This window comes from Hallella sp. (genome assembly GCF_037460745.1).
Lineage (GTDB): Bacteria > Bacteroidota > Bacteroidia > Bacteroidales > Bacteroidaceae > Prevotella > Prevotella faecis.
On the sequence record NZ_JAXVAE010000080.1, the window covers coordinates 1 to 55,413 of the forward strand.

Genomic DNA, 55,413 nt, shown 5'->3' on the forward strand with positions numbered 1-55,413 from the left:
TATACAGAATTCCAATGATTTCAAAGAACAAAAGATGTGTATAAAGGGTAGGGCGTTGAGCTCGGGGAAGAACGCGTTGAGCAGCACAGGGCCCATGATGGTGCCCAAGGCTGCGCAGGTGCCCAAGGCCAACGACTGACCCAAGGCCACACCCAGATAGCGCATGGAGAGGCCAAACGTCAGGCCGCCCACGCCCCAGAGGCAACCGAAGAGCAGCGTCATCCACAGGTTGAACGACGGTGCCTGGGCAAAAAGCCCCCACAGGCTCTCGCCCGACGGAACGGCCAGCAGGGCGCCGAGAAACGGCAGCAATAGCCAAGCGAACACGCCCTGGACGAGCCAATAGCTCTCCCAGCTCCATTGCTTCACCTTGTTGATGGGCACGTAGCAACTGCTTTGGCAGAACGCTCCGATGGCGATGATGATGAGTCCGATGATGATGTTCATGCTCGTTAGGCGCGTTTGAAGGTCACCTCTTGCTCGTAACGCTCAATCTCTGGAATGTAATCCTGGCCCACGGGCACATTGTTCTTGTAGTTGAAATAGTCGTAAACGGCGCCAAACGGCAACGTTTTCGCCTCCTCCAACAGAGCCAGGCGCTCAAAGTGCTTGCCTTCGTCCTCATACTGACGCAACAGGTCGAGGGGCTCGAGGAATGCGGAAAGCAGGCTCTTCTGCGTGGCGCGGGTGCCGATAATGTAGGCGCCGAGGCGGTCGATGCTCGCATCGAAATAGTCGAGACCGATGTGGGCGCGGTGGAGCTGGCCCGCACGCACCAATTCGGAGAACAGGTTGCGGGTGTTGTCGTCGAAGCAGGTCACGTGGTCGGAGTCCCAATGCATGGGGCGCGACACATGCAGCATCAGCTCGGGGACGAAGAGCAGCAGGGCCGACACGGCGTCCGACACGTTCTCCGTGGGCTCGTAGTGGCCTGTGTCGAGCGTGTAAATCATCTTGTTTTGGGCGCAGTAGCCTGCCACAAAGTCGTGTGAGCCTACGGTGTAAGCCTCCAGGCCGATGCCGAAGAGCTTGGCTTCAAGGCACGTCTTCATGTTGGGAAGGTCCTCTTTCATGATCTCGTCGAGGCTCTCCTTGAATATTTGGCGATAACGGTACTTCTCTACGGTGTAGTCCTTCGAGCCATCGTGCACCCAGATGTTCATGATGCAAGGGTCGCCCTGGTAGGCTCCCATGGCGTCGGCTATGCGACGGCAGCGTTTGGTGTGCTCAATCCAAAAGTCGCGCACGGCCTTGTCGGGGTTGGATAGCGACAGCGTTCCGCTATTGGGATGCGAGAACGAGGTGGAATTGAAGTCGAGTTTCATGCCGCGCTCCTTGGCCCATTCCATCCAACTCTGGAAATGCTCGGGGCCACACTGGTCGCGATCCACAAACGCTCCGCCGAAGTCGCCGTAGGTCTCATGCAGGTTGAGGCGCATGGGACCGGCCAGCAGCGACGTGGCCTTGTCGATATCTTGGCGCAGCTCGTCGATGTTGCGGGCGCGTCCGGGGAAATTGCCGGTGGTCATGATGCCGCCCGATGCCGCTACGTTGCGCTCGAAGCCCACAACGTCGTCGGCCTGCCAGCAATGGAGCGAGATGGGAGTTTTCTCAAGGGTTTCGATGGCCTTGTCGGTATTTACGCCCAAGGCGGCGTAGCGCTCCTTGGCAAGCGCATAGGCTTTTTCAATGTTTTCAGATTTCATATTGTTTGTTTTTTATTGATGATCAATGAGTCATTGGGGTGTTGGTGATGCGCAGGTAGCGCTCGTAAGCGGCATCCCACGCCTCCCGGTCGTGTGGGTCGAAGCGTTTCAGTTCGATGGATTGTGCGATGATTCGGCGCATCTCCCACACGTCGGCCACATCGCCAGAGGATTTGGCCTGTAGCATCACGTTGCCGATGGCGGTGCCTTCCTGCGGTCCGGCGAGTACCGTCACACCGCATGAGTTGGCTGTAAACTGGTCGAGATATTCGTTCTTGGAACCGCCACCGATGATGTGGAGCACGTCGATATCGAAGTTTGCAAATTCCTTTAGCCACGTGAACACCTGCCGGTAGCGCAAGGCCAATGAGTCAAAGATGCAACGACAGTAGGCGGCGTGGCCCTCGGGCACTGGCTGATGGGTGCGTAGGCAATAGGTGCGGATGGCGTCGACCATGCTCGTGGGATTGGCGAAAAGCGCGTCGTCGGGGTTGATGAGACTGCGGAACGCCTCTTGCTGCATGGCCTCGCATTGCAGTTCGCTGTGGTTCAAGCCTTGCACTTCGGGCCATTCCTTGCGGCATCGCTCGTAGATCCACATGCCGCAGATGTTCTTCAGGAAGCGAGTGGTGCCTTCTATGCCGCCCTCATTGGTGAAGTTTTTGGCGAAACTGTTGGCGTTGATGATGGCGTTGGGTGTCTCAATGCCCATGAGACTCCAGGTGCCCGAGCTGAGATAGGCAAACCGGTGGTCCTTGGCCGGCACGGCTGCCACGGCCGAAGCTGTGTCGTGACCTGCCACGGCGATGACCGGAACAGGCCCAAGGCCAGTTAGTTTCTGCACGTCGGGTGTCAGTTCACCGATGCGTGTGGCGGGCAATGTCATGGGTCCAAACTGGTCGCGGCGCAGTCCAACGCTCGCCAGCAGGTCGGTGTCGAGGTCCTTACTGGTGGGGTTGAGCAGTTGGGAGGTGGAAGCCACGGTGTACTCGCAGACAGCTTTGCCGGTAAGCAGATAGCTCAGGGCGTCGGGAATAAACAACACCTTGTTGGCGCCTTGCAGCGCCAAGTTGCCATCGCAGCGCATCTGGTAGAGCTGGAATAGCGAGTTGAAGTTCATGAATTGGATGCCCGTCTTGTCGTAAACCACCTGCTTCGGTAACACCTTATTATAATAGGTATTCATCGTGCCCATAGTGTGCGGGTCGCGATAGGCCATGGGATTGCCCAGGATTTGTCCGTCGGGGGCCACGAAGACGAAGTCGCAGCCCCATGTGTCGATGCCGATGCTCTGTATGGGAAGGTGTCGGGCGTGAGCCAAACGAAGGCCTTTCACCACCTCCCAATACAGGGCGAGGATGTCCCAATAGTAGTGGCCGTTGGCTTCGATGAGCTGATTGTCGAAGCGAGTGAGCTCTTCCAACACCAGTTTTCCTTGGCTGAGAGAGCCTATGATGGTGCGTCCGCTCGTGGCTCCGAGGTCCACCGCGAAGAAGTATTTGCTTGTTCCCATAGACAAAGGTTGATAGTTGTTTGTTTCGAATGTTGCAAAGTTAACTCATTTTGCTACCTGGGGACATTATAATTTGATTTTTAAGCCTATTATTTTGAGAATTCTTCCTATCTTTGCAAACACTGACGAAACCTCTTCTTGGAATAAAAATCTAATATTAAATTTATAAAACATGTCATCTTTAACTATTGCAATTGTAGTTGCGTTCTGCATTGGCTATTTCTTCATAGCCGTTGAAAGCGTGACGAAAGTGAACAAGGCCGCAGTTGCCTTGCTGATGTTTGTGGTATGCTGGACGATCTTCATGGTTGATCCGGGAAGTTATCTCACAGCCATATCGGGCCAAGACCTACCTAATGTGGTGAGTGGTGTCATTGAGCATCACCTGGGAAGCACGTCGACAACGCTCTTCTTCCTCATGGGAGCCATGACGATTGTGGAGATTGTAGACCAGAATGGCGGCTTCAACTGGGTGCGCACGGTCATGATGACCAAGAGCAAGCGAGCCCTTTTGTGGCGCATCGCCTTCCTCACTTTTATCCTTTCGGCCATTCTCGACAACCTTACCACGAGTATTGTGATGATCATGATTCTTCGCAAACTGGTGCGTGAGCATAAGGACCGCATCATCTACGCGTCGCTGGTCATCATCGCTGCCAACTCGGGTGGTGCCTTCTCGCCCATTGGCGACGTTACCACCATCATGCTGTGGAACAAGGGCGTGATTACGGCTGCAGGCGTTATCTCGGAGATTATTGTGCCATCGTTGGTGTCGATGATGATCCCTGCCTTTATCATGCAGTACATGCTCAAGGGCAATCTGGCCGATGTTCCAGCAGCGGCAACGAAAGATGAGAGCGCGGCATTCGACTTCAGCGACTTCCAGCGTAAGGTGGTGTTTGTCGTTGGTGTGGGTGGCTTGATCTTCGTGCCTATATTTAAGGCCATCACCCATCTGCCTCCTTTTGTGGGAATCTTGCTTGTGCTGGGTGTGCTGTGGACCGTTACGGAGGCTTTCTACCGCCATCTGCCCCATGGAACCGACCGTGAGGGTACGCAGAAGCGTGTGACGAACCTCTTGCATAACATCGATATGTCAACCATCCTCTTCTTCCTCGGTATCCTGATGGCTGTGGCCTGCCTTGAGGAGGTGGGTGTGCTGACAGCGCTTGGCGAGGGCCTGAACGTGGTGTTCTCAGGCAACCACTACATGGTGACGGGTATTATCGGTGTGCTCTCGAGCATCGTCGACAATGTGCCGTTGGTGGCCGGTTGCATGGGTATGTACCCTGTCGCTCCTACAGGCGACATGGCTGTCGATGGCGTTTTCTGGCAGTTGTTGGCCTATTGTGCCGGTGTGGGAGGCTCAATGCTCATCATCGGCTCTGCCGCTGGTGTGGTGGTCATGGGTCTGGAGAAGATTACCTTCGGTTGGTACATGAAGCATATCACTTGGATTGCTTTCGTAGGCTACCTGGCTGGTATCGTGAGCTACTGGTGCATCAGAACGTTTATCTTCACCACTCCGCTGTAATCGCTTTATCAATACGTTGCTAAATGCCTGCGGTTCTGCCGTGAACCCTATGTGGTTCTTCTGTGAGCTGATTGCGATTCCGCAGTAAATATCAGACTGGCAGATACCTAACGGAAATTCATGTAACAAGAAAAGGCCCCGTGCGAAAAGGCATTGGCTGACCCGAAGGTTAGCAATGAAGCCTTTCACACGGGGCTTTCGTAATGTGTTTGGATGCCTATCGTAGTGTGTTATCGGGGCAGATTGAAGGCGCGCGACATCTCGGCCATCTGCTCATCGCTCATGCCAGTGGGCTCGTAGCCCATGGCCTTGCAGTCGAGATAGATCTTGGCGCTCTTCGACAATACGTCGATCTGATCGAAAGCGTCCATTACGTCTGTGCCCTTGGCAAACACACCGTGCTTCTCCCACAGCACTACGTCGTAGTCTTCGAGTTCGGAAAGGGTGTCGTGGGCCAGTTTCACGCTGCCCGGCAACTGGTAGGGAACCACACCGAGGCCCAGCGGACAGAACGCCTTGGTTTCGGGAATCATGCTCCAAAGAATCTTGGTGAGCACGTCCTTACCTAAGAAATGGTTGTTGTGGCTCATGGCCACGAGCTCGATGGGGTGGGTGTGGACAGTTGCCTTGTAGCCCGAACCGAGTTCTATCTGTCGATCGTGCACGGCAAGATGCGATGGCAATTCAGAGGTGGGTTGTACGGCGTGGTCGGCAATGATGACGTAGCTGGCGCAATCGTCGAGGATGCGAATCACGCTGCCATTGTCCATAGGCCAACGCGCCAGGTCACGCATACGCTTTCCTGTTCCCTTGCAGAAGAAGTATTGTCCTTTCAGATGAGGCAATGTCTCGCCAATAGGTTTCACCTCGGAGATGGCTGGCAGCGCCTTGATGGCATCATCCACAAACTCGGTGATGTTGACCGTGATGTTCCCTCCGTTGCGCTCTGCCCATCCGTTCTGCCACAGATAGCCTGCCACTTCGGCTATCTTGTCGATCTCTTTTCTCAGGGCTTGCCGCCCGTCAAGAATGCTTTTTCCCATGGTTTTGATTTTTTTTTTAGTTGATTTTGCCACAAAATTACAAAATCTTAGCATTCATACGCAAGAAGAATTGATATTTCTGCTACGACTTTTGACCTTCTCCCATCCGTTGCGTCACGCCCATTCTCTGCGCCTTTCCATGTTCTTCATTTCCCAATTCTTGTCATTCTTCTCCGTCTTTGGCCATCTTTTATCCTCAATCGATCATTAGACCGAAATAGGAGAAATCGTAGGATGTTATGGTTTCTTTCCAATTCTTGTCAGCGTTTCTTTTGGCATCTTGCTTCCATTCGCGTTTCGCCATAGCCCGCTATGCCTTCAGCGCGGATGTCGCAACCTGCTCGAGACAAACTCGAACAAGAATTGAAATCTAATGACCGGTTGGGGTTTATTTCTCTCCTTCTATTATACCTGTTTTCTTATGCATGTCTGTCCCAATTCGATATGCGTCCTTTCGTTCTTCAGTTTGTTCTTTCTTGTTATGTGTAAGGACAACAAAAAAAGCCCGCGCAGGCAAGAATGTCTGCGCGGGCATGATATGTTGGGATCTAAAGAATCTCGATTAGAGAGAACGATCCAGGCGGTTGAAGCCATAAACAGCCTCAGAGCCGAGCTCCTCCTCGATACGGATGAGCTGGTTGTACTTGGCCATACGGTCTGTGCGGCTCATAGAACCAGTCTTGATCTGACCGCTGTTTGTAGCAACTGCGATGTCAGCAATAGTGGTGTCCTCAGTCTCGCCTGAACGGTGAGAAGTAACTGAGTTGTAGCCGTGACGGTGAGCCATCTCGATAGCCTCGAGAGTCTCGGTCAGAGAACCGATCTGGTTAACCTTGATGAGGATAGCGTTAGCAACGTGCATCTTGATACCCTTCTCCAAGAACTTGGTGTTGGTAACGAAGAGGTCGTCGCCTACGAGCTGAACGCGGTCGCCGATCTTGGCTGTAAGCTTCTGCCAGCCCTCCCAGTCGTTCTCGTCGAGACCGTCCTCGATAGAAGCGATAGGATACTTGTTGCAGAGCTCCTCGAGGTAAGCGATCTGGCCTTCATCGTCGTACTCAACGCCGTTAGGATCCTTAGGCATACCGTTATTCAGCTCCTTGTAGTTGTAGTAGTACTTGCCGTCCTTCAGAGTAGCGAACTCAGAAGCAGCGCAGTCCATAGCGATGGTAACGTCCTTACCCGGCTCGTAACCAGCGTCCTTGATAGCCTGGCAGATGCTGTCGAGAGCATCGTCGATGCCGTTGAGCTCAGGAGCGTAGCCGCCCTCGTCGCCCACAGCTGTAGACAAGCCGCGCTTCTTCAGAAGCTTACCCAGAGCGTGGAAGACCTCAGCGCCGCAGCGGATAGCCTCCTTCTCGCTCTTTGCAGAACGAGGCTGGATCATGAACTCCTGGAAAGCGATAGGAGCAGAAGAGTGAGCACCACCGTTGATGATGTTCATCATAGGAACGGGAAGGGTGTAGCTGTTTGTGCCACCGATGTAGCGATAGAGAGGCATGTTCAGTGCAGCAGCAGCTGTGTGAGCGGCAGCCAGAGAAACACCGAGGATGGCGTTGGCACCGAGCTTGCTCTTGGTGGGTGTGCCGTCGAGCTCCAGCATCTTATAGTCGAGGCCGCGCTGATCGAACACGTTCCAGCCCTTCAAGGCGGGAGCAATGATGTCGTTGACGTTGGCCACAGCCTTCAAAACGCCCTTGCCGAGGAAACGACCCTTGTCGCCGTCGCGAAGCTCGAGGGCCTCGTTCTCACCGGTAGAAGCGCCTGAGGGTACGCTGGCGCGGCCCATGACACCATTTTCCAATGTTACTTCCACTTCCACTGTCGGGTTGCCACGAGAGTCGAGGATCTCGCGAGCATGAATCTTTTCAATTTTCATCTTTTAATCCTTTTAAATGGTTCAAGATTTATCTTCTGCAAAGGTAGGAAAAAATCTGTAATAAGCACAATGATAGACGATTAAATTTGTGAAAAATATGAAAAGCACAACAACTATGGTGTCGTGGTTGGGTTTTCTAATGGCCGATTGGGGTTTGTCGTGGAATGTGGGTGCTGTGTTTAGGGGTGGGGAGTTGGGAATGGCGGAGGATGTCAGGCGTGGCGTCTGAGGGTTGGGTGGGGTGCAAACGATGGCTCCATGTGTTTTCCACGTTTCCATCGTTGGGAATGTTGCAGAATGGGACCCGATTCCGATGGTGTGATGTTTTGTTCGGAATGGAGTAACGGGTTGTGCCAGAGAGACATACGAGCCCTATAAAAGTGGGCTGAGGAGGCGTAGTAGGCTTTCGCCCAACCGTTTGGAGAATGGGCGGTTTTTCACGCGTTTCATCTCTTCGATGGGTCTACTTTGTGCGAGGTCTTCCATGAAAATGTTTTTCAATCGGAGCGCCATGCCCTCGTCGTAGAAGAAGATGTTTGACTCGAAATTGTGCTCAAAGCTACGGAAATCGACGTTGGTGCTGCCCACGGTCGACACGCTATCGTCGCAGACGAGCAACTTGGAATGGTTGAATCCGGCTTGGTAGAGGTACACTTTCACGCCGGCTTGCAGCGTCTCCATGACATAGGAGAGGGTCGACCAGTCGAGTACCTTCGAATCGCTTTTCCTTGGAATCAATAGCCGCACGTCCACTCCGGCGAGCGCCGCCGTGCGCATGGCGAAGAGGATGGGTTCTGTAGGCAGGAAATAAGGGCTCTCCATGTAGACGTACCGCTTGGCTTCGAGCAGAATGCGCACGTATCCCTGCATGATGTCGGGCCATGGCGTGACGGGACTGCTCGTAACCAACTGGGCCAAACAGTTGTTGTTGATGGCCGGGTTCAGTGGGGGATAATACTTGCGGTCGGTGATTAGCGTGCGGTCGGTGAAGTACCAATCCACCAAGAACGCTCTCTGAATGCCATAGACCGCGCCCCCTTCCACCTTCAGATGTGTGTCGCGCCATGCCATGCCTTTTGTTCCCTTGACGTACCGCAGGGCAATGTTCATGCCACCCACGAATCCCACCCGTCCATCCACCACACACAGTTTGCGGTGGTTTCGGTAGTTCATCTTCGATGTGAAGGCTGGGAATTTCACGGGCATAAAGGCGTGCACCTCAATGCCTTCGTTGCGCATCCGCTCGTAAAAGTCGTTGCTCACCTGCCAGCAGGCCACATCATCATAGATGACGCGCACCTCCACGCCTTGCCGAGCCTTGTCGATGAGCGTGTCGGCGACGAGTCGTCCCAATGGGTCGTCGCAGAACAGGTAGAAATCGAGGTGTATGTGGTTGGTGGCTTGGCCGATGGCTTGCAGCAAGGCAGGAAAGAACTCGTAGCCGTTGGTGTAAATTTCCACTGCGTTATCCTTGAACGGCAACGCCATGCTTTGGTTCTTGAAGAGCTGCATCAGGGGCCGGTGCGACTCGGGCAGCCGGAGGTCTTTTTGCTCGGCAAACTCGAGCATGGAACGCTTTGTCAGTTGGTCGAGCGATCGCTGGCTGACGAGTCGTTCCTTGCGTGTGTCCTGTCCGAAGAAGAAGTAAAGGATGATGCCCAGCAAGGGAAGGAACCACAGCACGAGCACCCACGCCATCGTCTTCGACGGTTCGCGGTTGTCCATGATGATGCGCACCATCACACCTATGACGATGACAGCATAAATGACAAGCCATATTTCGCGTAGGTACTCCACTGTTTCCTCCTTATGATGTTGCGTTTGGTTGGCTATTTGAACCCAATCAGCTTGTGTGTTTGCAGCGACAGGCGCCATTGCGGATGCCGCTGGATGTATTCCACACAGCGACGGGTGATGCTTGCGTTGCGATTGGCGTCGCCCACATCGCATGGTTGCAGGTAATAGTAGTCGGCCTGAATGCCATAATCGTTGGGCGTCTCGGCCTCGTCGAACAGCACCTTCAGTTCGTTGCATCTTTGCACCCTGGGCTTCGTCTTGGGCGACACGGTCAGCCAGTCGAGGTTGCTGGGCGGCGGTAAGGTGCCGTTGCTTTCCATGGCCACCTCGAACCCCGCCTCATGCAACGCGTCGATGAGTTGCTCGTCGACCTGCAAGGTGGGCTCGCCACCTGTGAGCACCACCAAACGCGCCTCGTGATGGCGAATGCGCTCCACGATGTCGTGGCCGGTCAACGGTTCGAACGAAGCGAAGTCGGTGTCGCAGAACGCGCATTTCAGGTTGCAGCCACTGAACCTCACAAACACCGCGGCTCGCCCCGTGTTGTGGCCTTCGCCCTGCAGGCTGTAGAAGATGTCGTTTACCCTATATGTCTTCATGGCGCAGCTCATTCGTCGATCTCGTAGATGGCAATGTTGTTGTCGCTCTCCTGCACCTTGGCCTTGTAGCATGTGGGCAGTTGGTCGACGATCCATCGCGCAATGTTCTCGGCCGTTGGGTTGAACGGCAGCTGACTGTTGAGGTCGGTGTGGTCGAGCTTTCCATGGATGAGTTGCTTGATGTGTGCGAAGTCTTCCACCATGCCGTCTTGGTTGAGCTCGCGCGCTTTGCAGTAGACGGTTACGTGCCAGTTGTGTCCATGCACCTGCGAACACTTGCTCTCGTATGAGAGTGTGAGGTGGTGACTGGCGGAAATCTCAAAATGTTTCTCTAAATAATACATGGTATGTATGGTTTTCCTGATAATCGTAGTGGTGTTGGGGTGAAGGGGTGGGGCTTGTGGGCCTAATGGGCTTTGTGGGCATTATAGGTCCGATGAGCGTCTTTGGCTATGCTCATTTGCCCTTGTTCTTCTGTATGTAGGCCAGTTCCTTGAGGGCGAAGTCGCTGTTTTGCGGGTTGTCGAGCATCTGTTTGAGTAGGCGCTCGGCCTCGTCGTAGCGTTGCATGGCCACCAACATATATGCCTTGCGGCGTAAGAGGAAGTTGGAAACATGGTCCAGTTGGTCGTCGGCAAGGTTGGTCTTGGTTTTCTCCTCGTCGTTCTCGTCCATGGCGTTGTTGTTTATCTCGCGCAGGAAACGCAGCAGCATGTCGATGGTGGCCAACGCGCGGTGGTCCTTTTGGTTCACCAAGCTGTTGACGTACGCCTCCGTGACCAGCGGGATCTCGAACGGATCGGCCTGTTGCAGGTAGTAGATCGACTTCTCATACTGTCCGATGGCGCCATAGCTGACCCCCAGGAAGAAGTAGAGCTCGCGGCATTTGTCGCGCCCCAGGCGCTCGGTCGCCTCTTCGATGGAGGCAAACTGGGCATACAACGCCTCCAGCAGGCTGATGGCCTCGTAGTAGCGCTTTTGGTCGAACAACGCCTTTCCGTTGAGGGCCAGCCATCCCATGTTGGGGTTTTGCATATCGCACAGCAGTTGCTCCTCCTTGTTCAGTTGCTCGCCCCGACCATTGGCTTTTGCCATGGCCTCCTTCCATAGGTAACGGAACTTCGTCATGCGCTCCTCCTTGGGTGTGAGATCGTAGCCCAGCAGCACGCTGACCTGCCGTTTGGGCGATGTCCTCGACGCTACCTCCACGCCGTTGGCGGGCGATACGGGAGCCAACGACAGCGTGATGCGATAGTAGAGCGTGTCGGTTGTGGCGCCCTCTTGCTCAAAGTCGAGCGTCAGGTGGCGCATCTTCACTGGGTCTCTTGGGTCGTAGTAGTCGAGTCGCGCCATGGCCGATAAGCGCCCGAAGGCTCCGTCGGCTATGATCGGTTGGGTGATGTCGAAGTTGAGGATGGCGTCGGTGTCGTCGATGCTTGTCGAGCTGTTGTCGGCGTAGAGGGCGAAGTGGGCCGGCACAATGTCCTTCAGTCCCATCGTCGTGGCAAGCAGATGCCCCAGTTGGGCGTTCTCGCCTTGGCCCAGATGCCAATCGGGGCCAGCCTCTTGGTGAATCATCTCCTGTTCGCGCAAGAGGAACAGTTCGCGCTCGAGCGTGGCCTGTGCCTTCTCCAAATCGCGGTTGGGCACCTTGTCGTTGGCGCTTTTCATCTCATTGAATCGCCTCACAAAGACGTTTTGCCACTTGAAGGTGTTGGCCATGGCGCGTTCGAGCACCTCGGTGACGGTGCTGTCGGTAATCATCAATGAGCACACGATGTGCACATCGACCATCCCCGAATCGTTGTTGAGCGTGTAGACTATGCGGCACGTCTCCGTGTTCAGGTTGCACTGGTTGCACACGTTGCGCACCAGTTCCAGGTCGTGAGACCCAGCCTCAAAGAAATAGAAATAGGACAATCGGACGTAAGGCGAATCCTTTTCCAGTCGGATGTTGAAGTGTCCCCCTTGGTAGGTGTAGCGTGCTACGAGGTCTTCATGGTCGTCGGTCCATTTCGCCTTGCAGTTCATGACCTTCAAGGCATAGTTGACGCTGAGCTTGTTGTCGTCTTGCGACCGCGCATAGAGCCCTTTTCCCGCATCGTGTCGTTTGCGCCACGCAGGCAGGAACACAAAGGCTATGATCAGCATGATAGCCCAAATTGCAACGATGATCGCAAGGTGTGTCATATCACCTACAAATATAAACAATTTCCGCGAGAATACGGACTAATTTAACGTTCTTTTAGCAATGCGGGTGTCATAGGTTAAACCACGATGTTGCTTCCCAACTGTCGGGCCAGCTGGTTGCGTAGCATCTGCATGTCGCGAAACTGCTCCATGAGCGCCTTGAGCTGCTCCATGTCGTTGGCCACCGTGCGCATCTTATCCTGAATCTCCTTGAGTTGCGCCTCCACATAGTCCATGCGGAAGTCGAGCAACAGATGGATGGTTTGGTTGCGCAGGCTCTCCGTTTGGTTGCGTTCGGCCTGCAGTTGCGCCTCCTCGTTGTCGGGGCCGTCGGCCTTGCGCTGCGAGAGGTGGTAGCGGTCCATGCTCATGTCCGTGGCCAACTTGCTCATGTTGATGTCCTCGTGGTTGATGAAGTAGGGCTCCGCCTTGAACCCGGGCTCGGTGCTGTGCTCGCACGCCTCGTGCAAGATCTTGTTAAACAGGTCGTTGTGTAGCGACAGGTTGTCGGCTGCGAGGTTATAATAGATGTATTGCGCCACGGTCAGGCTGTAGTGGTTGCCCTCCTCGTCCTCCACATCGTTCATGATGACTCGCTCGCCATGGCGTATGACGAGTTGCGCAAGCATCATCTCCACCTTCGAGGCTTGCTGCATGGGTGTGGTAGAATCCATGGCCGTTGGTGCGGTGGCAGGTTGCGGCTGCGGTCCCACGGGCACCCCGTCTTGTTGCGGCGCCGTCGATCCCGTCTTTCGGCCACGTATGAAGTTGTTCATCTGGTTGATGAGCGTGCTCTCGTTGAGGCCGATGCGCTGGGCGCAGTCGTGTATGTAGGTGTCTCTTAGAATCTGATTGGGCACCACGGATATCGACTGTACGATGGAGTTGATGGCCTCGGCCCGTTTCTTCGGGTCGCGTTCGTTCTTGAGCATCAGGTTGGTCTTAAACTGGATGAAGTCGACCTGGTGCTCGTCGATATACTGACGGAAGTCGGCCGCCGTGTGCGACCGTGCAAACTCGTCGGGGTCCTGGCCCCCTGGCAGCAGCAACACGTTGAGGTTCATGCCCTCGGAGAGCAGCATGTCGGTGCCTCGCAGGGCCGCGTGTATGCCCGCCGCGTCGCCATCGTAGATGAGCGTGATGTTCGAGGAGAAGCGGTGGAGCATGTGTATCTGGTGCAGGCTGAGCGCTGTTCCCGAGTTGGCCACCACATTCTCGATGCCACACTGGTGCAAGGCGATGACGTCGGCCTGTCCCTCCACCATATACACGCGGTCTTCGCGCGCTATGGCCTTCTTGGCCTGATAGATGCCGTAGAGCTCGTGGTCCTTGTGGAAGAGGTCGCTGTCGGGCGAGTTGACGTATTTCTGGTTGACACCCTTCGTGCGCGAGTCGAGCACACGCGCCGTGAAGCCCACCACCTTTCCATTGACACCGATCCAAGGGAAGGTGACGCGCCCGGCGTAGCGGTCGATGAGCTCGCCGTGCTCGTTCTTGTAGCAGATGCCCGTCTTTACCAGGAACTCCTCCTTGTAGCCCTTCTGCAGGGCCGTTGGAGCGAGCACGAGGCGGTTGGGCAGGTCGTAGCCCAATCTGAACTTCAGGATGATGTCGTCGCGGAAGCCGCGGCTTCGGAAATACTGCATGCCGATGTCGTTGCCGTCGGCCGGATGGTGGAGAAGGTCCTCAAAGTAGCTTGCCGCCCACTCGTTGACGATGAACATCGACTCCCTTTGGCTCTGCTCCTCGCGCTCCTGATTGGTCAGTTCGCGCTCATGGATTTCTATGTGGTACTTGTTGGCCAGCCACCTGAGCGCCTCGGGGTAGGTCATCTGCTCATGTTCCATGATGAACGTGATGGGGCTTCCTCCCTTGCCACAGCCAAAGCAATGGCAGGTGCCGCGTGCAGGCGACACGTAGAACGATGGCGTCTTCTCGTTGTGGAATGGGCACAAGCCCTTGTAGTTGGCCCCCGACTTTCTGAGGGTCACAAATTCCGACACCACATCCACGATGTTGGCGGCTTCCTTGATTCTTTCTACTGTAGCGCGATCAATCATAAATATATGCGTTATTTGAGGTATGCGGCCAATGGGCTCTTCGCCAGCCTGATGCCCTTGGCAATCATCTTGGCGTTGTTTTTGGCACCCATGTACGACGTGTGGGTGTGGTCGTGGTTGAAATATTTGGCCGCACTTTCCTTGCTCTTATAGTGCTTGTCGAGGTAATCGGCAATGAGGTTGTGGGCGTCTACAAACTCGCAGCCGGTGTCGGCCACCACCTCCCGGTACCACTTGCCGTACGAATCGTTGCGGCGCTCCACGTGGCCGCCGGGCCACTCGTTGCGTGTGGTGAGCGACACGAGGATGGGCGTGGCGCCCTTCTCGCGTGCGTCGTCGATCATCTTCTTCAGATACCAGCCGAAGCTATACACCAGTTCGAAGCGGCCGCCGTCCTCCAGGTGGTACACATGGCAGGTGTCGCCCGTGCCGGGAATGACGCCGCGCGCCTTCTTGTCGGCGATGGGGCAGATGTCGTTGTGGCCAAACTGTATGAGCACGAAGTCGCCGGGCTGCAAGGCGTTGTAGACCTTCTCCCATCGTCCCTCGCGAATGTAGGAACGGGTGGAGCGACCCGCCATGGCGGCGTTGTAGGGGGTGCACTTCGTGGTGTCGAACACCGTGGCGGCCAGGGCGCCCCATCCCCACATGCCGTCCTTCTCGCTGTCCTTGTTTTTCACCGTCGAGTCGCCCGTGATCCATACCACCGGCTTGCCTTTCTTGCGCTCCACGGGCCATACGGGCAGTTCCACGCCCGTCATCATGGCCTTGAGCGGCTCAAGGTCGGGGTTGCGACTGGCCATGAGTCCCTCGGCCGCCGACCGCGCGTTCATCTGCGCACCCCAGTAGCTGGTGTGGATATGGTCGCCGTAGAAGTGGTATTTCTCCTTCCAGTGGCTATACGAGTCGAGCTTTCGCCCGCTAATCTCGTTGAGGTCGACGAAGGGCACGCCCTCCTCGGCGGCCACCACAGCCGCCCAACCCGTTTGCGGCTTGCGCACGATCTTGCCCGTCGTGGCGTCGTAGTCGTCGCGCGGGGTGAGGCTCATCAGGATGGGGTGCGCTCCCGCTTGGCGACACTCGGCGATGTAACGGCGCAGGTATCCGCCGTAGGAGTAGACCACCTCGTGCTCACCGGTCTCCTTGATGGTCACCGCGAGCGAGTCGTCGGATGTTCCCGGTATCACGGCACGTGCGCGTCCCGAGTCGAAGGGGCCGTTGTCGTTGTGGCCGATGGAGATGATGACCCAGTCGCCGGGTCGCAGCGCCTTGCGCACATCGGGCCACAGCTTGCGGTAGAATGTGCGGGTCGACATGCCACCGAGTGCTTGGTTCTCCACCGTTATCTTGTTTCCGTTGAAATACTGACTGGCGTAGTAGCCCCAACCCCACTGTCCGTTGGATCCGTCGCCCTTGGTGCCGTTGCGCATGGTGGAGTTGCCCACGAGGAAGAGCACGGGGTTGGCGCCCTTGCGTGTGGAGCCCGGTGCGGGTCGCGACATGAGCGCCTTGGCTATCGAGTCAGGGGTGTTGTCAACCACCTTGTTCACATCCTCGATGGGGTCGGGCAGGTTGTCGAACGTTTGAGCCATGGCCATGGTTGTGGTCAGGGCCAGCATTGTCATTGTTGTCAGTAATCGTCTCATTTTCGTTTTCCTTTCGTTTGTTTTATGCAAAGATAGTGCCAATGAGCGCCATGAGAACTTGTTCTCAGATGGCCGAGTGCAGCCTATCTTATGCAAAGATAGTGCCAATGAGCGCCATGAGAACTTGTTCTCAGATGGCCGAATGCAGCCTATCTTATGCAAAGTTACTGCTTTTTTGCCAACAATAGCGTTTCGTAGTGGTGTAAAAATGCAATGCGCCCCCGTTTTTCACCTTAATATATAGGGAGAAGGGTGGCGGCCCCGCTTTCTCACGAAGCAAACACGAAGCAACTTGGGGCCGTTGGGGAAACGAGGAAACAAGGTGACAAAAGGCTTAAAATACAGGCGTTTTTTTCGACCGAGCACATGGTTGGTCGCAAATACGCGATTCTCAGCGTATTTGTTTACTGCTCTGATAATCAAAGTTTTACGAGCATGGCTTAGCTTTTGCTCCTCCTCGTCTCACACGAGGCGTTGCGATTAGGCATCTTTCGTGTTGCGAAACATGCCTAATCGCACCTCGAAACATGCCTTTACGAGTGGCGATCCCTTACCTTTCGAGTCTCGGTTAGGCATCTTTCGCAACGCGAGGCCTCGTTTGCCGTGGCGCGAGACCGATTTTCGGTCTTTCGGATCGACAATAAGGCTTTTTCGCTTTCTATTTCATCGAACGAAAAGAGTGCGTTTTTTGACCAAAAAACTTGAATGTTTCCATGGTGCGCATCAGCCGTGAAGGGCTCGCTCGGGGCCTGTTGCTACCGCACAAAAGGCAACGTTGGAAGCGTTATTGGCACTTGAGCTGGATAACGTCGATGCCTGGCCAGGCGCCGAAACGGAACGGCACCGTGCCGCCTACGCCCACCGACACATAGAGCATGGAGCCGTCCTCGGTGTATTTGCCGCCCCATTCGTTGTAGGCCCACTTGGCCGGCGACACACGGCCCAGGCTGATCTGTCCGGCGTGGGTGTGGCCCGAGAGCGTCAGCGCGATGTCGGTTTGGTGGAGCACGCCGCGCCGCCAATAGCTCGGGTCGTGGCTCAGCAAAATCTTGAACGACCCCTCGGCGGTGCCCTTGAGCGCCTTCGTCAGGTCGCCATAGTCGGGGAAGGGCGGCCTACTGATGTTCTCCACGCCGATGAGCTCGATGGTGGCGCCGTCGCGACGGATGCTTACGTGCTCGTTGAGAAGCAACCGCCATCCTATTTTCTGCTCCAGGTATTTCAGCACCGTTTGGTTTTTCCGGATGTTGCCCAAGCTCTTGTCCTCACCATACTCGCAATAGTCGTGGTTTCCCATCACCGAGAACACGCCGTCGCGCGCCTCTATTTGCTTCAGCGCGTGCTGGAACGGAATGACCTCGTGGGCGCTGACGTTCACCAAGTCGCCCGTGAACACCACCAGGTCGGGCCGCTGCTCGTTGACCAACCGCACCAACTTGTCGACAAGCGAGCGGTTGCGCAGGAACGTACCGATGTGGATATCAGACAGTTGCACTACGCGGTAGCCGTCAAACTCCTTGGGAAGGAGGGGCGATTGGCAGGTGGCCGAGCGCACTACGAAGTGGCGCCAACCGAAGAAGAAGCCGTAGACCATCAGCAAAACCCAAGCCACGGCGAGCGCCATGGCCCAGCAGCTGCCCGCCAACGGCCACGTTAGCAGGAACAATAGGCCGGGAACGGCAATGAGCAATGCGGCGCCCGTGATGAGGCGCATCAGCGTGTTGTGGCGAAGTTTTAATTTCATGGCGCGTTTTTAGCTTTTTACAAAGATAGCGTTTTTGGTTGGGTAATTTGTAATTATTGATGATTTTTGTGGTGGTCCAACGTTAAAAAGATAGCCTAAAGCGTTAAAAAACGCTTGCAGCGACGGGGGCAACCCCGCTTTTGTCGTAACTTTGCCCAAGATAGGCTGCACTCGGCCATCTGAGAACAAGTTCTCATGGCGCTCGTTGGCACTATCTTTGCCCAAGATAGGCTGCACTCGGCCATCTGCGGGCGAGTGGCTTTACGTAAACATCATTCAGGACAAATTATTCAACAAGACCAATGAAAAAGAAAACCATGATGAAAGCAGCGGGCTTCCTTGCCGCCGTCGCTTTGTTGGCGAGCGCCATGCCCGCCACCGACCCCATCAGCAAGGAGTCGGGCGCCACGGTGGTCAACACTACCACGTTGGCCAAGGAGGTGCGTGGCTTCAGGGGCGCCACGCCTGTGAAAATTTACATCAAGAAAGGGAAGGTGGTGAAGGTTGAGGCGCTGAAAAACCAGGAAACGCCCCAGTATTTCTCCCGTGCCAAGGCCGTATTGGCCCAATATGAGGGCAAGGCAGCAAGCAAGGCCGCCAAGATGAAGGTGGATGGCGTAACAGGTGCCACCTACAGCAGTAGGGCCTTGGTGAAGAATGTGCAAGCCGGCCTGAAGTATTATGAGGCCCACCGCTAAAGCCTAAACACCGCCACCAGGGGCAGGTGGTCGCTAAAACCGTCGAGGTATTTGGGCCCTTGGTAGTTGCGTCGGGGCTTCATACCACCATATTTGGTGTCTTCCTCAAGCAGGAAGGGTGCGTCGTTGATGTGGCATGTGGCAAGGCGTGAGGCCCATGCCTCGCAACAGAATATATGGTCGAGACTGTCCCATCGGCCGTGCCATCGGTAGGTTCCCTTGGCGCCGTGGGCACCCTTGGCCCCTTGGGAAATCTCCGTGAGGCCGTGGTCGAGGAGCGTCTTGAGGGAGGCGTCGCCCGAATAATCATTGAAGTCGCCCGCCACAAGGATGCGTGCGTGTGGGCTGGTGCGCCTCACCGAGTCGACCGCCTCGGCCAATCGCGCCGTCACCCGTTGCCGATAAGGGCGCGTGGCACGTTCGCCGCCCGACCGGCTGGGTGCGTGCACCACGAAAACATGGAGCGTGTCGCCGCTTATCACCTCGCCCGAGACATAAAGGATGTCTCGGGTGGGGCGAAAGCCTTTGGGCGGAACGATGCGTATGGAATGGTGGTTGATGAGGCGAAAGGCAAAGGGCGACCACAGCAGGGCCACGTCGATGCCGCGCTCATCGGGGCTGTCGGTCATGACATACTCGTAGCCCGCCTGCCGCAGCAGCGAGCGCCGCGTCAGGTCAACGAGCACACTGTCGTTCTCCACCTCCGTCAGCGCCACCATGTCGGGCATCACCGCCAAGGTGTCGAGCATGCCGCACGACACAATTTCCTGGCCTATGCGGTTGAGCTTGCGCCAGTAGCGGTAGGGGGTCCAGTGGTGGGCCGATGTGGGAAGAAACTCCGTGTCGTTCTTCAGGCTGTCGTGCCGAGTGTCGAAAAGGTTCTCACAGTTGAGCTCAACAAACGTGAAGAACGACAAGAGCAATAGCGAAAGCCCCATGTTGCCACGTCTGTTTACATGTCCTCTTGGAACAAGGGGTCGTCGGGTGTCACCATGATGGGCTTCTGGTCGAACTGCTTCAGCGTCTCCTCAGAGGCGTAGCGCTTGTTGACCACCAGGCGGAACATATACTCGTTGAACCAGTCGTTGGTCATGATCAGGCAGCCGTTAACGCCGTTAGAAGCACCCCAGCTGTTCTCAACCTTCCACTTCAGCGGGTTGCCGTTGGCGTCGAGGTCGACGGCTGTGAGCGTCATGGCGTGTGTGGAACCGCTGTCGAAGGTCTCGATGCGCTCGGCCTTGTTCATGCCAAATGTGGTTCCGAAGAGTGATCCGTAATCGTAATTGTTAAGATCGAGCACGCCGCGCTTACGGTCGAACTGCTTGCCTACATCATAGCTTGAGTACAACTTGTGGCCGTCTTTCAGAGAGGCGATGGCCAACTTGGCGATGTCCTCCATCGGCAGGTTGAGGTATTTCCAGTTGTGGCCGTCGTAGGTGTGACGGTCAAGCTCCACCTCGTAGGTCTTATAGTAGGGGCGACGAGGATCGTTCATCACCATGATGAACGAACCGGTGAGCTTGTGGCCCACGGTCTCGTCGTAGAACTCCTTCGGAGTGTACTTCTTGGCGGGGGTCACCACCTTGCCAGCCTTGTTCTTGAAGGCATAGGTAAACTCCTTCACGGGCTCGCCGAGCGTCATCGACAACATGTGGTAGATGGTTGCCAACATCTCCGTCTTGCGCTTCTTCACGGCTGCGGCCTTCTTGCCGCTGCTCACCATCTTGCGCAGCTCCAAGCCATATTCGCGCAACTTCGACGTAACCAATCTGTCAACGGTCGCCGTGTTTTCCGACGAATAAGTCTCGGGCATGGCGCTCATGGGTACCAAACCATACTTCTCCACCAGGTCGGCCACACCGCAGAACGTGCCACCATCGTTGATGGGATGCTGGAAGAAGAACTGCACGCGCTTGTCCTCAAAGGGCTTGTCGGCGCAGTCGATGACACCCTGAAGCATCAGGTTGGCCTTCTCCAACTGGTCGTAGAAGAAGAGGTAAGCCTGCGAATATTCCACGCGCAGCGTGTCGTTGTGAGCCTTGGCGAAGTTGGCGCGCAGCACATTCATGCCCGAGAACATCCAGCAACGTCCGCTGCTCTGCTGGTTATGAATGTTCTGTGCGGGAGTCTCCACGCTGAAGAGGTTGTCCACTTGTCCCAAACTCTTGTAGCTCTTGGCCAAGTCGTCGATCTTGTTCGACGCGATGGCGTTTACGAGAGCAGCGCTGGTAGGAGTGTTGCCCTGAGCCGCCTCGATCTGCTGCAACATTTGCGAGGAGATGCCACCGTCGGCCTTCTGTGCCATGGCAGCACCCGACATGACGAGGAACGCCGCCAACATAATAGTTTTTTTGTTCATAATGAAGATAGGTTGATGATTATGTTTCTCATTATTAGTAAAGATAAGGCCAACGCCTAATGATGCCGAGCGCCGCCTATCTTCTGCAAAGATAGTGCCAGTGAGCGCAATGAAAGCTTGCTTTCGAATTGCCGAGCGCCGCCTATCTTCTGCAAAGATAATGCAAAAAGGTCGAGAATGAAATGAATTCATCGTTTTTTTCTTCCGAAAAGCAGCATATTTGTTGCAGGAAACGCAAAAAGGGCTGGCGTCGATGAGTATGCGCCAATAAAAAGGCGCACGGGGATTATTTTGCTGTTAGTTGAGCGCATTATCATTTATTTATTGTATCTTTGCAAGGTTAATCCATTCTACAATTCATGGATCAAGAGAAGTACAATCTATTAAGTCAAATACAAAGTCCTGCCGACTTGCGCAAATTGAGCGTCGAGCAGTTGCCCGAGGTGTGCCAAGAACTTCGTCAGGACATCATCGACGAGGTCTCGGTCAACCCCGGCCACTTCGCCTCCAGTCTCGGCGTGGTGGAAATCACAGTGGCTTTGCACTATGTTTTCAACACGCCCGAGGACCGCATCGTGTGGGATGTGGGCCATCAGGCATACGGCCATAAGATTCTTACGGGACGTCGCGAGGAGTTTGCCACCAACCGCAAGTTGGGCGGACTGCATCCGTTCCCAACGCCTGTGGAGAGCGAATACGACACCTTCACTTGCGGGCACGCCAGCAACAGCATCTCGGCAGCGCTGGGAATGGCTGTGGCGGCGAAGAAAATAGGCGACAGCCAACGCCATGTTGTAGCCGTCATTGGCGACGGAGCCATGAGCGGAGGACTGGCTTTCGAGGGTATCAACAACGTAAGTTCCACTCCCAACGACCTGCTCATCATCCTCAACGACAACGATATGAGCATCGACCACGCCGTGGGCGGCATGGAGAAATACTTGTTGAATCTCGATACCAACGCCACCTACAACCGCCTTCGTTTCAAGGCCTCGCGCTGGTTGCACGACAAAGGCTACCTCAATGAAGACCGCCGGAAGGGACTTATTCGCCTGAACAACGCCATCAAGAGCGCCATCAGTCATCAGCAAAACATCTTCGAGGGCATGAACATCCGCTACTTCGGACCGTTCGATGGCCACGATGTGAAGGAGGTGGTGCGCCTGTTGAGCCAACTCAAAGACATGAAGGGCCCCAAGTTGCTCCATTTGCATACGGTGAAGGGCAAGGGATACAAGCCCGCTGAGAAAGCGGCCACCGTGTGGCACGCCCCTGGAAAGTTCGACCCTGAGACCGGAAAACGCCTGGTGGACGACAGTTGCGGCAAGCCGCCTAAGTTCCAGGACGTGTTTGGCGACACCCTGCTTGAGCTCGCAGAGCAAAATCCCAAGATTGTGGGCGTTACGCCTGCCATGCCCACAGGGTGCTCCATGATAACCATGATGAGGCAGATGCCCGACCGCGTGTTCGACGTGGGCATAGCCGAGGGGCACGCTGTGACCTTCTCGGGCGGCATGGCCAAGGATGGATTGCAGCCCTTCTGCAACATCTACAGTTCCTTTGCACAACGCGCTTACGACAATATCATCCACGACTTGGCGTTGCTCAACCTGCCCGTGGTGCTCTGCTTGGACCGCGCTGGCATTGTTGGCGAGGACGGAGCCACCCATCATGGCGCGTTCGATATGTCCGCCTTGCGTCCCATCCCCAACCTGACCATCGCCTCGCCGATGGACGGAAAGGAGTTGCGCAGGCTCATGTTTACCGCCCAAAAGCCTGGCATGGGCACGTTTGTCATTCGTTATCCACGTGGCCGATGCCACGATACCGACTGGAAATGCGACCTCGAGGAGGTGGCCGTGGGCACTGGCCGATGCATCCGCAAAGGCCAAGGACTGGCCGTGCTGACCATTGGCCCAGTGGGATACGACGTGGAAGCTGCCATACAAGAGAGCGGACTCGATGTGGCCCACTACGACATGCGCTTCCTGAAACCGCTCGATGAGGCGCTCCTCAAGGAGGTAGCCGACAATTATTCAACCCTCATCACCGTGGAAGACGGATCGCGCGAGGGAGGAATGGGATCGGCGGTGCTCGAATGGATGAGTGATCACGGATACACACCTGCCGTGCATCGACTGGGCATGCCCGACCATTTCGTGGAGCATGGCTCTGTCGACCAGTTGAAGCACATCTGCGGATTCGACAAGGAAAGCATCATGAAGCTAATCAAGGAGTTGAAAAAGGAATGAAAATCATCATTTGCGGCGCTTACGCCATCGGAACCCACTTGGCCCGACTCTTGTCGCGCAACCAAGAGGAAATAACCGTCATCGACAGCGATCAAGAACGACTGGCGAAGATTGGCTTCGACTACGACCTGCTCACTCTGCAGGGTTCGCCCACCAGTGTGAAGACGCTGAAAGAAGCCAACACGGCCGCCGCCGACCTGTTTATTGCCGTTACGCCCGACGAGAACACCAATATCGTGTGTTGCATCATGGCCCACGCCTTGGGAGCCAAGAAGACTGTGGCGAAGGTGGGCGACGCTGAATATGCGGAAGAGGAAATCAAGGCTTTTTATAAAAACCTCGGTGTAGACCGCATTATCTATCCGGAGGTGCTGGCCGCGCGCGACATCAACAGCGGACTGAAGATGTCGTGGGTCAGAAGAAGGTGGGATGTGCACGATGGAGCGCTTGTCATGCTGGGTATCAAGTTGCGTGAGAACTGCGAAATCCTCAACCAACCCCTTAAGAACCTGTGCGGCCCCAACGACCCGTACCACGTGGTGGCCATCAAGCGGAGCGGTGAAACCATCATCCCGGGTGGTAACGACGAACTGAAATGCTTTGATCTGGCCTACTTCATGACCACACGTCCCTTCATCCCATACATGCGCAAGATTGTGGGCAAGGAGAACTATGCCGACGTGAAGAACGTGATGGTGATGGGGGGAGGTGCCACAGCCGTGAGAGCCATACAGACCATGCCCGAGTACCTGAACGTCAAACTGTTTGAGATAGATAATGACCGTTGTGAGGTGCTCAACCAGGTATTGGGCGAGAAAACGCTGGTCATCAATGGCGACGCACGCGACATCTCGATGCTCATGGATGAGGGAATCAGAAACACACAAGCCTTTGTGGCGCTCACGGGAAATGCCGAAACCAATATCTTGGCTTGTCTGACGGCCAAGCGATTGGGCGTGAGAAAGACTGTGGCCGTGGTGGAGAACATGGACTATGCGAGTATGGCCGAGAGTCTCGACATAGGAACCATCATCAATAAGAAGGCCATTGCCGCCAGTCGCATCTATCAGCTCATGCTCGACGCCGACGTGATGAATGTCACGTTTCTCATGCAGGCCAACGCCGATGTGGGCGAATTTGTGGCCAAGGAGGGAGCACGCATCACGCTGAAGCCCGTGAAAGACCTGGGCCTGCCCAAGGGAATGACCATTGGCGGACTGGTGAGGAACGGAGAGGGAATGCTCGTTTCGGGTAACACGAAGATCAATCCCGGCGATATCGTGGTGGTGTTCTGCCATGATGTGAATATGAAACAAATCGAGAAGATGTTTTGATTGTAAACTGAAACATTTGAAAGGTGATCAACTTTAAAATCATAAACAAGATTCTGGGATCGCTTCTGTTCTTGGAAGCCCTATTGATGATTGTCTGCCTGGGAATGGCTTTTGTCTTTGGCGAAGACGACATCCTGCCGTTCATGGTGTCTATCGTGGTTACGGTGTTCTTCGGATTCTTGTTCAAATACCATGGACGCAATGCGGAGAACAGGCTTTCGCGCCGCGACTCCTTTGTCGTGGTGACGCTCTCATGGCTCTTTTTCTCCTTATTTGGAACCATGCCTTTTCTTTTCGGAGGCTACATACCCAGTTTCACCGACGCCTTCTTCGAAAGCGCGTCGGGCTTCACTTCCACTGGCTCTTCCATCATCAATGACGTGGAGGCGTTGCCTCACGGCATCCTTTTCTGGCGCTCGCTCTCCCAGTGGTTGGGTGGATTGGGTATCGTGTTCTTCACGATCGCCATCCTGCCGTCGGTGGTGGGTGGAAGCACCAGGGTGTTTGCGGCAGAGGCTACGGGTCCCATGCAGAACAAGTTGCACCCTCGCTTGTCGATGTGCGCCAAGTGGCTTTGGCTCGTCTACGTGTTTATCACGGCCAGTTGTTGTGCCTGCTACATGTTGTTTGGCATGGATTGGTTCCACGGCATCAATTATGCCATGACCACGGCCGCTACGGGAGGTTTTGTGATCGACAACAAGTGTATCTTCGAAAACTCCCCCGCCTTGGAGTACACGGCCACATTCTTTTGTTTCATCTCGGGTGTCAACTTCACGCTGCTCTATTTCTCCGTGTCTAAGTTGAAGCTGCGCAACCTTTGGAAAAGTTCCGAGTTTAAGTTCTATACCTTCTTTGTGCTCAGTTGCGCTGCCATTGTCATGGCGGAACTCATGGCGTGGAACGGATACGATTTCGAGTTTGCGTTCCGCTCATCGATATTCCAAGTGGTGTCGTTGATTACAACAACGGGTTATTCGAACGACGATGTGGTGCGTTGGCATCATCTTACCTGGCTGGTGCTTTGGGTAGGCATGGCTGTGGGTGCGTGTGGCGGAAGCACCACTGGAGGTATGAAATGTGCCCGCGTGGTGATGTTGCTCAAGATCATCAAGAACGAGATGCGCCAGCGATTGCATCCCAATGCTGTGTTGCCTTTGAAGATCGACGGGCAGAATGTGGACAACTCCCATCGTGTGTCGTTGTTGGCTTTCACTACGTCGTACCTGCTATTGCTGCTCCTTTCCGTCGCTATCCTGATGGCCGACAATATCGATGTGGAGAACTCCATCTCCATAGCTATCGCAAGTTTGGCCAATGCGGGACCATCGTTGATGTTCAGCACTACGAACCATATAGCCTGGTCTGACTTGCCCGACCTTTCCAAGTGGGTGGCGTCGGCCTTGATGCTGATTGGCCGTTTGGAGATATTCTCCATTCTGATGATACTCACTCCGCAGTTCTGGAGAGAGAACTGATGGGATGAGAGGGGTCAATCCCTCATCCGTGTGATGGTCAACTCGTGCTTTTGGATCAACAGATGAACGATCTTTCAAGCAATTGCTAAACAAAAAAGGCGCATCAGGTGTTATTCTGATGCGCCTTTATCGAATGGGTTCGTCATCCTGCGTTTATGGCTTCGCTTTCGTTGAGCCTCGCGAAGAGGCATCTGTCGCGTTTCGTAAGGATGCGAGCCTATGATGACTTATGCGTCTTGGTCCTTGATGGCCTGCATAACCAAGCCCTCCAACTCCTCGCAGAGCTCGGGGTTGTCGCGCAGCAACGACATCGTGGCGTCGCGGCCTTGTGCCAGTTTGGAGCCGTTGTAGCTAAACCAGCTGCCACTTTTCTGAATGATGTTGTACTCTACACCGAGATCGACCAACTCGCCAGTCTTGTTGATTCCGCAGCCGAACATCACGTCGAACTCACACTTGCGGAAGGGAGGAGCCACCTTGTTCTTCACCACCTTCACGCGAACATGGTTGCCGATGATGTTGTCGCCATCCTTCAGGCTCGTTACGCGACGAATGTCGAGGCGCACGCTGGCGTAGAACTTCAGGGCGTTACCACCAGTGGTGGTCTCCGGATTGCCAAACATCACACCGATCTTCTCGCGCAACTGGTTGATGAAGATGCAGCAGGTGTTGGTCTTTGAGATGGTCGATGTGAGCTTGCGCAGGGCCTGGCTCATCAGTCGGGCCTGCAGACCCACTACCGAGTCGCCCATGCCGCCCTCAATCTCCTTTTTCGGTGTAAGGGCAGCCACAGAGTCGACCACCAAGATGTCGACAGCCGATGAACTGATGAGCTGGTCGGCGATTTGCAGGGCCTGCTCACCGTTGTCGGGCTGTGAAATCCAAAGGTTGTCGACATCCACGCCCAACTTCTCGGCATAGAAGCGGTCGAAAGCGTGCTCAGCGTCGATGAAAGCGGCGATGCCGCCCTTCTTCTGGGCCTCAGCGATGGCGTGGATGGCCAGTGTGGTCTTACCTGACGACTCCGGACCGTAGATCTCGATGATGCGTCCGCGGGGATAACCGCCCACGCCCAATGCCACGTCGAGCCCGATGGAGCCTGTCGAAATAACGTCGACAGCCTCGATGTTCTCGTCGCCCATGCGCATGATCGAGCCCTTTCCGAAGTCTTTCTCTATTTTGCTCATGGCAGCCTGGAGCGCCTTCAGCTTCGCGTCTTTCTCCGCTTTCTGCTGTGCGGCCTTTTCCGCTGCCAGTTGTTCTTCTGTTTTTGCCATATCAATAAGTTATATGGAATTAAAATAATCGATGCTTATAACTCGATGTCCTGGTCGAACACCTCGTGCCAAGGCAGTCCCTGCTCGTTGAGCACCTGCAGGAATGGGTCTGGGTCGAAGTCTTCCACGTTCCACACACCGGGCTTGCTCCACAGACCTTTCAGGAACATCATGGCGCCAGCCATGGCCGGTACGCCCGTGGTGTAGCTCACGCCCTGCATGCCAGTCTCCTCGTAAGCGTCTTGGTGCTTGCAGTTGTTATATATATAATAGGTGTGCTCCTTGCCGTCCTTGATTCCTCTGATGCGGCAACCGATGCTGGTCTCGCCGTCGTAGTTGGCTCCGAGGTCCTGCGGATTGGGCAGCACAGCCTTGAGGAACTGCAACGGAACGATGTTTACCTTCACCGTCTTGGTGGGATCGTCGGCCAACGGAGCCTCGTAGGTCACCTCGTCGATGCGGCTCATACCCAGGTTCTGTATGCAGTCGAGATAGGTGAGATACTGCTGTCCGAAGGTCATCCAGAAGCGTGCGCGCTTGATGGTGGGATAGTTTTTCACCAGGCTCTCCAGTTCCTCGTGGTGCATGAGGTAGCTCTCGCGTCCACCGATGTTGGGGTAGTTGAGCTCCTTGTGAACCTCCAACGGCTCCGTCTCGATCCACTTTCCGTTCTCGTAATAGAGTCCCTTCTGTGTGATCTCGCGGATGTTGATCTCCGGATTGAAGTTGGTAGCGAAAGCCTTGTGGTGGTTTCCGGCGTTGCAGTCGACGATGTCGAGATACTCGATCTCGTCGAAGTGATGCTTGGCGGCGTAGGCCGTGTAAGCCTGCGACACACCCGGGTCGAAGCCGCAACCGAGGATGGCGGTAAGGCCAGCCTGCTCGAAGCGCTCCTTGTATGCCCACTGCCAGCTGTATTCGAAGTGGGCCTCGTCCTTCGGCTCATAGTTGGCCGTGTCGAGGTAGTTGCATCCGCAAGCCAAGCAAGCATCCATGATGGTCAGGTCTTGGTAGGGCAGGGCCAGGTTGATGACCAGCTCAGGCTTGTAGCTATTGAAGAGCGCCTTCAGTTGCTCCACGTCGTCGGCATCCACCTCGGCCGTCTTGATGTTCAAGTCGTAGCCCTTGTCGTGGATGGCTTTGGCCAAACGGTCACATTTCTCCACGTGGTGGCTGGCAATCATCAACTCGGAGAACACCTCCTTATTTTGTGCAATCTTAAATGCGCAAACGGTGGCCACGCCACCAGCGCCAATCATTAATACTTTATGCATGTGTCTTGTTTGTGATTTTTTAGGTTCATGAATATGGTTTGCTATGGGCGCCCACGCTTGTTGGGCGCCCGTTTCGCTCACTTGATTTCATCACCCCGTATGCCCAGGGCGCTCAACATGGAGTAGCCCAGTATCTCCTGTCGGAAGTTGCCTCCCTCCATGGGTTGCATGGCGAAGAGCGTGATGCGCTGGTCGTTGTCCACATTGTGCAACATACGTCTGAGCTGTCCGTAGAGATCGCCCTGCTCGCCGTTGGGGATGACCATGAGGCGCTTCACTTCTGGGTGCTGGGTAAAGGTCTGCACGGTGTCGAGGATGTAATCGTCTTTGCTCACCACATCGCCCACAGCGTAGGCGTTGACGAGAAACTCGCCGAATGTGGGGTCCTCGAAAGCCTGCGCGTTCAGTTCCTTGGCGTAGTTGGACGGTGCGAAGTTTTCGAGCTTGGTCTTACCCTTGTCGTGGACGAGCACCACCTGTGTTTCGTGCTTCACGCCCTCCGTGGCGCGCAACCCTCCGTCGAGGGCCACGTTGATGGCCCATCGGCTCAGGTCGGCCTGCGGTATGCGGCGGTTGAGTATGCGCTCAAACTGCACACTCAACTGGAAGGCCACATAGTCGATGTAATCGGCATCGGCCACGATGATGTTCTCGCTCATGCGGATATGGCTCGTGTCTTGTACGTTCACGTTTGGTGTCATGATGCTTATTCGCCTGTGTGGGGGTTAGAGGTTGGCCAGCTCAATCACCTTGTCGACGGCTGCGCTGATGCCATCGGCGTTCTTGCCGCCGGCCTGAGCGTAGTGGGGCTGACCGCCGCCACCGCCTTGGATGAGCTTGGCGGCCTCGCGGATCATCTTGCCAGCGTTGAGCTCATGCTCGCTCACCATGTCGTCGGACAGCATCACGGAGAGAGCCGGACGACCCTCGTGCACGGTGCCGAGCACGCACAAGAGGTTTGAGGAAATCTTCTCGCGAACCTTGAATACGATGTCCTTGGCCGAAGCGGGATCAATGGGCAGCGTGGCCTTCACCACTGTTGTGCCGTTGACGTTGACGGTGTTCTCCACGAGCTTCTTCACGGTGCGCTCCACAGCCTGCTGGCGGAAGCTCTCGATGCTCTTCTTCATGGCTGCGTTCTCCTCGATGTGCTTGGCGATGGTGGCCTTCAGGTCCTTGGCGTTGTTGAACAGGGCGCGGATGGCTTTCAGCGTGTCCTCCACCTGGTAGATGGCCTCCTCACACTGGTCGCCAGTAATGGCCTCGATGCGTCGAACGCCCGCAGCCACGCTGCTCTCGCCCAAAATCTTGAAGAAGCCGATGCGGCCTGTGCTTGTGGCGTGGATACCACCGCAGAACTCGCAAGTGGGACCGAAGCGAACCACTCGAACCTTGTCGCCATACTTCTCGCCGAAGAGGGCGATGGCGCCAAGCTCCTTAGCCTCCTCGATGGGCACGTTGCGGTGCTCGTCGAGCGCGTAGTCTTCGCGAATCATCTTGTTGACCAAACGCTCTACCTGGCGCAACTCCTCGTCGGTTACCTTTTGGAAGTGGGAGAAGTCGAAGCGCAATGTTGTGGGGCTGACGAAAGAACCCTTCTGCTCCACGTGGCCGCCGAGCACCTGCTTCAGCGCATAGTCGAGCAAGTGGGTGGCGGTGTGGTTGGCAGCCGATGCGTTGCGCTTGTCGGTGTCGACGCAAGCCATGAAGTCGGCCTCGATGTTCTGGGGCAATTTCTTGATGATATGTACGCTCTGGTTGTTCTCGCGCTTGGTGTCGATGACGTCGACGGTCTCGTTCTCCGATACCAGGGAGCCTTGGTCGCCCACCTGGCCACCCATCTCGCCGTAGAAAGGCGTATGGTCGAGCACCACCTCGTAGAAAGTGTTCTTCTTCTGTGTGACCTTGCGGTAGCGCAGGATGTGGCACTCATACTCGGTGTAGTCGTAACCCACGAACTCCTGTTCGCCATTCTTGATCTCCACCCAGTCGCCGTTCTCCACGGCAGCGGCGTTGCGGGCGCGTGCCTTCTGCTTGTCCATCTCGCGGTCGAAGCCCTCCTCGTCGACGGTGAAACCGTTCTCGCCGCAGATCAGTTCGGTGAGGTCGAGCGGGAAACCGTAGGTGTCGAAGAGGCGGAAAGCCTTCTCGCCGTCGAGCTGCGTCTTGGCGTTCTTCTTCAGTTCGTCCATGTCGCCGTTGAGCAACTGGATGCCCTTCTCCAAGGTGCGCAGGAAGCTGTCTTCCTCCTCCTTGATGACACGGCTGATGAGCTCCTGCTGTGCGGGCAGTTCGGGGTAAGCGCCGCCCATCTCATGAACGAGCACGGGAACGAGCTTATACATGAACGGAGCCTTCTGGTCGAGGAACGTGTAGGCGTAGCGCACGGCGCGGCGCAGGATGCGGCGGATGACATAGCCAGCCTTGGCGTTGCTGGGCAACTGGCCGTCGGCGATGGAGAAAGCCACGGCTCTGAGGTGGTCGGCCACTACGCGGATGGCGATGTCGACCTTTTGCTCAGCGTTGGTGCCCTCGCCGTTGGGTCCTTCGGGGAAGGTGTGGCTGTATTTCTTGCCCGAGAGGTTTTCGATCTCGGTGATGATGGGCGTGAAGATGTCGGTGTCGTAGTTGGAACCCTTGCCCTGCATGAGGCGCACCAGGCGCTCGAAGCCCATGCCCGTATCGATGACGTGCATCTTCAGCGGCTCCAGGCTGCCGTCGGCCTTGCGGTTATACTGCATGAACACGATGTTCCAAATCTCGATAACCTGCGGGTGGTCCTTGTTGACCAGTTCCTCGCCAGGCACCTTGGCCTTCTCTTCCTCAGAGCGGAAGTCGATGTGGATCTCCGAGCAGGGACCGCAGGGGCCTGTGTCGCCCATCTCCCAGAAGTTGTCGTGCTTGTTTCCGTTGACGATGTGGTTCTTGGGGAAATGCTTTGCCCAGTAGCCGGCAGCCTCGTCGTCGCGGCCGAGGTTCTCGCTGGCGTCGCCCTCAAACACGGTGACGTAGAGGTCCTTCGGGTCGAGGTGGAGCACGTCGACCAGATACTCGTAGGCGTAGTCGATGGCGCCCTCCTTGAAGTAATCGCCGAAACTCCAGTTGCCGAGCATCTCAAACATGGTGTGGTGGCTCAGAGCCGAGTCGCGTCCCACTTCCTCCAGGTCGTTATGCTTACCGCTGACGCGCAGGCATTTCTGCGAGTCGGTGCGACGACGTGGGTCGGGTTCCTTGGTGCCGAGAATAATGTCTTTCCACTGGTTCATACCAGCGTTGGTGAACATGAGGGTGGGGTCGTCCTTGACTACAATAGGAGCCGAAGGTACGATGACGTGTCCTTTTGACTCAAAAAACTTCAAGTAAGAGTCGCGGATTTCATTAGCTGTCATCATTGTGATACTATTTTTTTGTTTTTGTGATGTCATGATTATCATCTGCAAAGGTACGAAAAAGATTGGAGAAGGTTCTTTCCGTACGCAATAATTTTCCTGAAAACACAAGGGTTCAGCCTCTTGTGCATTTCCAACCCTTCCAGAGGCTATTGGGGGAACCCTCGGATGTTTTAGGGAAATCCACCCTTCGCTTTATGGATTTCCCCTTTGCAAGCCATTGGAAAAGCACTATCTTTGCCATCGAAACAAGAAAAACAGTAAGTAACACCCCCCTTAAAACCAACAGTTATGAAACGTTTATTTTTAGCTATCCTCGCTACGATGATGATGTTCACATCGGTTAGCGCTCAGAGACTCGCTGGCGTTAGGGCCGAAGCAAGTTTTATCACCGACCGCATGGTGGCCGAACTGGGACTCTCCAGTGCCCAACGTGGTAGCATTCTCAATATCAACCTGGCTTATCTCAATGGTATCAACAGCTACCGCGACATCGACTCGTACATGTGGCACAAGCGCAACAAGGAGCTCAAGCGTATGCTCACGGGCAAGCAGTGGAAGCGCTACAGGGCAGCCAACTATTTCTATCGCCCCATCGGTTGGCGCGACCAGGCTTACGTACACTACATCTACGTGAAGTATCCGCAACATGGATATTACGGTTATGGCCACAAACATGGTCATCCGGGAAAGAAGATGAAGAAGCACATGAAGCATATGAAAAAGCACATGAAGCATATGAAGAAGCATCATCGCGAGTTTCGCAACAATGGGCCTGAGGCCATCTACATGCGGCACGAAATGCGTCGCGGCACCATGAGGGGCGCAAGATAACGCTGGCGGCACCGTCGCAATAGACCAATATTACCAACACATGATACGCGCTGGATAGGAAACGACATGGGTCGCCCTATCCAGCGCTTCCATTTGGACCCCAATGATCATTAGGCCGGCCCTATGGTTGGTGTCTTTTGGGGGGAGGGCGAATGGGTAAAGGCGCCCAGCCAGGGCGTGTGGGTTGAGGCGGGAAAAGGCTTACAAACAGAAAAATAGGACTGGTTAGTGGTTGGTGGGAAAATTTATTTGTATCTTTGCAGGCAAACAATTATCCATGTTGTTATGGTATTGAACACAGATAAGAACACGAAACTTTACTATTCCATCAAGGAGGTGGCACAGCTGATCGGTGTGAGCGAGAGCACTTTGCGTTATTGGGAAACCGAATTTCCCAGCATCAAGCCCCGTACGGTGAGCTCAACAAAGGTGCGCCAATACACCGAGAAAGATGTGGAGCAACTTAAGGTGGTGTATAACCTGCTGAAGGTGAGGGGTTTTAAGATTGCGGCCGCTCGCAAATACATGCGCGAGAACCGTCAGTCGGTGGATAAGTCGTCGGTGGTTCTCGAGACCTTGACAAGCGTGCGCAACGAGTTGAAACTTCTTCGCGATCAGCTTAACGGCCTCGTTTAACCCAAGTCGGTCATTAGATTTCAATTCTTGTTAGTGTTTGTTTCGAGCAGGTTGCGACATTCGCATTGAAGCCATAGCGGGCTATGGCGAAATGCGAATGGAAGCAAGATGCCGAAGGAAACGCTGCCAAGAGTTGGAAAGAATCCAGAAGGTCCTAACAACCCACCTGTTTCGGTCTAATGACCGATTGGGGTTTAAGGCTGGAAGCGGGAAAGGAAGGTTGGTCGACAGATGGCCGCCGATGTGTGGAGTGTAAGGATTTTTGGCGCAAAAGTTGTGCGGCTTTTTGGGTTGAAATAGCCAACGAAACCGTTGTTTCTCCGTACTCGCCGTCCCAGATCTGCGGCGTGCGTTCACCGTTAGGCATCTTTCGAGTTGCGATACCTACCTAACCGCACCTCGAAAGACCACGTCTCGAGGCTCGAAAGACCATGTATCGTCCCTCGGTTAGGCATGTTTCGCAGTGTGGAATGTTAAGCGTGGGCTGTGAAAAATCTCACTTTTGCGATAAGTTGCTGTTTGTCAGATTGTTAGGCAGATGCGCTGAGAATTGCGTATTTCCGCCCAATCTTTTTGTCGTCGCCAAAAACAATGTAGATTGCAATATAGTTTGTTGCCCTAATTCGCATCCCATACCCACAAAACGAGCTTCGTCCAGCACGCGCTGTCGTTTGAGTTTCATTTCACCTCTAATAAAAAGAGCCGTATCAACTCTCCTTTGATTCGGGGATGATGATACGGCCCTTTTGTTGTGTGGTCGTTATTGGGGTTAGATGATTTGCTGCACTTCTTTCATGTCGTCGATCTTCTTCAGGGCGTCGATGATGACCTTCACCTCGGCGCGATCGTGCACACGCACCTCAATCTGCCCCTCGAAGATTCCTTGGTTGGCGGTGAAATTCACTCGGCAGATGTTGATGTCCATCTTCTGCGAGATGACCTCCGATACATCGTGAAGCATGCCCTTGCGGTCTATTCCGTGCACCTCGATGGTGGCATCGAAGAAGAGTTGCTTGTGCATTTCCCACTTGGCGTCGAGGATGCGCGGGCCGTAGCTGGTCTTCAGTTTGCTGGCCACGCGACACGACCGCTTGTGGATCTCTACGTGGTTCTTGTTGTCGATGAAGCCGAGGATGTCGTCGCCGGGAATGGGGTGGCAGCATGAGGGGAAGATATACATGCCAATGGTGTCTTCGCGGATGATGCAAGGCAGTTTCTTGTTGAAGCCCTTGCCCACCACAAGCAGGCTCTTGCTGGGTTGCACAGTAACGTCGTTGCCCTTGTCTTTCTTTCCTTTGCCCAAGAAAGGCACAAACTTACGCCATCCGCCGCCACTCTTCTCTTTGTTGGCCTTGCCCTGAAGCACATCAAGATCCTTGTCGTCAAGCTCAATGGTTCCTTCGCCCAGAGCCTGGAAAAAGTCGTCGTGTTTGGGGAAATTGTGGTATTCGCAGAGCTTGTCGAGAATGGGGATCGACGATTCCATGTCGTTGGCTTTCAGCCAGTTGTTGAGTATGTCCTCGCCCTTCTTTTGCGACTCGCGGTTCTCGCGGCGCAACATGGCCTGTATCTTGCCCTTGGCTTTGGCCGTGGCCACAAAGCCAATCCATTCGGGTTTGACATGTTGCGAGTTGGAGGTGAGCACTTCCACCTGGTCGCCACTCTTCAGCTTGTGGCTCATGGGCACCAGTTTGTGGTTCACCTTGGCGCCGATGCAATGGCTGCCCAGGAAGGTGTGGATTTGGAAGGCGAAGTCGAGCACGGTGCAATTGGCCGGCATGGTCTTCACCTCACCTTTCGGCGTGAAGACGAATATCTCCGAGGCGAAGAGGTTCATCTTGATGGAGTCGAGGAAGTCCATGGCGTCGGGCTGTGGGTCGTCGAGAATTTCCTTGATGGTTCCCAGCCACTTGTTGAGCTCATCCTCATCCTCCTTGAAGTCGCCCTCCTTGTATTTCCAGTGGGCAGCGAAGCCTTGTTCTGCAATCTCATCCATGCGCTCGGAGCGTATTTGCACCTCAATCCATTGGCCTTGGTTGCTCATCATGGTAACGTGGAGCGCCTGATAGCCGTTGGCCTTGGGATGGTTCACCCAGTCGCGCAGACGGTCGGGATGACTCTTGTATATCTGGTTGAGGGCCACGTAGATACGGAAGCACTCGTTGATCTCATCGTTTCGGTTGTCGGGAAGGAACACGATGCGCACGGCCAAAATGTCGAACACCTCGTCGAAGGTGACGTGCTTGTTCTGCATCTTGCACCAGATGGAGTAAGGACTCTTGATGCGGGCCTTGATGTGGTAGCTGATTCCCATCTGGTCGAGCTTCTTGCGGATGGGCGCCGTGAAATCGTCGAAGAGCTTGTCGCGCTGTTCCTTGGTGAAATTGAGCTTGTTGGTGATGTCGGCGTAGGCCTCGGGGTGCTCATAGCGGAAACTCAGATCCTCCAGCTCCGTCTTGATTTTGTTGAGTCCCAAGCGGTTGGCCAGCGGTGCATAGATGTAGAGCGTCTCGCCCGCAATCTTGTATTGCTTGTTGGGAGCCTGCGAGGCCAGGGTGCGCATGTTGTGCAGGCGGTCGCAAATTTTGATGAGGATGACGCGGATGTCATCGCTCATGGTGAGCAGAAGTTTCTTGAAGTTCTCTGCCTGCGCTGAGGCGTGGTCGCCAAATATACCACCGCTGATCTTGGTGAGGCCGTCCACAATCATGGCAATCTTAGGCCCGAAGATGTTCTGCAGGTCCTCCACCGTGTAGTCGGTGTCTTCCACAACGTCGTGGAGCAGGGCCGCACAGATGCTCGTCGAGCCCAGCCCCATCTCCTCGCAGGCTATCTGCGCCACGGCAATGGGGTGCATGATGTAGGGCTCGCCCGACAGGCGGCGCACACCCTTGTGGGCTTGGCGCGCAAAGTTGAACGCCTTGGTAATGATGTCTACCTTCTTGCGGTGGCGCGTATGGAGGTACGTGTCTAACAGATGATGAAACGCATCGGTGATCAGCTTGTCGTCAGCGGCCTCGCGCTCTTTGTTTTTCAGCTCTTGCTCATCCATGACATTGGGGTTTTATGGGTATGACTTGGCGAATGGGAAAACGTGTGAAAAGGCTTCTTGGGGGTGTATCCTTAGGGTGTGAGGTGATTATTTCACCTTAATCTTCTTACCGGCTCTGATGCTGTTGCCCTTGATGCCGTTCAGCTTGCGCAACTTGGACACGGTGGTGTGGTGGCGCTCTGCAATCTCGCTCAGGGTGTCGCCGTTCTTGATGGTGATGTTCTTTGAGCGTGCGGTACGCTTTTTGCTCTTGCTGCTTCTCGACCTCTTGCTACTTGAGCGGTTTTTGCGGCTCGCGCTGCTTCGGCTTGTTGCCGTGGTGGTCTTGCGCTCGGTGGCATCATATTCGTTGCCATCCATGACGGTGGTTACGAGGTTTCCATCGGTGGCAGAGGCGCTTGCGGCATGGCTGTTGGGGTTCTCGATGCGCACCACCTGGTTGTTGTGCACCACGTAAGTGCCGCCGTCGGTAGGTCCGGCCTCCTTGCGCTTGGGCACGTAGTTCTTAGGATTGAAGGCGTAAACAGCCTCCTCGTTGTCGATGAACACGTTCACCAGGTCGGCGGGAAGGCGCAGAGCCGACAGCTTGCTGCTCCCATTCACAATGTTGCGACGGTATTGGGGGTTCAGGTCTTCCAGTTGCTCGATGTCGATTCCTATCACATGGGCGATCTGTTCGAAGTGAACGTCGCGGTCGAGCATGATGGTGTCGGTCTTGGCGGGCAGGTCGGCCGAAAGCGGGCAGATGTTGTGCTCGCAATAGTAATTCATGATGTAGTTGGCGGCGATGAAGGCGGGTACATATCCGCGTGTCTCCTTTGGCAGTAGGGAGTAGATCTTCCAATAGTCCTTCTCGCCCTTCAGGCGGTGGATCGACTTGTTGATCTTCTCCGGTCCACAGTTGTATGCGGCGATGACCAGGTTCCAGTCGCCAAAGATCTTGTAGAGGTCGCTCAGGTAATGGGCGGCGGCGTATGATGCCTTGATGATGTCGCGACGCTCATCAACCAGCGAGTTGATGGTCAGTCCGTAACGTTTGGCGGTGGGAAGCATAAACTGCCACAGGCCCACGGCCTTGGCGCGCGATACGGCCTTGGGGTTGAGGCCCGACTCGATGACGGGCAAGTATTTGAGCTCCAAGGGCAGGTCGTAGGCCTCAAGGGCCTCTTCGAAGGTCGACATGTAGAAGTTTTGCGCGCCGAGCATGTAGGCCACCTTGCGGCGAAGGTCGCTACTGTAACGGTCGATAAACTTCTGAACGATATCGTTGTAGGGCATCTCGATGACGGTGGGCAAGTGTGCGAGTCGCTCCTTGTAAACCTCTTGGTCGTAAACCGGGTTGACATCGGGCAGGTTGCAATCGCTGTCGGCTTTGAGATGCGTCTTCGCGTTGTAGAGGTTCATGAGGCTGTCGAGCTCCTGTGTCATGGAAGCCGGCAGTTCGATGTTTTCCTTTTTGCCTTGGTAGTTGGTGACTTCCACCGTCTTCTCCTCGTTGATTTGTGCGAGGGTGGGGGTGGTGCAGCCCATCATGAGCAAGGCAATCCATAATGATATTTTCTTCACGGTTCTATTCTTTTTATGTTTCCCATGCGTGTGGAGTGGTGTGCCCACGCGCGAGGAGTGACGATTCGTATAATGTTTTGGGGGTGTGGGCCTTTGCTTAGAAGCTCAGGCTGCATTGCAGGCCGATGGCTGCGTGGCTCAGGGAGCCTTGGCTTGGGTTGGCGTTGAGCACCGCGGGAGCGATGTTGAGGCTCAAGTCGGGCGATATGTCAAACTCCGACAGCGATGCGTCGACGTAGGCGTCGATGACCGAGAAGGCGTAAACGCCCACCATGACAAAGAAGCTCATGTCGCGCCAACGGCGGTAACGGTCCTTTCGTTTACGGAAGATTTCCTGCCAGCGGGCCTTGTTGGCTTCTGTGATTTGTGTTCCGAGGTGCAGAAACTGGTTGTAGCTCTCGGTTGTGGGGTCGTTGTCCATGATGTCGAGGTATGCCTGACTGTAGTCGCGATACATCATGTTGTTCCAACGCATGGCGTAGGCGCATCCCACAAACCCACCGTATATGATGGGAAGTTTCCAATATTTGCGGTTGTAAATCTGTCCGGCTCCCGGCAGGACGAGTGCCATCCATAGCGCGCGTTTGGGTGAGGGTCGCCATGTGCTCCAGTTGCGCTTGTGGCGGACGGATGCGCTGTCGATGACGGAGAGGGCCGTGGTGTCGACAGCCAACAGTTGTTCGCCGTCGATGCGCGCGCTGTCGTCGGCCAACGCTATTGGCTTCAACGACCGATGGGCCGGGGCGTTCGCCGCCACGGAATCGGTTTGGGCGTGGGCCGATGGCGCACCCATGAGCAGGGCGGTGGCCATTGCCACCTGTGTGATTATGGTCTTAAGACGTTTCACCTATTGCTGTTTGATTTGGTCGAAAATCATCATGATGCGCTCCAATTCGTCGGCGTTGTTGAAGGGAATGCTAATCTTTCCCTTGCCTTTGCTGGAGCAGGTCATCTGCACTTTGGTTTGGAGGAATGAAGACAGGCGGTCTTTCAGTTGGTTGAACTCCTCGGGAAGTTGTGGCTTGGCCACAATTTTTTTCTTTCCGTCCTCAATGTCGTCGCCGTTTTTCAGGTGTTGCGCAATTTCCTCCACCTTGCGGACCGACCATCCGTTCTTCAGGATCTCCTTGAATACCTTGAGCTGCAACGACGGACTGTTGAGCGCCAGCAGGGCACGGGCGTGTCCCATGTCGATCTCTTTCTTCTGCAAGGCCATCTGCACCTGTGCCGGCAACTTCAGCAGTCGGAGGTAGTTGGCGATGGCTGTGCGGCTCTTGCCCACACGCTCCGACACCTTCTCCTGGGTCATGCCTGTCTGTTCGAGCAAGTGTTCGTAGGCCAGGGCTATTTCGATGGCGTTGAGGTCCTCGCGCTGGATGTTCTCCACGAGCGCCATCTCCATGACGCTCTCGTCGTCGATGGTGCGGATGTAGGCGGGAATGCTCTTCAGTCCGGCCATCTGCGAGGCGCGCCAACGACGCTCGCCGGCTATGATTTGGAAGCGGTTTTCGGCTATCTGGCGCAGGGTGATGGGTTGAATGATGCCTATCTCGTGGATGCTGACGGCCAACTCCTTCAGTGCGTCCTCGTCGAAGAGGCTACGGGGCTGGTCGGCGTTGGGCTCAATCTGGTCCAGCGGTATCTCGTTGATGGTTGACGACCCTGCTGTGCGCACGGCCTCCGTAGAGAGCAGCGCGTCGAGTCCTCGACCTAAGGCGTTGTATTTCTTGCGTACTGTCATGGGTGTGGTTTAATGTTCGTGGCCAATGATTTCCTTCGCCAAGGCCAAATGGTTCTTGGCACCTGTGGAGTCGGCGTCGTAGAGAATGACGGGCAGACCGTGGCTGGGGCTTTCCGAGAGCTTCACGTTGCGCTGGATGACGGTCTTGAAAACCAATTCCTGGAAATGGCGTTTCACCTCGTCGTAGATTTGGTTGGCCAGGCGCAGACGACTGTCGTACATGGTCAGCAGGAATCCCTCGATCTCCAGTTTCGGGTTGAGTTTGCTCTTGATGATCTTGATGGTGTTGAGCAGTTTGCTGATTCCCTCCAATGCAAAATACTCGCATTGCACAGGGATGATGACCGAGTCGGCAGCCGTCAGCGAGTTGACGGTGATGAGGCCCAATGAGGGTGAGCAGTCGATGAGTATGTAATCGTACTCCGTCTTCAGTGGGTCGAGAATTTTCTTGATGACCTTCTCGCGGTTGTCGAGGTTGAGCATCTCTATCTCGGCACCCACCAGGTCGATGTGGCTGGGTATGATGTCGAGCCCTTCAATGTCGGTGGTGTAGATGGCGTCGCGCACATCGGCGTGGTCGATGATGCACTCATAGAGCGAGCAATCCACTTCGCTGATGTCTACTCCCAATCCGCTGGATGCGTTGGCCTGCGGGTCAGCGTCGACGACGAGAACCTTCTTTTCCAGCGTGGCCAGCGATGCAGCCAGATTGATGGTGGTGGTTGTCTTGCCCACACCGCCCTTCTGATTAGCTAATGCAATGATTTTTGCCATTTTCCGAATATCTTTTCTTTTTTCGAGCAAACCCTGTTGCAACAAGGTTTTGAATGCAAAGATACATATTTTGTGCGAAAAAGAAGATAATTAAAGGTTTTTTCGTACTTTTGCAAGGCAAAACTTTTTGAAAAGATGGAAAACAAAAGACCTTTGATACTGATATCGAACGATGATGGATATCACGCCCCTGGAATTCGCAAATTGGTGGAGTTTGTCAAGGACATGGCCGATGTGCTGGTTTGTGCCCCTGAGGCCGCTCGCTCGGGTTATTCCTGCGCCTTCTCGGCTGTCGATTATTTGCGGCTGAAACCTCGCCACAACATGGGCGACACAACGGTCTATTCGTGCACCGGAACGCCTGTCGACTGTGTGAAGATTGCGCTCGACCAATTGTGTGCGGAGCGTCGCCCAACGCTGATTCTCAGCGGCATCAATCACGGAGACAATTCGTCTGTGAATAATCATTACAGTGGAACAATGGGCGTGGCCAAGGAAGGTTGCATGAAATACATTCCTTCTGTGGCCTTCTCGAGTTGCTATTACGATGAGAACGCCAACCTGGAGCCCTTACGTCCGTATGTTCAGCGCATTGTTGGCGACGTGCTGCAAAAGGGGCTTCCCAAGGGTGTTTGCCTCAATGTGAACTTCCCCGCCGCCCAGAAGTTTAAGGGTATCAAAGTGTGCCGAATGACTTTTGGTAGTTGGATTGAGGAGACGGTGAAGGAGCGCCATCCGCGTGGCTATGATTATTATTGGGTGGTGGGCAAGTATCGCAACGATGAGCCGGGTGTGGAAGGCACCGATCAGTGGGCGCTCGACAATGGCTACGTGGCCATCACGCCCACGCAGATTGATGTGACGGCCTATGATGCGATGGATGGCCTGAAGCAGATTTATGAATAAAACACTACGATTTTTCTTGAAAAAAGATAATTCATGAGATACTATCTGATAGTTGGCGAGGCGTCGGGCGACCTCCATGCTTCCCGGTTGATGCACGCCCTGAAGCGCGAGGACAGCCAAGCGGAGTTTCGCTTCTTCGGTGGCGACCTGATGGCTGCGGAGGGTGGATGCCGTGTGAAGCATTATAAGGAGTTGGCTTACATGGGCTTCGTGCCGGTGTTGCTCCACTTGCGCACCATCTTTAGCAACATGGCGATGTGCAAGCGCGACATCGTGGAGTGGAACCCCGATGTGGTGATTCTCGTGGATTATCCGGGATTCAACCTCGACATAGCGAAGTTTGTGCATGCCGAGACGCGGATACCGGTTTATTACTACATATCGCCCAAGATATGGGCGTGGAAGGAATGGCGCATCAAGCGCATCAAGCGCGATGTTGACGAGTTGTTCTCTATTCTGCCTTTCGAGGTTCCGTTCTTTGAGGGGAAGCACCATTTCAAGATTCATTACGTAGGCAACCCCACTGTGGAGGAGGTCGACGGTTTTCGCGCGTCGTACCAAGAGAGTTGTGAGGCGTTTTGCTTGCGTCATCAGCTCGACCCCAAGCGACCTATCATCGCCTTGTTGGCGGGCAGCCGAAAACAAGAAATCAAGGACAACCTGCCCTCGATGATTCGGGCGGCGGCACCCCTGGCCGAGAAGAGTGGCGATGTTGGACAAGGCGCGCAGGCGCCGATGGAGCCTTACCAACTGGTGGTGGCGGGTGCGCCCGGCATCGACCACGATTATTATGAGCCCTTTGTGGGTGGTCAGCCTGTGCGTATGGTGACTGGTGAGACCTATCAGTTGTTGGCTCATTCCACGGTAGCGCTGGTCACCAGTGGCACGGCTACGTTGGAGACGGCTCTTTTCGGCGTGCCGCAGGTGGTGTGCTACAAGACGCCACTACCGCACCTCATGCGTTTCGCCTTCAACCATATCATACAATGTAAGTTTATCTCGCTGGTCAATCTTATTGCTGATCGGGAGGTTGTGCAGGAGTTGTTTGCCAACCGTTTCCGGGTGGATGAGATACGCGGGGAACTGGCCAAGTTGTTGCCTGGCCGTCAGGGCCGTCAACAGATGATGCGCGATTATGAGGCTGTAAGGGCCGCTCTGGGCAAGGAAGTGGCGCCCGACAACGCTGCCCATATCATGGTGAAGATGCTCAAGAGAAACGCAGACAAGTGTTGAAAAGAATCAGAACATCTTGGTAATTTCCCCATTTCGGTCTAATGGCCGTTTTGGGGGTGTGGTAACAAAACAGTTAAGCTATTATTTCCGGGCCGATTTCTTGCGCCTCGGAAATAATAGCTTAACAATGATAGGACGTGGCGATTGCGCTTACAGCATGGTGATGGTGTAAAGATAAACCACAGCTGCGGGTATGGCCATGAGGCTTGAGTCGAAGCGGTCCATCATGCCGCCGTGTCCGGGCAGGATACTGCCGCTATCCTTTACGCCCAATGTGCGCTTAAACAGGCTCTCCACCAAGTCGCCCCAAGTTCCAAACACCACGACCACCAGTCCCAAACCTATCCAGCCTACCATGCTGAGCGTGTGGGTCTCGGTGCCTTTGTTGGCCAGGTAGCCAATGATGGCTGCCACGATAATGACCAGTATGCCGCCGCCAATGCTGCCTTCCCATGTCTTACCCGGTGAGATGCGTGGGAACAGTTTGTGCTTGCCCAGCAGTGAGCCGGCACAGTAAGCGCCCGAATCGTTCACCCAAAGGAAGACGAAGACGCTCAGGGGCAGCAACATGTCGTAGCTGACGCCACTGCCGTCGGGAGTCATCTCGAAGGCGAGAATGTTGATGAGCGAGAAGCCCATGGCAATATACACTTGTCCGAACATGGTGTATGCCCAATCGTTGATGGCGTTCTTGGTGTTGGCGTAGAGCTCGCTGATGAGCAGGTAAACTATGGTCAGCACATAAGGAACCATGACGATGAAGTTGCTCACGATTCCCGTTCGCCATGCAGCCACGGCGATGAAGAGGTAAACGCCGGCCACGGTCGATATGAAGCGGTTCACTTGCACGTAGGCAGCATTGTCGTTGACCAGTCCTGTGTACTCCCACATCGTCAGTCCGGTGATGAGGGTGAAGAGCAGGATCATTGCCCGGGGATTGAGAAATCCCGCTACCATCACGGCTACGAAGAGCACTCCTGTGATGGATCTCACAATCAGGTTCTTTTGTTTTTCTGTCATGTCTGTCAGTGTTTTTATGCCCTTGCGAAGGCCATGGCTTGGCACCTGTGGGGGCTTATGCCTTGTTGGTATCTTGCGTTTCGTCGTTGCTGCCCTGTTCGTTGGTCAGGCGTTTCTGCTCGGCTTGCGCAGCGTCGTGCTCGGCTTGCGCCTGCTTCACGATGTCGGGCATGTCTTCCAACTTAGGCTCGTCTTCTTTTTCTTTCTCTTTGGCCAGTCGTTCATTCTCTTGGATGATCTCTTCCGAGCGGCTTGCCCAAGGGCGCTTGCCAAAGATCTTCTCCACGTCGTCGGCGTAGATCACTTCCTTGCTGAACAACAGTTCGGCCAGTTGGTGATGGCCCTCCTTGTGCTGGTTCAGGATGTCCTTGGCGCGAGCATACTCCTCATTGATCATCTTGAGCACCTCATCGTCCATGATCTTGGCCGTTGTTTCGCTATAGGGGCGCTGGAACTGGTAGTCCTGATTGTTGTAATAGCAGATGTTGGGCAATTTCTCGCTCATTCCTGCGTATGCCACCATGCCGTAAGCGCTCTTGGTGGCGCGTTCCAGGTCGTTCATGGCACCCGTTGAGATCTGTCCCACAAAGAGATCCTCAGCGGCTCGTCCACCCAGCAGGGCGCACATTTCGTCGAGCATTTCCTCCTTGGTGGTGATCACTCGCTCCTCGGGCAGGTACCAAGCGGCGCCTAAAGCCTGTCCGCGTGGCACGATGGTTACCTTGATCAGCGGGTTGGCGTGGCGGCAGAACCAGCTGATGGTGGCGTGTCCGGCCTCATGGATGGCGATGGAACGCTTTTCCTCGGCAGTCATCACCTTGGTCTTCTTTTCGAGTCCGCCGATGATGCGGTCTACGGCGTCGAGGAAGTCTTGCTTGCTTACCGTGCTCTTATTGTGGCGAGCTGCGATGAGGGCAGCCTCGTTACACACGTTGGCGATGTCGGCGCCCGAGAATCCCGGCGTCTGTCGGGCCAGGTAGTCGATGTCGAGCGTGTGGTCGGTCTTCAGCGGTTTCAGGTGCACCTGGAAGATGGCCTTTCGCTCAGCCAGGTCGGGCAGGTCCACGTGGATCTGCCTGTCGAAACGTCCGGCGCGCAGCAATGCCTTGTCGAGCATGTCGACACGGTTGGTGGCTGCAAGCACGATGACACCCGAGTTGGTGCCGAATCCGTCCATCTCGGTGAGCAGTGCGTTGAGCGTGTTCTCGCGTTCGTCGTTGCCACCCATCGAGGGGTTCTTGGAGCGTGCGCGTCCCACGGCGTCGATCTCGTCGATGAAGATGATGCACGGAGCCTTTTGCTTGGCCTGCGCGAATACGTCTCTGACGCGCGATGCGCCCACACCGACAAACATCTCAACGAAGTCGGAACCCGACATGGAGAAGAAGGGCACGCCCGCTTCGCCCGCCACGGCTTTCGCAAGCAAGGTCTTACCGGTTCCCGGAGGGCCAATGAGCAGCGCTCCCTTGGGAATCTTTCCGCCCAGTTCGGTGTATTTCTGTGGGTTCTTGAGGAAGTCGACGATCTCCTGCACCTCTTGTTTGGCGCCCTCCTGGCCTGCTACGTCCTTAAAGGTTATGCCCATCTCGCCAGCCTTGTCGTAGAGCTTGGCCTTGCTTTTCCCCACGTTGAAGATGCCGCCTCCGCCGCCTCCGCCACGCATGCCGCGTGTCATATACCAGAAGAAGAATATCAATGGCAGGAGCCACAGTACATTGACCAAGAGGTTGAGCATGTCGCCGCTCTTCTCGTTCTTATAGCTGAAGCTCTTCAGCTTTCCGCTTTTCTGTTGCGTGTCGAGGTATCGCTCAAGCTCGTCGACCGAGCCAAACTCCACCTTGACAAAGGGGCTTGATCCTACCTGCTGGGCCGTTTGTTGGAAGACGTTGCGGATGTATTTGGCCTTGACGAACATCTGGAGCGTGTTCTCGTCCTTGTTGATGATGACGTTGTCGGCGTAACCTTTCTCCACATACGACTTGAAGTCGGTGTAAGAGGCATCCTTGCTGGCGCCTGCCGATTTGGCCAAGGAGTCGCCGCCGCCCGTGAAGAACAAGAATGCCAGGGCCACGGCAATGAAGATGTATAGCCAGTTCATGTTGAACCGGGGCATCTTGGGTTGGTTATCCTTGTTGGGGAAGGGATGGTTGTTGTTTTCCATGATTACTTATTGATGTGTGTGCTTGGTCGGCACTTGCCTGTTGGTGTGCCAACGATCAGTCGATATTGGGCAACCTGGTCAGTTTGGCGTCTTCCCAAAGGTTCTCCAAGTCGTAGAATGTTCGCAGTTCGGGAACGAAGATATGCACCAGGACGTCTACGAAGTCGATGGCCACCCATTGGTTGGCTCCGAGTCCGTTCACTCCAACGGGCTTCTCCTTCAGTTCCTTTCGGCACACTTCGCTGATCGATTCGGCGATGGCCTCCACCTGTGAGGGTGAGTTACCCTGGCAGATGACGAAGCTCTTTGCGATGGCTCCGTCGATGTGGCTCAGGTCGGCGATGACGATGTCTTGTCCTTTCTTCTCTTGGATACCTTTGATAATGGCGTTTACAAGATTTGTTGTCTCTGTCATTAAAATGTTCTTAATAATACGATTGTCGTGATAATTATCTTAGATAGTTGGTACAAAGTTACATCAAATCATTGACATATCCTTGGAAAAACATACATATTTGATGTTTTTTATGAACTAAGTGCATTCCTTAAGGTTCGCGCCTTTCTACCTTATTATATATGTTGGCTATGATGGGATGCGAACTGTGAAGACCCGAATTGGGGTGTTTTGTTGAAAAAGGAGAAAAAATAATAGGTTTTGCGAAAAAAGTTGGTGAAACCTTTGGCGGTTTCGAGAAAACCCGCTACCTTTGCACTCGCAATTCAGAAATGAATACGCAAGGAACTTTGGGGTATGGTGTAATGGTAACACTACAGATTCTGGTCCTGTCATTCATGGTTCGAGTCCGTGTACCCCAACAATAAACCAAATTGCTTTCAACGGCAGTTTGGTTTTTTTGTTTTATAACGCTTATGGTATCAAGAGAAAAATGGATAGTCCGACTGGCGTATGTGGCGCTGTCGTTGTTGTTCGTCGGCATGTTGGTTTGGCCTTGCTTGGGTCAGGCCCAGGGTTCTGGTGCGCCCCGAAAAGGTCTTTTGTGGCGTGCAGGGACGGTTGTCAGCCCACAGGAGGTGGATAGGGTAGGTGTGGAGCGGTGCTTCCGTGTGGAACCGATACCCGATGAGGTGTTTGCCCGCATGCGTGGCAAGTCGTACCCTGCTCACTGCCGCGTGAGCCGTGAGAGCTTGCGATATGTACGGTTGTTGCATCGCGATGCGGGCGGTAGGATTCGTATGGGTGAGTTGGTGTGCCACAAAGAGGTGGCTTCCGACATGCTTCGTATCTTCCGTCGGCTCTATGATGAGCGCTATCCCATCCAAAGTGTGCGGTTGATCGATGACTTTGGGGCAGACGATGAGCGGTCGATGCGCGCCAACAACACCAGTTGTTTCTGCTATCGTGAGGTGAAAGGGTCGAGTAAGCTATCGGCTCATGCCCTTGGGACAGCGGTTGACATCAACCCCCTTTACAATCCTTATTATCGCAAGCATCGCAATGGCAAGGTGACGATCCAACCGTCGAATGCCGCCAAATACTGCGATCGCACGGCATCTTTCCCTTATAAGATTACACGTGGCGACCTGGCCTATCGTCTCTTTGTAGCCCACGGCTTTCGTTGGGGAGGCGCTTGGCGCACGGTAAAGGACTATCAGCACTTCGAGAAATAGTTCCTCATCAGCCATCAGGTCTTGCTTTCAGCTGGCCAAGGTTTACCCTCGATCGGCCATGGTTTAATTTCCGTCGGCCATTAGGTCTTGCTTTCAATTGGCCATTAGAATTGAGCCCCAATTGGTCTAATGACCGATTGGGGATTATTTGTGCTCTCTTGATTCTTCCCCCCTGCATCTTATATCAGCAAACAGCCCTCTCCGTGCGTTGTCTTTCGCACGGAGAGGGCTGTGATTGTTGTGGCTACGATTGATTCGGCGGCTGTGGGCCGTGGCGTAGCGTTCAGGCGCTTGGGTGCCGCTTAGTCTTTGTTTTCAGCAGCTTCGTTGGCCGTCTTCTCTTCCTTGTTCTGGTTGTCGATGGCCTTGATCTTCTGGCGTGTCAGCTCCACCTCGTCCTTGAGCTTCTGCACCTTGCGGTTCATCTCGTCGACGAGTGAGTTGCCGCGCTTGCTGGCGATGTTGAGGAATCCGAGGTTGTTCTCGTAGGTCGACACCTCTTGCTTGAGCTGCTCATAGCGGCGCATGAGGCGTGAACGCTCGTTGTCGACGGCGTCTTCTCCTCGCTTGGCCACACTCTTGAGGTTGCTCTTGAAGTTGTCGAGGCGGCGGCGCTGTGTGGAAATGTGCAAGTCCTTGTAGATCTTGTCGAGCACATCGTGGAACTCCTTGTACACCTTGTCCTTCTCCCTGTAGGGCACATGGCCGATGCCGTTGTATTCCTCGATGAGCTGCTGCACCTTCTCCTGCACATTGCCGGTAGCTTCCTCGGCGATAGCCTTCAGCTGCTCTATGACGTTGCGCTTCTTCTCCAGGTTGGCGTTCTCCTCGCTTCTTGTGCCGGCGTGAGCGGCCTTGCGTGCGTCGAAGAAGTGGTTGCAGGCCGTGAGGAAATCGCTCCAGAGCTTGTCGCCCAATTTCTTGGGCACTGTTCCGATGGTCTTCCACTCCTTCTGCAGGGCCACGAGCTTGTCGCTGGTAGCCTTCCAGTCGGTTGAGTCGGCGAGCTCCTGTGCCTGAGCCACGAGGGCGCGCTTCTTCTCGGCGTTCTCGGCAAAGCGCTGCTTCATCTCCTTGAAGTGTGCAGCCTTGTTGGTGAAGAACTCATCGCAGGCGGCGCGGAAGCGTTCGAAGATCTTCACGTTCATCTTCTGCGGTGCGAATCCGATGCTCTTCCACTGCTGTTGGATAGCGATGATCTGCTTGCTGTGGTTCTCCCAGTCGCTTGAGTTCTTGTTCTCCTCCTTGGCGATGGCTTCCACCTGCTCGCAAAGCTCGGTCTTTTTCTGCAGGTTCTCTTCCTCCTGGGCTCTCAGCTGCTCAAAGTGCTGCTGGTGCTTCTTGTTGATGACGGTGCTGGCGGCCTTGAAGCGGCTCCATATTTCCTCGCGAAGCTCCTTGGCAACGGGGCCAATCTCGCGATACTGTACGTGCAGCTCCTGCAACTGGTGGAATGCGCTCACCACATCATCCTCAGTGCCCAGGCGCTCAGCCTCTTCGCAAAGCTTGGTCTTCAGTTCCAAGTTTTTCTTGAAGTCGTACTCGCGTGCCTCGCGGTTGAGGTTGAGCAAGTCGTAGAACTGCTCCACATAGAGTTGGTAGTTGCGCCACACCTCGTTGGCCTTCTCAGCGGGAACGGCCTTGATGTCTTTCCATTCCTGCTGCAGGGCCTTGAACTCATTGTATGACTTGTTGGCCTCCTCGGGTGAGGTAGCCATGGTTTTTATCTTTTCGATGATTTCCAGTTTTCGCTTGAGGTTGCTCTCTTTCTCAGCCTCTTGCTGCTGGAACAGCTTGGCGCGCTTCTCTCTGATGACCTGCATCTGCGCCTTGAAGTCGTCTTCGTCCTCATCGGGTGTCACGACATACTTCTCGGGGTCGCCTCCGGCCTCCAGGTAATCTTTCTGTTGCTGCTCGCGCTCTGCTACGTGGAACCTGTAGAAAGCCGACTTCAGGTGCTCCACCTCGTCTTTGTTGGGAGCATCCTCGCTGCTGGCTATTTCCTTGGCACGCGCCAGCACCTCTTGCTTGTTGGCGTAGATTTTCTTGAATGTCTCTTCCTTGGGTGCGCCCTCAGCGTCGTCCGTTTGGGCTTCAGCCACCTCTTGGTTGCTGGCCACATTGTCGGCTTTCGCCTCCGGCTTGTCGTTGGGCGTTGCTTCCGCCTTCACCTCTTCGGTGCTCACATTCTCCACTTCAGAAGCTGCTTGCGCTGTCTTCTGCTCGTTTTCAAACTTGTCCTGCTGCAGAACATTCTCTTGAGAGTCCATCATTTCACTGTTTTAAGTTTATGACTCAGGTTCCTGTGCCATGCCCTTTGCGCAACGATAGCCGTTGAAGGGCGTGGCGACCAATGTTTTAAATTATTTTTTGCAAACTTAAACAAAAAAAACGGATATGGCAACAAATCGATGTTTTTTTTTCGTTGCATGGCCCTTTTTGTGGTCCTTGCCCTTTCATCGCTGGGCGAAGGCAAGGGCCATCTGGCTAATAATACTCTTCTTCGGTTATCTTGGCCTTGACGGGCTCACCGAATGATTGCTTGAGGAGATTGTCGTAATCCATGTCTCTGAAAAACTTGACCTCGTCTTTCTCTTTTTGTGTGGTAGCGTGGGTGAGGGTCTCGTCGAGTGCCAGGTGGTAGGCCATCTTGCCATCCCTGAACAGGATGACGCAGGCTCGGCTGACCCGGCCGTCCCAGTTGTGCTTGGTGCTGATGAGGACATCGTAGAGTTCAATGGCTTTGGCAAAGGCCTTGCGTGCCCGTGCGCGGTCGCCTTGATAGTCGCGTGCCATGCCCTCAAGAGTGTAGAACTGCGGGTCCTGCGGATACACCCGGTGCAGGGAGTCGAGGCATGGATATAGGTGCAGGAAGTCACGGTTGCGCATCAATGCGTCAATACGCATTCCGGCTTGAAAGCGTTCTTGCTTGGCTTCCTGTTGCCTGTCGTTTCTCGCCTTGCACAGCAGCAAGGTGAGCAACAGTGCGCACACCATGAAAAAGAGTGTCTTGATAGTCTTTGTTACCATAGGTTTATGTTTTAAGTGTATGAAAGGTGTTTTGGTATCCGTGGAGTTTTTCTGATCCGCTTATTGTGCAAAATGCAATTGTGACTTTATAGAGTCATAATCCGCCTTCCTCCAATATTGTTCCACTTCCGGTGAATCCTTGTGGTTATGTCTGATGGCCAATATCTCGTCAAGTGCTTTGTTGTAGGCATTTTTCCCATGGAGCGCTTGTATGATGAAAGCACGGTTGACTAAGTTGAACATATTGGGATCTTTTTTTATGATCGAGTCGTAAATGGGTAACGCCTGGGAATATGCAACACGAGCCTTCAGCGTGTCATGTTGCATGTCATGTGCCCAACCCTCTGCTGTAAGGCATGGACATAAAAGACGCATCGTGTCTTTTGTGGCTTGTGGCGTGAATAGAGGTGGAGACGGTAAGCTCGCAAGGAACCTACCGCCCCGTTGTCGTAACAAAAAGGCGTGTGGTTTGCTCAGGCAGGATGGCTCACAGCAACCGCTTGTATCGCAGCACCACCCAGCAGAGGGCGCTGACGGCGAACGACATGACGAGCGTAATGGCGAATCCCCATGAGTTTTCTTCCAGTCCGTTGATTACGTTCATGCCATAAAGTGATGCGATGAACGTTGCCGACATCATGATGATGGTGACGGAGGTGAGCGTACGCATCACCGTGTTCATATTGTTGTTGATGATGCTCGAGTAGGTGTCCATGGTCGACTCCAGGATGTCTGAGTAGATGCTGGTGGTTTCTCTCGCCTGCGTCATCTCGATGTTGACGTCTTCGATGAGGTCTGCGTCGAGCTCGTCCACCTGCAGTTTGAACTTCAGTTTCTGCAGCAGGTTCTCGTTTCCCCTGATGGAGGTGATGAAGAATGTGAGCGAGTCTTGCAGCCTTGATAGTCCGATGAGGCTCTCGTTGTTCACCTCGTGGTCGAGGTTGTGCTTGGCTTTCTCGATGAGCGCGTTGATTTGCTTCAACCGTTTGAGGTACCAAACGGCCGACGACAGAAAGAGACGGAAGATCATGTCAACGTAGTCGGTGAATCCCTCACCGCGTTTCTGCTGATACGACACGAAGTCGATCATCATGTTGGTTTCGTAGAAGCACACCGTGATGGTTACGTCGCGCTTGTGGATGATGCCGAGGGGCACGGTGGTGTAGGGCGTGCGCGACCGTATCTCCTTGACGTAGGGTATACGCAGGATGATGAGCATCCAACCGTCGTCGTACTCATAGCGTGCGCGCTCATCGGTATCGCTGATGTCGCTGAGGAAATAATCGGGTATGTTGAACTTCTCTTCGAGTTCTCGCTGGTCCTCGTCGGTGGGGCATGTCACTTGAATCCAGCAGTTGGGTTGCCATTCGGGAATGGCTTTCAGGGTCTTTTCAATGTTCCAATATGTCTTCATTGTAGCTAATCTCCGTCATTAAACATGTTGTGGGGATTAGCCGCGTCTGCGTCTGATCCTCACGTCATTGGTTGAAATTGTCCGCGTGATAATCGTCCATTTGTTTTGTGATATTGGTTTTGTGGCTGCAAAATTATAAAAAAACAACCAAAGGGCGCGCAAAAAATAGAGTTTTTTGCGCGCCCTTGGTTATTTTATCCGTTTTGTCACACAGGGGGAGGCTGCCATGGCAAGTGGCACCTCCGCTTGTGTGTTTACTTCTTCGGAGCCTGCTCCAGGACGGCGATGAGCATCTTCCAGAACGGCTCGGCGGTGGCAATCTCGAAGCGCTCCGTGGTGGTGTGCGGCGAGAGCAGTGTGGGACCAAACGACACCACGTCCATGCCCGGATACTTGCTCAGGATGACCGAGCACTCCAGTCCGGCGTGGTCGGCCTGTACGATGGCCTCTTCGCCCGTCTGGTCCTTGTAGACCTTTCTCATGAGGTTGAGTATCTCGCTGTCGGGGTTGGGGTCCCATCCGCCGTAGCTGCCGCTGAGCTCGGTCTTCATGCCGGCCATGTCGAAGCAGCTCTCGAGCGTGGTGGCCACATACTCCTTCATGTCCTCGCGGCTTGAGCGTGCCAGGATCTTGATGACGGCCTTTCCTGCCTCGATGTCGATGATGGCGAGGTTGGAAGAGGTCTCCACGACGTTGGGGTAGGCCGGGATCATGCGCACCACGCCGTTGTGGCAGGCATAGATGGCGTTCACGAGGTTGTCCTGTATCTCCTGCGGAACCAGTTCGGCGGGGTTCTCCACCTCCTCGACAAAGAACTCGACGTTCTTCTCGATGCCGCGATACTCATCCTTGATGATGGCGCGCTGCTTGTCCACGAGAGCTTTCAGGGCTTCCACCTGGTCGGCGGGCAGGGCCACGACCACTTCGGCCTTGAAGGGGATGGCGTTGCGCATGTTGCCGCCGTGCCATGAGGCCAGGCGTGCGCCCGTCTCGGCGATGGCCTTGCGCACCAGGCGCACCATCTCCTTGTTGGCGTTGGCGCGTCCCTCGTTGATCTCCAGTCCGCTGTGTCCGCCGCGCAGCCCTTTCAGCGTGACGCGCACGGCCTTCTCCTGGTTGTTGGCCACGGGCTTGTACTCGAGTGATGAGGTCACGTCGATGCCTCCGGCTGAGCCGATGACAAACTTGCCCCAGAGCTCCGAGTCGAGGTTCATGAGGATGTCAGAGTGCAACTCGCCCTCCGGCAGTTCGTTGGCGCCGTACATGCCGGTCTCCTCGTCGCGCGTGATGAGCGCCTCCACGGGTCCGTGCTTCAGGTCGGCGCTCTCCATCACACCCATGATGGCTGCCACGCCGATGCCGTCGTCAGAGCCCAGCGTAGTGCCGCGTGCATGCACCCATCCGTCCTCGATGTAGGTCTCGATGGGATCGGTCTCGAAGTTGTGCGTGCTCTCGGGCGTTTTCTGCGGCACCATGTCCATGTGTGCCTGCAGCAAGACCACCTTGCGGTCCTCGTAGCCCGGTGTGGCGGGCTTGCGCATCACGATGTTGCCGGCGGGGTCTTGGAAGGCCTCCACGTTGTGCTCCTTGGCCCAGTCGAGCAGGAACTGCTGTACTTTCTCAAGATGTCCTGACGGACGTGGCACCTGTGTCAGCGCATGGAAGTTGCGCCAGATGGCGGCGGGTTTCAGGTTTGCGATTTCACTCATAATATTATGTTTTAAAAGTTAATGGAATCAGGCTGTGTGTGGCGCCATGGCCGACCGCTTGCGTGTGAACGAGAGCGCCAGCCAGGCGTAAACGCCGAGGAGCACCACCAGCAGTGTCTGCACCGAGTGCACGACGAGCACGAAGAAGAGCGCGTCGTTGGCTCCCACGCCATAGAGCATGAGCATGGTCTTCACGGCGAAGTGCCAGGGCCCCGCTCCGTTGGGTGTGGGCACCACCACGGCTATCGATCCCACGATGAAGGTCACCAGGGCGCTGCTCATTCCCAGGTGGGAGGTGGCGTCGAAGCAGAAGAACGTGAGGTAGTAGTGGAGGAAATAGCTCAGCCAGATGGCCGCCGTGAGGCCGATGAAGAGCGGCACGTTCTTCACGTAGCGCACCGACAGCACGCCTTGCCACAGTCCGAGGAATATTCCTTTCACCTTATTATATATAGCCATGCTGCGCAGCAGATACCACAGCAGAATGATTACCGCCACGCCGCAGATGGCCGTCACCATCCATCCTGTGGAGGAGAAGCTGGCCAGCATCTCGTCGACGCGTGTGCCCGTCTTCTTGAAGAAGGTGTCGAAGATGCTGAATTGGCAGAGCAGCGTGATGCCCGTTACCACGAGGATGAGCGTCGAGTCGATGGCCCGCTCTGTCACCACGGTGCCCAGGGCCTTGGGAAACGACACGCCGTCCCATCGTTTGAGCACGCCGCACCGTGCAAACTCGCCGATGCGCGGTATGATCAGGCTTACGGCATACGAGAGAAACACGGAGTTGATCGCCACGGCGGTGCGGGGCTTCTCGCCCACGGGCTCCAGCGTTTGCCGCCATCGCCAGCCACGGAAGGCTTGCGCCATGATGCCGAATGGGAACGACAGCAGCATCCATGTCCAGCTCATCTCGTGGAACAGCACGTGCTCCATGCGATGGAAATCGAAGTCGCGATACATCCAATAGAGAATGGCACCGCCGAGTATCAACGACAGCGCCACTTTGAGAATGTCGCAGAGGGTCTTTTTCATTTATTTCTATCAAGGTCTTGCCATAGGGCGCAATGGGCGTTTGCGCGTGCTGCGCCGAATGCAATCTGTGTTATGCTGTGATGCAACTTTATTAGTACAAAGATAGTGTAAATCGGTCGAACGGCAAAGGAAATAAACTTTTTTTTGATTTTCCACCTCTTTATTCCATCTGCCAGTGGCATGGTAGGGGACGGGGTGGGCCGCCGTGGCGTGCCAAAATGGCCGATGGCACACGCCGAACGTTTTCGTTAAGCCAGATGAGCAGAGCTAAGTTTACTTAAGCTCTGCCATGGCGAGAAAACGTGCCTTGTAAAGGAACGACATATAGGCACATGCTGCCGACTTAGGCTTGACCTATGTCAAACGGGGGCGTTGATATGCGTCAAGCGAATTGACGCGGGTCAATTAAATATAGGAAAAACACACGATTTTAGCCTACTGTTTGCGCACACAGCACGCTTTTTGTACCTTTGCATCGTCGAAAGACAAGAAGATTGTAATTCAAGTAACACCGCGCAAGCGGAAAAAAGAAAGGCCGCCCACAAGGGGTGGTGATTAGAAAATTAAAAAAACAGAGAAAGGAAAAAGTTATGAGTATGATGACATTTATCACGATCGCAGCTGTCATGTTCGTAGGTGCTTCAGCCCTGGCATTGGTTATGGACCACATGGTGGAGGGTGCCAAGTAAGCGGACTGCCGCTTTTTAATTTTGACTATTAGTTTTGATTCGATAAAGAAGGCTGGGGTTCCCACGTGGAGTCCCAGCCTTTTTCTGTGTAGGTAGGGGCTTTTTCGTATATGAAAGAAGGGGACCATCGTGTGGTTGGATACCTCCCAAACGTTACATTGTTGGCTCATCCGACATTTGGAGTGATTTGAAGTGCGCATCACATCTAATAGCTC

The 55,413-nt window shown here is 54.8% G+C and carries 41 protein-coding genes and 1 tRNA gene; 11 read left to right on the plus strand and 31 right to left on the minus strand.

Annotated features, from left to right (window positions below):
• The 3 genes from WKK33_RS04415 to WKK33_RS04425 form a co-directional block, all read right to left on the minus strand.
• On the minus strand, positions 1 to 447 hold a 447-nt coding region (locus tag WKK33_RS04415; protein ID WP_337932666.1), incomplete at its 3' end, for an L-rhamnose/proton symporter RhaT.
• Between the two features lie 5 nt (positions 448 to 452).
• Positions 453 to 1,706: an L-rhamnose isomerase gene (locus WKK33_RS04420; RefSeq protein ID WP_215758985.1), complete on the minus strand. Its 1,254-nt coding sequence runs from the start codon at positions 1,704 to 1,706 to the stop codon at positions 453 to 455.
• Positions 1,707 to 1,728: 22 nt separating this feature from the next.
• On the minus strand, positions 1,729 to 3,219 hold the full coding sequence (locus tag WKK33_RS04425; RefSeq protein WP_337932667.1) for a rhamnulokinase family protein: 1,491 nt from the start codon (positions 3,217 to 3,219) through the stop codon (positions 1,729 to 1,731).
• Between the two features lie 172 nt (positions 3,220 to 3,391).
• Here WKK33_RS04425 and nhaD point away from each other — a divergent pair, with 172 nt between their 5' ends.
• Positions 3,392 to 4,753 carry a sodium:proton antiporter NhaD gene (nhaD, locus tag WKK33_RS04430; RefSeq protein WP_337932669.1) on the plus strand — a complete coding sequence of 454 codons (1,362 nt, stop codon included), beginning with the start codon at positions 3,392 to 3,394 and terminating at the stop codon, positions 4,751 to 4,753.
• A gap of 230 nt (positions 4,754 to 4,983) precedes the next feature.
• Here nhaD and rhaD read toward each other — a convergent pair whose 3' ends face one another.
• From rhaD to WKK33_RS04475, 9 genes are all read right to left on the minus strand, one after another.
• Positions 4,984 to 5,796: a rhamnulose-1-phosphate aldolase gene (rhaD, locus tag WKK33_RS04435; RefSeq protein WP_309438499.1), complete on the minus strand. Its 813-nt coding sequence runs from the start codon at positions 5,794 to 5,796 to the stop codon at positions 4,984 to 4,986.
• A gap of 562 nt (positions 5,797 to 6,358) precedes the next feature.
• Entirely contained in the window at positions 6,359 to 7,675 is a 1,317-nt protein-coding gene (gene eno / locus WKK33_RS04440) for a phosphopyruvate hydratase (RefSeq protein ID WP_337932670.1), read from the minus strand.
• A 372-nt stretch (positions 7,676 to 8,047) separates the two neighbouring features.
• Positions 8,048 to 9,472 carry a cardiolipin synthase gene (gene cls, locus WKK33_RS04445; RefSeq protein ID WP_337932672.1) on the minus strand — a complete coding sequence of 475 codons (1,425 nt, stop codon included), beginning with the start codon at positions 9,470 to 9,472 and terminating at the stop codon, positions 8,048 to 8,050.
• 32 nt (positions 9,473 to 9,504) lie between these two features.
• Positions 9,505 to 10,071: a radical SAM protein gene (locus WKK33_RS04450; RefSeq protein WP_215758979.1), complete on the minus strand. Its 567-nt coding sequence runs from the start codon at positions 10,069 to 10,071 to the stop codon at positions 9,505 to 9,507.
• Between the two features lie 8 nt (positions 10,072 to 10,079).
• Complete coding sequence (locus tag WKK33_RS04455; RefSeq protein ID WP_215758978.1) at positions 10,080 to 10,415, minus strand: 6-carboxytetrahydropterin synthase; 336 nt, start codon at positions 10,413 to 10,415, stop codon at positions 10,080 to 10,082.
• Positions 10,416 to 10,527: 112 nt separating this feature from the next.
• Positions 10,528 to 12,261: a tetratricopeptide repeat protein gene (locus WKK33_RS04460; protein ID WP_337932673.1), complete on the minus strand. Its 1,734-nt coding sequence runs from the start codon at positions 12,259 to 12,261 to the stop codon at positions 10,528 to 10,530.
• Between the two features lie 77 nt (positions 12,262 to 12,338).
• On the minus strand, positions 12,339 to 14,321 hold the full coding sequence (gene dnaG / locus WKK33_RS04465) for a DNA primase (protein ID WP_337932675.1): 1,983 nt from the start codon (positions 14,319 to 14,321) through the stop codon (positions 12,339 to 12,341).
• An 11-nt stretch (positions 14,322 to 14,332) separates the two neighbouring features.
• A complete protein-coding gene (locus WKK33_RS04470; protein ID WP_337932697.1) occupies positions 14,333 to 15,919 on the minus strand; it encodes a GDSL-type esterase/lipase family protein in 1,587 nt (528 codons plus the stop codon).
• 832 nt (positions 15,920 to 16,751) lie between these two features.
• Positions 16,752 to 17,711: a metallophosphoesterase gene (locus WKK33_RS04475; RefSeq protein ID WP_337932677.1), complete on the minus strand. Its 960-nt coding sequence runs from the start codon at positions 17,709 to 17,711 to the stop codon at positions 16,752 to 16,754.
• A gap of 302 nt (positions 17,712 to 18,013) precedes the next feature.
• Between WKK33_RS04475 and WKK33_RS04480 the strand changes: the two genes are divergently transcribed.
• Complete coding sequence (locus WKK33_RS04480) at positions 18,014 to 18,409, plus strand: FMN-binding protein (protein ID WP_309438685.1); 396 nt, start codon at positions 18,014 to 18,016, stop codon at positions 18,407 to 18,409.
• On the opposite strand, the gene WKK33_RS04485 is transcribed toward WKK33_RS04480, so the two are convergent.
• Together WKK33_RS04485 and WKK33_RS04490 are read right to left on the minus strand one after the other, a co-directional pair.
• Positions 18,406 to 19,347, minus strand: a complete 942-nt coding sequence (locus tag WKK33_RS04485) for an endonuclease/exonuclease/phosphatase family protein (RefSeq protein ID WP_337932678.1) — start codon at positions 19,345 to 19,347, stop codon at positions 18,406 to 18,408. The genes WKK33_RS04480 and WKK33_RS04485 overlap by 4 nt on opposite strands.
• A gap of 14 nt (positions 19,348 to 19,361) precedes the next feature.
• Positions 19,362 to 20,768, minus strand: coding sequence for a C1 family peptidase (locus WKK33_RS04490; protein ID WP_337932679.1), 1,407 nt, complete (start codon positions 20,766 to 20,768; stop codon positions 19,362 to 19,364).
• A gap of 359 nt (positions 20,769 to 21,127) precedes the next feature.
• Here WKK33_RS04490 and dxs point away from each other — a divergent pair, with 359 nt between their 5' ends.
• The 3 genes from dxs to WKK33_RS04505 are packed head-to-tail and all read left to right on the plus strand — an operon-like array spanning position 21,128 to position 25,832.
• Positions 21,128 to 23,020 (plus strand): 1-deoxy-D-xylulose-5-phosphate synthase, encoded by a 1,893-nt coding sequence (gene dxs / locus WKK33_RS04495; RefSeq protein ID WP_337932680.1) that lies wholly within the window; start codon positions 21,128 to 21,130, stop codon positions 23,018 to 23,020.
• Entirely contained in the window at positions 23,017 to 24,354 is a 1,338-nt protein-coding gene (trkA, locus tag WKK33_RS04500; RefSeq protein ID WP_337932682.1) for a Trk system potassium transporter TrkA, read from the plus strand. Before dxs ends, trkA begins: the two co-directional genes overlap by 4 nt.
• A gap of 23 nt (positions 24,355 to 24,377) precedes the next feature.
• Complete coding sequence (locus WKK33_RS04505; protein ID WP_330002865.1) at positions 24,378 to 25,832, plus strand: TrkH family potassium uptake protein; 1,455 nt, start codon at positions 24,378 to 24,380, stop codon at positions 25,830 to 25,832.
• Positions 25,833 to 26,059: 227 nt separating this feature from the next.
• On the opposite strand, the gene recA is transcribed toward WKK33_RS04505, so the two are convergent.
• The 4 genes from recA to alaS all read right to left on the minus strand — a co-directional run bounded on the left by recA (position 26,060) and on the right by alaS (position 31,775).
• Positions 26,060 to 27,109 carry a recombinase RecA gene (gene recA / locus WKK33_RS04510; RefSeq protein WP_337469728.1) on the minus strand — a complete coding sequence of 350 codons (1,050 nt, stop codon included), beginning with the start codon at positions 27,107 to 27,109 and terminating at the stop codon, positions 26,060 to 26,062.
• Between the two features lie 35 nt (positions 27,110 to 27,144).
• On the minus strand, positions 27,145 to 28,383 hold the full coding sequence (locus tag WKK33_RS04515) for a saccharopine dehydrogenase family protein (RefSeq protein ID WP_337469727.1): 1,239 nt from the start codon (positions 28,381 to 28,383) through the stop codon (positions 27,145 to 27,147).
• Between the two features lie 77 nt (positions 28,384 to 28,460).
• Positions 28,461 to 29,072, minus strand: a complete 612-nt coding sequence (locus tag WKK33_RS04520) for a DUF6621 family protein (protein WP_337932699.1) — start codon at positions 29,070 to 29,072, stop codon at positions 28,461 to 28,463.
• Positions 29,073 to 29,108: 36 nt separating this feature from the next.
• Positions 29,109 to 31,775, minus strand: coding sequence for an alanine--tRNA ligase (gene alaS, locus WKK33_RS04525; protein WP_337932685.1), 2,667 nt, complete (start codon positions 31,773 to 31,775; stop codon positions 29,109 to 29,111).
• A 288-nt stretch (positions 31,776 to 32,063) separates the two neighbouring features.
• On the opposite strand from alaS, the gene WKK33_RS04530 reads away from it, so the two are divergent.
• On the plus strand, positions 32,064 to 32,606 hold the full coding sequence (locus WKK33_RS04530) for a hypothetical protein (RefSeq protein WP_337469296.1): 543 nt from the start codon (positions 32,064 to 32,066) through the stop codon (positions 32,604 to 32,606).
• Positions 32,607 to 32,891: 285 nt separating this feature from the next.
• Entirely contained in the window at positions 32,892 to 33,242 is a 351-nt protein-coding gene (locus WKK33_RS04535; RefSeq protein WP_215759428.1) for a MerR family transcriptional regulator, read from the plus strand.
• Between the two features lie 769 nt (positions 33,243 to 34,011).
• Here WKK33_RS04535 and WKK33_RS04540 read toward each other — a convergent pair.
• The 5 genes from WKK33_RS04540 to WKK33_RS04560 all read right to left on the minus strand — a co-directional run bounded on the left by WKK33_RS04540 (position 34,012) and on the right by WKK33_RS04560 (position 40,375).
• Positions 34,012 to 36,294 carry a RelA/SpoT family protein gene (locus WKK33_RS04540; RefSeq protein WP_337678024.1) on the minus strand — a complete coding sequence of 761 codons (2,283 nt, stop codon included), beginning with the start codon at positions 36,292 to 36,294 and terminating at the stop codon, positions 34,012 to 34,014.
• A gap of 87 nt (positions 36,295 to 36,381) precedes the next feature.
• Positions 36,382 to 37,827, minus strand: a complete 1,446-nt coding sequence (locus WKK33_RS04545) for a transglycosylase SLT domain-containing protein (protein WP_337932701.1) — start codon at positions 37,825 to 37,827, stop codon at positions 36,382 to 36,384.
• 130 nt (positions 37,828 to 37,957) lie between these two features.
• A complete protein-coding gene (locus WKK33_RS04550) occupies positions 37,958 to 38,671 on the minus strand; it encodes a DUF5683 domain-containing protein (RefSeq protein WP_337636877.1) in 714 nt (237 codons plus the stop codon).
• A 36-nt stretch (positions 38,672 to 38,707) separates the two neighbouring features.
• Positions 38,708 to 39,601 (minus strand): ParB/RepB/Spo0J family partition protein, encoded by an 894-nt coding sequence (locus WKK33_RS04555; protein WP_215759426.1) that lies wholly within the window; start codon positions 39,599 to 39,601, stop codon positions 38,708 to 38,710.
• A 9-nt stretch (positions 39,602 to 39,610) separates the two neighbouring features.
• On the minus strand, positions 39,611 to 40,375 hold the full coding sequence (locus tag WKK33_RS04560; protein WP_215759425.1) for an AAA family ATPase: 765 nt from the start codon (positions 40,373 to 40,375) through the stop codon (positions 39,611 to 39,613).
• A gap of 135 nt (positions 40,376 to 40,510) precedes the next feature.
• Between WKK33_RS04560 and surE the strand changes: the two genes are divergently transcribed.
• Both surE and lpxB read left to right on the plus strand, forming a co-directional pair.
• Positions 40,511 to 41,281: a 5'/3'-nucleotidase SurE gene (surE, locus tag WKK33_RS04565; RefSeq protein WP_287769201.1), complete on the plus strand. Its 771-nt coding sequence runs from the start codon at positions 40,511 to 40,513 to the stop codon at positions 41,279 to 41,281.
• Between the two features lie 33 nt (positions 41,282 to 41,314).
• The gene (gene lpxB / locus WKK33_RS04570) at positions 41,315 to 42,514 is read left to right on the plus strand and encodes a lipid-A-disaccharide synthase (protein WP_337932688.1); all 1,200 of its coding nucleotides are present in this window, start codon (positions 41,315 to 41,317) and stop codon (positions 42,512 to 42,514) included.
• 150 nt (positions 42,515 to 42,664) lie between these two features.
• Here the strand turns inward: lpxB and WKK33_RS04575 are convergent, their stop codons facing one another.
• Genes WKK33_RS04575 through rsfS form a run of 3 tightly spaced genes read right to left on the minus strand, consistent with a single transcriptional unit; the run spans position 42,665 to position 46,110 of the window.
• On the minus strand, positions 42,665 to 43,534 hold the full coding sequence (locus tag WKK33_RS04575; protein WP_337932689.1) for a phosphatidate cytidylyltransferase: 870 nt from the start codon (positions 43,532 to 43,534) through the stop codon (positions 42,665 to 42,667).
• A gap of 55 nt (positions 43,535 to 43,589) precedes the next feature.
• On the minus strand, positions 43,590 to 45,695 hold the full coding sequence (gene ftsH / locus WKK33_RS04580; RefSeq protein ID WP_337568703.1) for an ATP-dependent zinc metalloprotease FtsH: 2,106 nt from the start codon (positions 45,693 to 45,695) through the stop codon (positions 43,590 to 43,592).
• A gap of 55 nt (positions 45,696 to 45,750) precedes the next feature.
• Complete coding sequence (gene rsfS / locus WKK33_RS04585) at positions 45,751 to 46,110, minus strand: ribosome silencing factor (protein WP_287769206.1); 360 nt, start codon at positions 46,108 to 46,110, stop codon at positions 45,751 to 45,753.
• A 330-nt stretch (positions 46,111 to 46,440) separates the two neighbouring features.
• Between rsfS and WKK33_RS04590 the strand changes: the two genes are divergently transcribed.
• Both WKK33_RS04590 and WKK33_RS04595 read left to right on the plus strand, forming a co-directional pair.
• Positions 46,441 to 46,511: transfer RNA gene (locus WKK33_RS04590), tRNA-Gln, on the plus strand.
• 54 nt (positions 46,512 to 46,565) lie between these two features.
• Positions 46,566 to 47,324 (plus strand): M15 family metallopeptidase, encoded by a 759-nt coding sequence (locus WKK33_RS04595; protein ID WP_337932691.1) that lies wholly within the window; start codon positions 46,566 to 46,568, stop codon positions 47,322 to 47,324.
• A 302-nt stretch (positions 47,325 to 47,626) separates the two neighbouring features.
• Here the strand turns inward: WKK33_RS04595 and WKK33_RS04600 are convergent, their stop codons facing one another.
• The 5 genes from WKK33_RS04600 to WKK33_RS04620 all read right to left on the minus strand — a co-directional run bounded on the left by WKK33_RS04600 (position 47,627) and on the right by WKK33_RS04620 (position 54,509).
• Positions 47,627 to 49,597: a DUF349 domain-containing protein gene (locus WKK33_RS04600; protein ID WP_337469663.1), complete on the minus strand. Its 1,971-nt coding sequence runs from the start codon at positions 49,595 to 49,597 to the stop codon at positions 47,627 to 47,629.
• Between the two features lie 214 nt (positions 49,598 to 49,811).
• On the minus strand, positions 49,812 to 50,354 hold the full coding sequence (locus WKK33_RS04605; protein ID WP_337932693.1) for a hypothetical protein: 543 nt from the start codon (positions 50,352 to 50,354) through the stop codon (positions 49,812 to 49,814).
• Positions 50,355 to 50,841: 487 nt separating this feature from the next.
• Positions 50,842 to 51,768 (minus strand): magnesium transporter CorA family protein, encoded by a 927-nt coding sequence (locus tag WKK33_RS04610; protein WP_215759417.1) that lies wholly within the window; start codon positions 51,766 to 51,768, stop codon positions 50,842 to 50,844.
• A gap of 254 nt (positions 51,769 to 52,022) precedes the next feature.
• The gene (locus WKK33_RS04615; protein ID WP_337932695.1) at positions 52,023 to 53,477 is read right to left on the minus strand and encodes an aminoacyl-histidine dipeptidase; all 1,455 of its coding nucleotides are present in this window, start codon (positions 53,475 to 53,477) and stop codon (positions 52,023 to 52,025) included.
• Positions 53,478 to 53,504: 27 nt separating this feature from the next.
• Complete coding sequence (locus tag WKK33_RS04620) at positions 53,505 to 54,509, minus strand: lysylphosphatidylglycerol synthase transmembrane domain-containing protein (protein ID WP_337568712.1); 1,005 nt, start codon at positions 54,507 to 54,509, stop codon at positions 53,505 to 53,507.
• Between the last annotated feature and the right edge of the window lie 904 nt (positions 54,510 to 55,413).

Bases quoted from the DNA above. Each gene is read 5' to 3' on its own strand.
- WKK33_RS04420 (WP_215758985.1), bottom strand. From the start codon at position 1,706: ATGAAATCTGAAAACATTGAAAAAGCCTATGCGCTTGCCAAGGAGCGC.
- WKK33_RS04425 (WP_337932667.1), bottom strand. From the start codon at position 3,219: ATGGGAACAAGCAAATACTTCTTCGCGGTGGACCTCGGAGCCACGAGC.
- nhaD (WP_337932669.1), top strand. From the start codon at position 3,392: ATGTCATCTTTAACTATTGCAATTGTAGTTGCGTTCTGCATTGGCTAT.
- rhaD (WP_309438499.1), bottom strand. From the start codon at position 5,796: ATGGGAAAAAGCATTCTTGACGGGCGGCAAGCCCTGAGAAAAGAGATC.
- eno (WP_337932670.1), bottom strand. From the start codon at position 7,675: ATGAAAATTGAAAAGATTCATGCTCGCGAGATCCTCGACTCTCGTGGC.
- WKK33_RS04450 (WP_215758979.1), bottom strand. From the start codon at position 10,071: ATGAAGACATATAGGGTAAACGACATCTTCTACAGCCTGCAGGGCGAA.
- WKK33_RS04455 (WP_215758978.1), bottom strand. From the start codon at position 10,415: ATGTATTATTTAGAGAAACATTTTGAGATTTCCGCCAGTCACCACCTC.
- WKK33_RS04460 (WP_337932673.1), bottom strand. From the start codon at position 12,261: ATGACACACCTTGCGATCATCGTTGCAATTTGGGCTATCATGCTGATC.
- dnaG (WP_337932675.1), bottom strand. From the start codon at position 14,321: ATGATTGATCGCGCTACAGTAGAAAGAATCAAGGAAGCCGCCAACATC.
- WKK33_RS04470 (WP_337932697.1), bottom strand. From the start codon at position 15,919: ATGGCCATGGCTCAAACGTTCGACAACCTGCCCGACCCCATCGAGGAT.
- WKK33_RS04475 (WP_337932677.1), bottom strand. From the start codon at position 17,711: ATGAAATTAAAACTTCGCCACAACACGCTGATGCGCCTCATCACGGGC.
- WKK33_RS04480 (WP_309438685.1), top strand. From the start codon at position 18,014: ATGAAAAAGAAAACCATGATGAAAGCAGCGGGCTTCCTTGCCGCCGTC.
- WKK33_RS04485 (WP_337932678.1), bottom strand. From the start codon at position 19,347: ATGGGGCTTTCGCTATTGCTCTTGTCGTTCTTCACGTTTGTTGAGCTC.
- WKK33_RS04490 (WP_337932679.1), bottom strand. From the start codon at position 20,768: ATGAACAAAAAAACTATTATGTTGGCGGCGTTCCTCGTCATGTCGGGT.
- dxs (WP_337932680.1), top strand. From the start codon at position 21,128: ATGGATCAAGAGAAGTACAATCTATTAAGTCAAATACAAAGTCCTGCC.
- trkA (WP_337932682.1), top strand. From the start codon at position 23,017: ATGAAAATCATCATTTGCGGCGCTTACGCCATCGGAACCCACTTGGCC.
- recA (WP_337469728.1), bottom strand. From the start codon at position 27,109: ATGGCAAAAACAGAAGAACAACTGGCAGCGGAAAAGGCCGCACAGCAG.
- WKK33_RS04515 (WP_337469727.1), bottom strand. From the start codon at position 28,383: ATGCATAAAGTATTAATGATTGGCGCTGGTGGCGTGGCCACCGTTTGC.
- alaS (WP_337932685.1), bottom strand. From the start codon at position 31,775: ATGATGACAGCTAATGAAATCCGCGACTCTTACTTGAAGTTTTTTGAG.
- WKK33_RS04530 (WP_337469296.1), top strand. From the start codon at position 32,064: ATGAAACGTTTATTTTTAGCTATCCTCGCTACGATGATGATGTTCACA.
- WKK33_RS04535 (WP_215759428.1), top strand. From the start codon at position 32,892: ATGGTATTGAACACAGATAAGAACACGAAACTTTACTATTCCATCAAG.
- WKK33_RS04540 (WP_337678024.1), bottom strand. From the start codon at position 36,294: ATGGATGAGCAAGAGCTGAAAAACAAAGAGCGCGAGGCCGCTGACGAC.
- WKK33_RS04545 (WP_337932701.1), bottom strand. From the start codon at position 37,827: ATGATGGGCTGCACCACCCCCACCCTCGCACAAATCAACGAGGAGAAG.
- WKK33_RS04550 (WP_337636877.1), bottom strand. From the start codon at position 38,671: ATGGCCACCGCCCTGCTCATGGGTGCGCCATCGGCCCACGCCCAAACC.
- WKK33_RS04555 (WP_215759426.1), bottom strand. From the start codon at position 39,601: ATGACAGTACGCAAGAAATACAACGCCTTAGGTCGAGGACTCGACGCG.
- WKK33_RS04560 (WP_215759425.1), bottom strand. From the start codon at position 40,375: ATGGCAAAAATCATTGCATTAGCTAATCAGAAGGGCGGTGTGGGCAAG.
- surE (WP_287769201.1), top strand. From the start codon at position 40,511: ATGGAAAACAAAAGACCTTTGATACTGATATCGAACGATGATGGATAT.
- lpxB (WP_337932688.1), top strand. From the start codon at position 41,315: ATGAGATACTATCTGATAGTTGGCGAGGCGTCGGGCGACCTCCATGCT.
- WKK33_RS04575 (WP_337932689.1), bottom strand. From the start codon at position 43,534: ATGACAGAAAAACAAAAGAACCTGATTGTGAGATCCATCACAGGAGTG.
- ftsH (WP_337568703.1), bottom strand. From the start codon at position 45,695: ATGGAAAACAACAACCATCCCTTCCCCAACAAGGATAACCAACCCAAG.
- rsfS (WP_287769206.1), bottom strand. From the start codon at position 46,110: ATGACAGAGACAACAAATCTTGTAAACGCCATTATCAAAGGTATCCAA.
- WKK33_RS04595 (WP_337932691.1), top strand. From the start codon at position 46,566: ATGGTATCAAGAGAAAAATGGATAGTCCGACTGGCGTATGTGGCGCTG.
- WKK33_RS04600 (WP_337469663.1), bottom strand. From the start codon at position 49,597: ATGATGGACTCTCAAGAGAATGTTCTGCAGCAGGACAAGTTTGAAAAC.
- WKK33_RS04605 (WP_337932693.1), bottom strand. From the start codon at position 50,354: ATGGTAACAAAGACTATCAAGACACTCTTTTTCATGGTGTGCGCACTG.
- WKK33_RS04610 (WP_215759417.1), bottom strand. From the start codon at position 51,768: ATGAAGACATATTGGAACATTGAAAAGACCCTGAAAGCCATTCCCGAA.
- WKK33_RS04615 (WP_337932695.1), bottom strand. From the start codon at position 53,477: ATGAGTGAAATCGCAAACCTGAAACCCGCCGCCATCTGGCGCAACTTC.
- WKK33_RS04620 (WP_337568712.1), bottom strand. From the start codon at position 54,509: ATGAAAAAGACCCTCTGCGACATTCTCAAAGTGGCGCTGTCGTTGATA.